The sequence below is a fragment of the Planctopirus sp. SH287 genome, from assembly GCF_056500625.1.
This window is the reverse complement of the sequence record NZ_CM151403.1, coordinates 288,358-346,028: the sequence shown is the minus strand read 5'-3', so window position 1 is coordinate 346,028 and position 57,671 is coordinate 288,358. Positions and strand designations below refer to the sequence as shown.

Below are 57,671 nucleotides of genomic sequence, written 5' to 3'. Positions count from 1 at the left end.
AGCAGCCACAAAGCTCAAGGCTGATCCGCGCAAAGAGATTTCCGAGCTGGCTATTGATCGTTTACTGGCGCTACGCATTCTTTCGCTGCCCACGCTGACCGCCCAGGATCGGGCAGCCCTCACAAAAGAGGTTCTTGGTAACGTCGAGAAGTCCAAATTTTCGGAAGAGAGCCTTGGAAACGCCTTGCAACTGGCCATGGTCATGGAAAGCCTGCCCGAGAGCGGCCCTGCGGTCGACTTTTTAGGTGATCTCGCTGAACTCCTTGACAAAGGGGAGACCGCAGAACTCAAGCAAGCCGCTGAACAAGTGCGAGGAATGGGGCGTCGACTGAACCTTCCTGGCAACACCATGGTCCTCAAGGGAACCACAATCGACGGAAAGCCGTTTGATCTGGCGAACTTGAAGGGAAAAGTGGTGCTGGTCGATTTCTGGGCGACCTGGTGTGGCCCTTGTCTTGCTGAAATGCCGAACCTCAAAAAAGCCTATGAGGCTTATCATGCCAAAGGTTTTGAAGTCGTAGGCATCAGCCTTGATGACAGCAAGGACGAACTTGTCGCCTTCCTGAAAGAACAGGAAATCCCCTGGACAACCTTATTTCATCAGCCCAAAGAAGGCGAAGAAGGTGGTTGGGCCAGCCCACAGGCCATGTATTATGGAATCAGCGGTATTCCTACCTGCATTTTGATTGATGCCCAAGGGAAAGTGGTCTCGATGGAAGCCCGCGGCGAAAATCTTGAAGTCGCTCTGGCCAAATTGCTCGGCCCTGCTCCCGAGCCAAAGACCAAGACTGAAAATGCAGCACCTCCCGCTGGTGAAAAGTAATTCTTCCCAAGCCAGTATCTCATTTGATGACTGATAGACAACGGCTTACCAACGAGTCCCCGGCTTATCTTTCAAAGCCGGGGACTTATTTTTTTGACTGCTATCAACTGGCTCCCCAAGTCATCCTTGGCATTCACACACCAATCCGTGCGAACGACCATTCGATTTTATGATGAGATCAAGACAAATGGATGGATCTTTTTCCCATCTGAAGGCTCATTGATATCGAAAAATGTGACCACATCCACACAAATCAACATCGCTTTATACGCACAACTCATTTACAGTAAAAACGTTACGTTAAATCACAAAGATCCGGGGAATTCCGCGGTCGGAACTCTGCTGATCGGCGTTTATTTTTCGTGCATTCTGTTTTGTAGATTGATAGAAGTTCTATCAGGCAGAGTGACGTGCTCACGGCTCTGAAATCGAAACGAGAGACTGAATTTCCCCCTTGATCGTTTCGTTGCTTCCCTCCAATCGCTCGCTGGATGGTGAACTTCAGTTAGAAGATTAGAAACGCGAAGGATACCCGCATGCCTCAGAGTGATTTGGACGTTCGATTCTCAGGATTTCTGCCAGTTGCCAGCTCATTGACCAAGCGAGCGGCTCAGGGAGCATTGGCTCTGGCGACATTGCAAATCGCTCTCTTCTCAGGGAGTGAACTGTTGGCTGTGGATGAAAAGCCGGCCGCCGTCAAAGCCGCCACCGTTCAGTCAGGAGAGGAAAAGCCTGCAGCTAATGCCAAAGCTTCGGCAAATGACGAAGCCAAGGCCAAGCTAGCAAAAGCCCGCGCTGCGGCTGCGCTGGGGTTAACCGTTGATGAGATGGATTTGAAACTGCCGGAAGACTTTTTCGAGATCCCCGAAGGTGGCCCCCGGGAATTGATCGCTGTCGCTCGTCGGCTGGGATCACAAGCATTGATTTCTAACCAGAAGGTCAAATCATTTGAAGAAATGACTGCCCTGCGTCTGAAGGCTTCCAACAAGATCGCCGAAGTCACAGAAAAAGTGCTGGCCGACGAAACAGCCACTGAAAAGCAGCATGAGCAGGCCGCCGGCATGTTGCTGAATGCTCAGTTGATGCTTCTGCGCCTGAAAGCACCTGGTTCTGCAGAATCTGCCATCGCTGTGGCGACGCGTCTCTCTGCTGACAAACGCCCTGCCGTGGCCAAACTGGCTGAAGAAAAAATTGACCTGTTAAGGCTCAATACGATTCCTCAACTGCCACCAGCCGAAGTGGACACACTTCTGACCGAAACGCTTGCACGGGTGAAGTCCAGCGAATACTCCCCCGCTTCAGTGACACTTGCGATGGATGCGATCCGTCTCCTGGAATCCTCTCCAGAATTGTCACAGGCGGCAAGCAGCTATGCCACACGTCTGGCCGACACGCTGGAAGGTTCAAGCAATGAGAAGATTCTTGATACAGCCGGTCGAGTTCGCGGCATTGCTCGTAAACTGAATCTGGTTGGCAACGAAATGCAGCTGACCGGAACTACTGTCGATGGAAAAGAGTTTGACCTGGCATCCCTGAAGGGCAAAGTCGTCCTGGTTGACTTCTGGGCCACCTGGTGCGGGCCTTGTGTGGCAGAAATTCCCCGAGTGAAGCAGATGTACGAAGGATACCACAGCAAGGGTTTTGAAGTGGTGGGCGTTAGCCTCGATAACAGCGTTGAGCCGCTGAAGGCCTTTATTGAAAAACGCGAAATTCCCTGGGCTAATCTTTACCCCACAGGGGAAGATGCAGAAAAAAGCGTCGGCTGGAAAAATGCCACCGCTCGCTACTACGGCATCAATGCGATTCCCGCTTGTATTCTCATTGGCGCAGATGGCAAAGTGATCTCTCTGAAAGCTCGTGGGAAAGAACTGGAAACGCTGCTGGAAAAGATCTATGGCCCACTTCCAGAGGCAAAAGAAGAGACGAAAGCAGCCGCCCAGTAACACGAGTTCCTTACTGACAGCTGGATTTTGACGTAGGATGATCATGGAGGACGAGACAAACTCGATCCTCCATGATTTCTTTTGTTGATCGCGCCACAATTTAGTGTTTTGCACAAATGTGGCTTTGCACAAACCTCGATGAGCTTACCACTCGAGTGGACGTTATCGAATGTCAACTTCTTCCACATCATTCAACTGGCGATTCTCCATGGCCAGATGCCTGGTGATTCCTTTCGGAATCTGTTTCCTTTTTAGCGCGAATCTGCCGGCTGTTTACCCGGCGGAAAACCCGCCAGTCGTCAGTGCAGTCACCCCTGAAAATGTCGTGGATGCCGGTCACTCCTATCATGGAGAAGCATTCGATCAGGGGCCTCGGCAAGCGGCCTATCTGATGGGCACCACAGGTCAGATTCACTTCCCCGTCACGTCTAAACATCCTCAGGTTCAGGCGTGGATCAATCAGGGCGTTGGTCAACTACACGGCTTCTGGTACTTCGAAGCCGAACGCTCATTTCGTCAGGCAGCCCAACTTGATCCTGATTGCGCGATGGCCTATTGGGGGATGGCTCAGGCGAACATCAATAACGAAAAACGGGCGAAGAAATTTATCGCTGATGCGGTCGAGCGAAAAAAGTCGGCCAGTCCACGCGAACAGCTTTACATCAATGCCCTTTCCAATTGGCATGCCTTCGAGACAAAAAATGAAGGCGAACTGAAAAAGCAACGTGCCCAGAAAAGCCTGAAAGACCTTGAGCAGATCATCTATCAATTCCCGGATGATCTTGAAGCCAGAGCCTTTCTGGCACTCCAGACATGGCAGGTTCGCAATGATCTGCCGATCACGAACCATGTCGCCCTAGGCATGCTGTTGGAAAGCGTCTTAGCGAAAAACCCACAGCATCCTTGCCATCACTTTGTCATCCATCTTTGGGATTATGAGCGGAGCGAGCAAGCACTGGCTTCAGCGGCACAGTGTGGCCAATCGGCTCCGGGGATTGCTCATATGTGGCATATGCCCGGCCATATCTATTCACGGCTCAATCGTTACGCCGACGCGGCCTATCAGCAGGAAGCCTCGGCCCGTGTCGATCATGCTTACATGATGCGAGATGGCGTACTCCCTGATCAGATTCATAACTTTGCGCATAACAATGAATGGTTGTGCCGCAATCTGATCTTTCTGGGAAGGATGCACGATGCCAGGGCCTTGGCATCCAACATGATTACTCTTCCCCAACATCCGTCTTTCAATCGTTTGCCGGGATCAGGAAGCGCGCACTTTGGACGATTGCGTCTCTGGGAGGTTTACTCTCAATTCGAGATGTGGCCAGAGTTAATCCAGTCGGCCCATGAGTCCACTCTGGCACCGACAGGCCAAACGTCCGAGCAGATCAAACGCTTGAGAATGTTGGCTCGTGCCTATGAAGGAATGGGCGAAATTGCACAATTTGAAGCAACGGCTGAGATTCTCCAGAACTGGCGCGACCGGCTGGCGGAAGATCGCGAAATCACCATGGCCAAGGCCGAAGCATCAGCCTCTGCAAAAGATCCGACGAAAACTCCAGACGCCAAAGCCATCGAATCAGCTCGCAAATCCAGCGTCCGCGCGACCGATGAACCATTGCGTCAACTCGATCGCGCCCTGGATGAAGTTTCTGCCTGGAAGCTGGCACGAGAGGGGCAGTATCAGGAAGCTCTCAAAAAGCTCAATCGTGCCGGCGGTGCCAGTGCCCGCGATCTGGCGCATTTTCGATGGGCTTCTGGCAAGAAAGACGAGGCACGAAGTGAGCTGGAAAGGTATGTGAAGCAGCACGCCGAAGAAGTGTTGCCGATGATCTGGTTGATTGAACTCCTGGTCAAGTCCGGCGATGAAGAGGCAGCCAAAGCAAAATTTGCGGAACTCCAGAAAGTAGCCCACTCAGCCGACCTGGCTGCACCGGCGATGCAACGTATCACTCAATTGGCAAAAGACTGGGGAATTCAAGGAGACTGGCGGAGTCCCCGGGTCATGCCAACGGATATCGGTGCCCGTCCGCCTCTGACAGCACTCGGCCCATTACAATGGTCGCCACCCTCTGCCAGTGAATGGCAACTCCCAGGACATCAACCCGGCTCCTCAGAAGTCCAACTGGTTTCCAGCGCTGATTATCAGGGCAAGCCGGTGCTTGTCATTTTCTATCTGGGTGGGGGATGCCTGCATTGCGTGGAGCAATTGCAGAAAATTTTACCTAAGGTGGCCGAATTTGAAGCGAAGGGAATCTCTATCGTCGCAATCAGTACAGAAGATCTTCCGGAGCTGAAAAGATCGATTGAGCGATTTGGAACGGAGATCAACATTCCGTTACTGAGCGATGTGAACCTGAACACCTTCAAAAAATACCGGGCTTATGATGATTTTGAATCGCTACCAATTCATGGAACATTCCTGATCGATAGTCAGGGAAAATCTCGTTGGCATGATCTGGGGCCAGAACCTTTTATGGATATTGAGTTCCTGCTCAATGAAGCTCAACGTTTGTTAGAGCCAAAGACGTTCAATGAGGTCGCTTATCCTGCCCCGCGACCAGAGGGCCAACCCGTCTCTGCGCTCGATCTGATCAATCGCGTCGACCAGGCTCAGGACGAGAAAACTCAAGAGACGCCGAAGAATCCCAAATCACAGGATATCAATGTAACATCCCCACCACGTAAGAGCCGTGCTTAGCATTCGGGAGATCGATTGAAAGTCCATCAGACTTATCATTAATCCTTCAAGCTTAATACGGGTCAACATCGACACAAACAAGAAGGCGATCAATGAGAACCGAGCGGCCTCATTGATCGCCTGATAAATATCACAGAGGTTACTCAACTCTTTGTCGGTCGATCTTCGCCAGTTGCTGTCCATTGTCTGCCAATGGTGTCTATATTTTGTGGAGAAGGCACAGACGGGATCTGATAACCAATCGTATCAATGCGGCTTTGACGAATTTCAGCGGAATTGACTCCAAATTCACGGTCACGTTGAGCAATCACATTCTTGTCTTCCTGACCATCACCGGTTAATGACCACATTAATAGCGGCTCGCCCAGAGGAACCGGCGTCGTCGGATCGGGCCAGGTATGCCATGTCTTGCCCCAGGTGGTGAGCAGACCTTTCATAAAGGTCAGTTCATCTCCCGCAGCCATTCCCGGAGCAATTAAACCACCCCCCAGAACCTCATAAGTATGAGGGTGCCAATAACGCTTTTCGACCTCAGGAAGTGATCGATAAACTTCATCCGACACGATATACTCAACACCCAGAAGCTTCGCATCCCTAGCTGATGAACTATAGAGAAGACACTGGTGCATACCACCGGCCACACCGCCACAATAGTGTTGTGTGATAATTTGAATGCGAGGATCTTTCTTGGCACAATGAATACCGCAGAAATGGAGATGGTGATTCCCCAGCGGCGCCATCATCCCCGGATCTTTCATCTCCCCATGATGATCGTGGGCATCAGCCTGGTTGAATATCGCTGCAGCACCTACCGCGCCAACAGCTCCCATTAACTCACGGCGATTCATCTTTCGCGTCCTTTATCATCGATGTGTTTCAATGCAACGCACCACATGCCAGAAACAATTGCCTGGATCACATGCACTGCGACAAGTCTCCGAAAGCGCCGGGGCATTATACGTTATTAAGTTTACCTTGACTATATGAGACTGATATAAATACCGATCGGTTTCCAGCATTTCTAAAAAACTATTGATAGAGTCTTTCGAGAAGAACATGCTTTCTCCGCTCAACACTCCACTCGTTCCTGTCTGCCTTGATGACAGCCTGCCGATTTATGCCAAGCTGGAATATTTACAGCCCTCAGGCTCAACGAAAGATCGCTTATCTTTCTTTATTCTTGGCAAAGCCATGCGCAATGGCACTCTCAAACGAGGCCAATACGTCATTGAAGCTTCGAGTGGCTCAACGAGCATCTCACTGGCAATGGTCAGTGCACACCTTGGCCTGAAGTTCATCGCCGTGATGCCGGAAGGCGTCAGTCAGGAACGTATCAAAAGTATCTCGGCCTATGGCGCTCAGGTCGTATTAACACCCTCCAGCGAAGGGATCCTGGGTTCACTCAAGATGTGCCAGAAACTGGCTCTGGAACATCAAGGCTTCCTGCCCCGGCAATTTGAAAACTTCGACAACGCCCGCGCTCATCAAACGCAGACTGCACAAGAAATTGCCCACGAGTTAGGGACGGAATGTATCGATGCCTTTGTTTCAGGAGTTGGCACCGGAGGAACACTGGTCGGTAACTATTTAGGCCTGCGAGATTTTGGCTGCCATGTCTCAGCAGTCCTTGCAAAGCCGGTCAGTCGGCACTGGATTTCCGACGTCGAATGTTGCAGCTTCTCGGCAAAAATCCCTGGGGTCGTCGATGGGTTATCGACCATCTACCGTGAAGCCAAAATTGACCATCTGATCGAGATCGAAGTGGATGATGCTCTGGCGATAGATACCACAAGAAAGCTCATCAGAAAGGGCTTCCCTGTCGGCCCCAGTTCGGGACTCAACTTTGCGGCTGGACAGCTATTACGTCAACAATATCCTCATTTGAAAACCATCGTCACCATCTTTCCCGATCGGATGGATCGCTACTTCAGCACTCCACTCTTTCTCAATGACCCCCACATCCCCGGCTAACCGGGCACGACTTATACGATTCTCAACTTGAAATAGCGCGTTGACGATCGCAAAACATGCTTGCTCAGAGCCGCTGTCTTTTACACACAACTTTTTGCAGATCAATTTGACACGTGTACGTTGTGCCGTGTTGGGAATCCAAGACTCTTCGTGCCATGCTCACGGCTCTGAGCTGTCGTTTATACACAACTTTTTCGCCACCTGAACCGCACCATGAAATTGGCATGGGTGGCCCATAACCCGGATTTCTCACAGCGCAGCATAAACGAGACGCCTGGATTTGCGTAAAGTGTTGTTACCACACAACTCACCACGCCAGCACAAGGACGTCTCGTCATGACAGAGTGTAACACGCAGCAGCTGCTCTTTCAGCACCACGATCGCCGGGAAGTGGTCGCTGATTTTGACGGCGGGAAGATCACTTCCGATGCCGGGGGGCTCTTACTCCGCGAAGTCGAAGAGCGGTTCGGCATCGTCCGCCAGTTGGCCGGGTGTTTCACCGATCATCGCGATGAAGAACTCATTGAATTCACCGTGGAAGAACTCCTGCTCCAGCGGGTGATGGGGCTGGCTTTGGGGTATGAAGACCTCAACGATCACGAACAACTTCGCCATGATCCTCTCCTGGCGCTGCTCTGTGGACGAAAGGATATCACTGGCCACAATCGCCTCCATCCACAAGATCACGGCAAGCCGCTGGCGGGCAAGAGCACGCTCAACCGGCTGGAACTCACACCGCCCGGAGCCAGTGCGAAAAGTCGCTACAAGAAGATTGTCGCCAGCATCGACCAGTTGCAGGAAACGCTGGTCGATATCTTCATTCGGATGAAGGCCAAACTGTGCGTACCGCCAGAACTGATTCTCGACTTCGACGCCACAGACAACCCCATTCACGGCGATCAGCTTGGCAAGTTCTTTCACGGGTACTACCAGAATTATTGCTACCTGCCGCTGTCCTGTTTTTGTGATGGCTGGCCGCTCCTGGCCTTACTCAAACCCTCGAATATCGACGCCTGTGCGGGCACCGTGGAGGCCTTGGCGAAGATCGTTCCCAAGCTGCGTGCTGCCTGGCCTCAGGTGCGGATCATTGTGCGTGGAGACAGCGGCTTCTGTCGCGAAGCGATCCTGCACTGGTGTGAACAAAACCGCGTGGATTATGTCTTCGGCCTGGCCAAGAACAAGAGATTGCTGAACATCATCGGGAAAGAATTGCACGAGGCGCAAGCTCTGTTCGAGCAGACTCAGGCCTCTTCCCGGGTGTTCAAAGACTTTGAGTATCGCACCCGGAAAAGCTGGTCGCAGGCCCGCCGGGTGGTGGGCAAGGCTGAGCACTTATCGAAAGGGAGCAACCCCCGGTTCGTGGTGACGAGTCTGCCGGAAAGACGCATGGCTGCCCGGCCGCTATACGAGGATCTGTATTGTGCTCGCGGCGAGATGGAGAACCGGATTAAAGAACAGCAGTTGTTCCTGTTCGCCGACCGCACGAGTACCCACGCCATGCGCAGTAATCAGTTGCGGGTGCTGTTCTCGACCATGGCGTATGTGCTGCATAAAGCGCTCAAGGAGTTCGGCCTGAAAGGCACGTCGCTGGCGACAGCTCAGGTCAACACGATTCGGGCCAGGCTGCTCAAGATCGGTGGACGCATCAGCGTGAGTGTGCGACGGGTGGTGCTGTCGTTGTCGCAGGCGTATCCGTATCAGGCGCTGTTCCGAGAGATCCTTGGCAACCTCCGGCGTCAGGAACGGACACCTCTGCGAGTGTAACCAGCCTATGGCTCAGAAATCGGGAGTTTGCCAAGTCCTCTTCGGTCGAAGACCTGTTTCGACAGCGAAGAGCGGGGAGAAGTTCTGCGCTGAGCAGAGAAAAAAACCATGAACCCGCCGGAAATCCGTTGCAATTCCGCTCCGCGATCACGAAATCCCCAACGATCGGCCCCCACCAGCCCTCCAACCGATTACCAACCAGCAAAAAAACACCACCCCCACGCCCTGGTGAGATATCCGGGCTAACGACTTGTCAGTTTTAACTAGCAATAGATTTGTTGGTCTTACACCAGGTGATTCACGTTATTGATCGCCTGAGTTGGCACGTGATTCGTTTTTACTTTTCCTGTAACAATTGTTTAGTAATCATATCCATGGTGGTATCCACCGGATTCTCCGCGAGGAGCGTCGCAGACGATGTCCAGGTCGCCATCGCAGAAGTCGATTCCGTCATGGTATTTCCCACCACCCACGGCTCCCTGGTGGCCAGTCAGGCCGCTGTAGCGGTAGCTTTGATTCACTGTACCGAAGGCACTTGCGACGTCTTCCAGTTCCTGGTTCACGGCATGTGCAACTTCAGAAAGCCCTACCACCAGGGCAAGTACAGCAATTGTGGCGATCAGCACGAGTTCCGCAGAAACAATAAAGCCCGCTTCATCTGTATAGAGTGTTGTTAATAGAGAAGCCATGAATCGTGATTCCTTAATAATATCAACAGGTGTGTGAGGATCAGACAATTTGCGTGAACAGATAACGGTGTCGCTCGAAGGAGGCTTCAAGGTGCGATGACATCGGGATCATTCACTGGCTGCGGTTGGTTGAATGAGTCGCGGTTGACTGGCAGGTTGACTGGCAGTGGGCTTATGGGCGTTCGCCTGAGAAGTCGCCGTTGGGGACGATATTGCAGTAGTTGTCGCAGAAGTCCTGGCTGTCTTTGTATTTGGAGCCGTAGGTTCCACCCATGTGGCCATCCACTCCGCCCACTTTATAAGACTGATTGATGTTGCCGAAGGCGGCTCCGACATCTTCGAGTTCGTTGTTGATATTGAGGGCCACTTCAGAGAGGCCGACGATCATCGAGAGCACGCCGATGGTGGAGATCAGCACCAGTTCGGCAGAAACAATGAAACCGGCTTCGTCATTAAGAAGAGCGTTGAAGAGGTTGGTCATGATCGAGATCTTTCTGTTGTTCAAAGTGTTTAGAACCGTGTGATCCGGCGTTGTTTTGTGTTTCGCAGGATGAATGAGGTGTAAAGCAGGTGCCGCGCCAATCGCTTTGAGGTTGACAGCCGGCGTGTTTCCCAAAAGCAACGCGGAGCTGTAACGCCTTTCCTCTCTTGAGGTTGTGGCGGTGAGTTTCGTCAATGGAATTTGGTGTGCCGTCTGTTGCTCTCCCGCATCGCTGTGGCTTTATGGCATCACGCTCATGCGAGAAATGAGGGCTGGCAGGCGTAACCTCTCTGCGTTAAGTAAGTTGCGTCACGTTGCCAGTCAGGGGGGACAGTTGTGGCGGATTGGCAACGTTCGCGAGTCTCAGATTCAGCGAAGCCAATGCAAGAGTTGGCCGGGGGAGGTAAGCTGGCCGGGAAAGCGATTGAGAAGTCACTGACAGGCCCCAGGGAGAGACTTGATGACGACTGATAATCGACGATCGCCACTGGTGGTTGTCGTGAGTTTTGAGCGGCTGGCGCTGGCGTCGTTAGGGGCTTATGGCAACCAGTGGGTTGAAACGCCGACAATCGACCGACTGGCTTTTGAAGGGTCTCTGTTCGAGCAACTGATTTCCCATGACCCGGATCTGGGAAGCCCTCCCTCATGGTGGGGACGATGGTTGAAGTTGCTGGCGGCCTTTCGTTTTCACCGTTCCACGATGTCCTGCACCGCACAATTGCTGGCGGACTCATCCAGCCGATTTGCTACGCAGTTCCTGGATGAGTCTCAACTGGCCGAATGGAACTCTCTGGTTCAGGGGGAGAGTGTGGAATTGATTGACGGTGAGGATGGGCTGGATACTCCACCGTCGCAATTTGCCTTTCCAAAGCTGGTTTCAAGAGCGATTGACTGGATTGAGAGCCAGCGCGTCACTACCTGCGAATCTTCTGATGGTTCATCCCACGAGGCAAAACCTGAATCTGCTCAATGGCTATGGATTCATTCCCGTGGGGTGCCTAAGCCTTGGGAACCACCTCGTGAACTGGCGGAGCTTTACTTTGAAGACTTTGAAGATCAGGGGTGGGCGCTGGATGAAATTGAAGAATCTGAATGGGGTGAGTTGTGGCCTGTCTATGGGAGTTATGTCTCGTTGATTGATCACACGCTGGGGCGTTTGGTCGAGGTGTTGCAACAATGTGCCTCCCAGCGACCAGTGACCTTGATGATTGTGGCTGCCGCTGGAGAACTGGTCGAATCGATCCATCCCGGGAGTCCTCAATTGCAAGGGCTGGAGGCGATGAGCTTCCGCGCACCGCTGATGTACTGGCAGGCAGGAAATTCTTCCCTGCCAAGTGATGACGCGACGACTGAACCGTTACAGAGACTTCCCGCTGGATCTCGTTGGCGCGACCTTCTCACCAGCGACGATGTTGCAGCGACTTTAGAAGCGGATTTGGGACAACCCTGCGGCTCAGGATATTCCATTCTGGATTTTGCTCGCGGGACAGTGGAACCCCATCAATCGGTGCTCTTTGAAGCCACATCACAGGGTTGGAGTGGCGTGGTCGCGGCGGATGTCATTTATCTCAGCCAGTCGAACGATGTCTGCGAGTCGAGCAATGCGGCTGAAGGGCGAACAGTCGATCACCTCACTCCTCAGATGCAGGCTTCTGCTGGTCATGCTGAGACAATGGTGACCGAAGTTGCCACTACGGCCAAGACCAAGGACATGGCCACGGGCATGACCGAGCAAGGGCATGGGGTGACTTTATCTGCCTGGGCGACGCGACCGCTGGACACCAGTCGCGAACGGCTCCATCTTTTGCCTGATGACCCGTGGCTGCTGCTCAATGAGGCTGCTCAATCACAGGATCTGGTCTTTGAAATGCGGCAATTTCTCGAACAGGCGATGACAAATCGACATGATGCGAATCGCAATTTGAAATAGCGAGTTGGACGTCACCAGAAAGGGGAGTGAGCACGAGTCGTTAGCGGTCGCTCTTTGACTTCCAAAGGCTTTGTGCCAGGCTGGCTTGCTGGGAAAGGTGCGCGCGGAACTCGCTTGCCGAGGGGAGATGTCCCAGCCGTTCGCGTTCAATCGCCCAGACAATCGTCTGGCCCAATCCGTAGGTGGTTGCAAAGGCGAGAGCCGACGACGTGACAGATCCGACATAAGGGATGAACTTCAGGAGTTCGCGAAGTCCTTGCCGGGCGATCATCTGGCCGGAAACCGCTGACACCAGTTGGCCGATCCGTGATCCTGAATAGTCGTAACGATAAAAGTGTGAAAGCTGCCACGCCATGGCTGCTTGCAATCCCACCACCGCAGGTAAGTCGACCCAGGGAACCGGCACGGCTCCTGCCACTGCCGCCGCACTGCTGTAAGCCCACAACGTGCGACGAACCTTCGCTCCCAGATCCACAGGCAAGCCGGCATTGACCTTCGCAAAACGTTTCATTTGTGAGAGCTGCGCCGTGGCGGCTTGAGGGAGCAGCGAACAAAGGTCAAACGTCAGTTCATCGCCTCCCAGAGATTCAATCGTGAATCCATCCTCTGGCTGCGTGAAATCAATGGTTGCATGCCCCTGAATGAATTTCCCAAACGTCACCAGTTGCTGCTCAATCGAACGGGCAAGATCGGGTGGCCACGGAACAGCTTCCGATGAGACAACCGACGCGTTGGCTGCCACAATGGCTGCGGGATGATCTTCGCCGGGATAGGCTTCATGCAGATGAGTGAGCACCAGTAAAATCGGCAATTGGGATTGTTGCCGCTGGATCTGTTCCAGGATTGCGACCATCTCGGCTTGAGCATGATCCATGACTCGCACCACGAGCAGAATCAAATGGGATTCATCGGCCAGTTGAGACAAGTCCTGGGTATGGTCATAACCCGCTTCGCCCAAACCGCGCGTGTCGAGAAACGTCAGCAGCGGCTGCTCGCTGTTGGGAAAATCATATCGCTGAGTGGTCTTGGTTTGCGGACGAAACCCATTCCCGATTTCCGCCGTTGTCGATTGCGTGAGGTAGCGGATAATTGACGTTTTGCCACTGCCGGTTTTTCCCAGCAGCCAGAGCACGGGGACAGGGAACTCCTTTGCCACTTCAGGGGGATTCAAAGAGTCCGTGGCGACTCCCGCCGTTCTTTCAGAATCGGAGCCGGATCGTTTTTTCCAGAACTGCCACACGGGAGCCATCAGGCACCTCTTCCGGCTTTAATCAGTTGGCTCATGGCGCGGAACTGCGGATCGCTGGACGACTGGCACCATTCAAAGAGCACCGATTCCGTCGAGACGAGACTTGCGCCGTGCCCTTCTAACCGTCGCAAGGCCAACTCGGCATCGCGCGTACGATAGCTACCGACTCCATCGTACGGAACGAAAACCTGATAGCCATAGGCCAGCAGGTCAAACGCGGTCTGAAGCACGCAGATATGAGCTTCAATACCGCACAGAACGATTTGAAACCGTCCACCTGGCACTTTCCCGGCTGGCGGCCACTTCAACGCGGGAAATGCACTGAATTCCCGTTTTTCCACCCGTTGAGTGATCCAGGGATTAAGCAACTCCACGGTTGCTCCCAGGCCTTGCGGATATTGCTCTGTGGCTGTGATGGGGATTTGCCACAGCGAAGCCCCATGGGCTAGCGTTGCGATTGTGCTCGCCAGTTGAACATTGTCATGAATGACGGGGAGGAGCTTCTGCTGCACATCGCAGATCAGCAGTTGTGAGGCTGCCGCATGCAGAACGGCATGGCTTCTGATCGAAGTGGTGGTGGCCACTGAAGACATTCACATCACTCCATACAGTTGAGACATTGTGCCTTAAGAGGATCACCCGTCGGAGGAAACTCAGAGTTCTGTGGTATTGGGGCCGACCGAAACGGTTGATGTCAGTAACAAGGGGAATTCTTGAATGACCTGTTGAAGGTCAGCGGCTGTGACGGCATCCAGAGCGGCTAACTCATCATCCAGTGAACGGTATTCGTGCCGGGAATGCCAGTTCTGTCCGATGGCCAGCATCCGGTGCATCGGCTGTTCCCCGCGCGAAACCAGACGCGTGGCGAGCAGATTACGAGCCTGTTCAATCTCATCTGTTGTAAACGGCGTTGTCAGTGCCTCTGCCAGCACCTGCCGCACAAGATCCCAGTTCTCGACGGTGTTTTCCGGGTCACAGCAGAGATATGTCAGCCATGTCCCACAGCCTTGATAATCGCTATAGGAAATTTCTGCGATGTCCGCGAGGCCCGGATCCACCAGTTCCCAATACAGCCGGCTGTTGGAATCATCGCCCACGATGATAGAGACAATCTCAGCCGCATATCGCAGATGGTGACTGGAATCAGGAGCGGGGGAAATCGACATGATGTGCTGTTGTTGCAGCGCGGGCCGGTCGATGACCAGCGTTTTGTCAGCCGGGGCGGCACAGGCACAGGGATGCCGGGTTTCACCGGCTGGCCAGTGACCACATTCTTTTTCAGCTAGCTCAAGCACTTCTTGCCAGTCAAAGTTCCCGGCCACCACCAGCGCGATATTTCCCGCCAGATAATGTTCCCGGTGATATGTTTTCATCTGGGCAGCGGTGAGTGTCTCGATGCTTTGCGGCGTCCCCAGAATGGGTTGTCCTAAAGGATGTTCGCGGAAGTGAAGCTGCATCACGTTGTCATACGCCACATAGAGCGGCTGATCGGCGTACTCGGCGATCTCTTCCAGAATCACCTGTTTTTCAGTCGTGAAATCATCATCCCGCAAGCTTGGAAAAAGAATGGCCGCCTGCAATGGAAAGACGGTCGCGAAATACTCGGGCAGCACAGCCGCATAGAACGTGGTGACTTCTTCGCCCGTTGAGGCATTGTAGTTCGTGCCCAGATCATCAAATTGGCGATTGACCGCCTCTGCCGACAGGCTCTCGGTCCCTTTGAAAACCATGTGCTCCAGAAAATGACTGACGCCACTTTCGCAGGCATGGTTTTCGTCGCGTGCTCCCGTATGCACAAAGAACCCGAAGGCGGTGCTCTGGGCACTGGGACGATATTCGCCGAGGATCGTCAATCCATTAGGAAGCGTGGCTTGTTGCAGCATGGAGAATCTGTATTTCGTGCGAACGGACAAGGGAATTTCGAGGATGAACGAAAGTGGCCTTTGAATGGCTGAAAACGTGATTATGTCTGAACTTCATGAGGTCTGAAACAGCCCCGCTGCGACGTTGAGAGGTTCCGGCCCGACGGTCAGAATTTGCGTTCTCTCGATGGGCCATCTCTCCAGATAATCGAGCAAGTCTGGCACGGTTAAGGCTTCAATCTGCAATTTGAGAGATGCCAGAGTCCGCACGTGCCCCAGATGATACCAGTCTCGTGCGATTGATCCTGCGCGGGCCGAAACCGAGTCTTGCGCCATGACCAGTGAACTCTTGGCAAGAGCTTTGCACCGGGCCAGTTCTTCTTCTGCAATTCCCTGCTTGAGACGCGCCAGTTCTTCCAGAATCACATCCAGCGTTTCCTGTGCCCGGTCGTTCTGGCTGCTGGAGAAACACAAGACGCGAGCCGCCCCTTTTAACGAATGGAGCGACGCACTGACGGAATAACATAGCCCGCGTTTCTCGCGAACTTCGGTAAAGAGCCGCGAACTCATGCCACCGCTGAGAATGCTGATGGTGGCCCAGGCGGTGAGGTAATCATCGCTGCGATAATCTGCCGCAGGGTAAGCAATGCCGATTTGTGTCTGCTGCGATTCATGCGTCAGATGTTCATAGCCCCCCGGCGTCGGCGGAATAGGCGGGGCCGTTGTGCTCCCCGGTTCCCAGTCAGCAAACAGCTTTTCAACAGTGGGAAGGATCTCCTTGAGGGAGAGCGGGCTGGCTACGCTGAAAATCGTGCCTTGAGGCTGCAAACCCGATTTGGCCAATGCACGAACATCATCGATGGTAATCTGTGGCAAGTCGGCCAGTTCTCCATCGGCCGGAATGCCCCAGGGGGCGGGATAAGACCGTCGACGCAATTCCAGCGTCAATTTTTGCCGTGGATCATCTTCGTTCGATGCCAGCGTCATTTCGAGACCTGATCGAGCCGCATCGAGTTCGTCTTCGGGAAGATGTGGCCGACGGAGGATCTCCGCATAGACCGGCAACGAAGGGATCAGGTTTCTTGCCTGAGTGACTCCCCCCAGCACCACATGGGCGGGCGTAATCGACTCTTCGTTCTGCACACCCAACAGGCTGAGTTGCCCCAATAGCTCACGCCCGTTGCGTTCACCGGCACCGCGAAACATGAGATCGGCCAGCAGCGTGGATGTCCCTGCTCGCTGGGGTTGTTGAAAAATGCTTCCCGCAGGCACCATCCAGCAGAAGGCTGCCGCTCGCGTTTCAGGCAACGTTTCGGAAACGATCACCAGGCCATTGTCGAGAATTTTCGACTCAATCTGTTGTTGCATGCCGCCTCAAATCTTTGCTGATCGTCAACCACTTCATCATTCTGGCCACCAGAGAAACTCTGTTCGAGCGATTCGAGAGAATCTTTCAGACAGAAAACCGGATAGCGGCACAGAACGGAAGGTGACGAAAGTATTGACAATTGGCCAGAATGTGGCAAACGTCATCCCTCTTTCAGCCTGTAAATCGTTGATGAACCCACAAATCAACGGGAAACTTGCCTGGCGATGGTGAATTCTCGTCCGGCATGCCAGAATATCGAACGCTTTCGGTCATCGTTTGGTGGCCTCATGTCGCTCCTCTCATCCCTTCGTTTTTACGATTATTTTCCATGTCGTCATCGCTTGATTCGCTTACCGCAACAGAATCTTCATCATCTGAAGAACTTACGCCAGCAGTCACGCAGGTCGTGCTGGTTCGCAGTGGCCGTATGCCGGAAACGGAACGCGCCCAGGTCGCTGCCGGCGTGACGGTGAGGCGTGGTGATGCCGTGATTTTGGAAACCTCCCGCGGCCAACTTCCCGGCTTTGTGCTGGAAGACATCACGAAAACCTGGCAGCTCAAATCCCAAGACGAGCTTCCCGGCGTCGTGGTGGTGCGTTCACAATCTGATTCTGACCGCGAGATTGTCCGCGAGATTGAGCAAACGGCGCTCACCGATTTCATGCCCTGGGTGTTGCGAATCCGCAGTTGGGGACTCGATTTGGAACTGGTGGATCTGGAACAGACGCTCGACCGCCAGAAGTGGATTCTCTATGTCCTCTCTGGTCGCGGCCCGGACTGTACCAAGCTGGCCTTGCAGGCGGCGGCGGCTGGCTTTGGCATTATCGAAGTTCAACCCGTGCAAGCCACAGGCCCTCGCCCCGCCGAACAAAAAAGCGGCTGCGGCACTGGCGGAAAAGGCGGCTGCGGCTGCGGTTAATCAAACCCAGTCAACCGTCACCTCCATCACCACTGGTTGCGGCTTACCGAAGCGACTTTTCTCTCAGGAAGGCGTTAAGGACAACCCGTCCTTGTCGTGCTGCCGTAGCATGCTTTGAGAAGTTGGCACTGAACTTCAAATCTGAATGCGAGTTAGGGACGCTTGTCCAAAGCCATCGGTATAGCACGGCGAGCTTTGAACCAACAGCATGCCATTCCGCCAGACACTACGCGACAGTATTCCTTGGTGTCAGTTACGTACAGAGCGGGACGTAGCTCCTTGGCCAGATTGGTGAGCAGTTCAACCAGTGCCGTGGTGGTTTCATCTTCTGAAACAGCAGGAATCACATGGATTCCACCTTGTTTCAAAGCAGTGTCCAGACGTGTGGAGAGTGAGGATTCAGACATACCACCGCCTTGCTCAAATAAATGGAGCGGGCAACGCCCTCAGAAAACGCAACAGGTTCGCCGCATGATGAGAAATGTCATACGGGCGAACCTGTGATTAACAAGATACAGTGGCTCATTTCCGCGTTTACTTCACAGAAATTGCCTGTCCTAAAACTCGCCCCTGTTCATCAACTACATCACCGTTGCTGAGCAGTCGTAAAGTCCTTTTTCCAACCTCGAAAGTTTCAACAACCTCAACGGGTTCTGGCAACGGGCGTGGATCGATTGGATTGCCTGCGTTATCCACTCCGTGCTTGTTTTTCTTCAGTTTTCGGTGATTTACTTTGATCGGATTGAGTCCGTGCTTTTTAAATCGACTCATTTTTCTCTCTCACTTGCCTGATGAGTTCGCTTCGCCTTGGAGAGATTTCGCCAAGGACTCTCAGACTGGCTTCCTCAAGCCATCTCTGCTTGACTGACGAATTCAGTTCGTCTGCACCTTCATTTTTAAAAAAGAACTTGAAATACGAGGAATCCATAAATACTACGCCAACGCATTCCCTCTCGCCAGTTTCTCGCGTTTCTTTAATTGGGAATCCAACCCATGAGACACGATCCTCAGGAACATGTTCAGCCTGTTCCTTTGTTAAACAGTGGGTCTCCATCAGCCAATTGAGCCTGTGAGGGCCAGCGGGATGGTTTGCCACAAACATCTTGCCAATTCGGGCCGAAACACCACTGACGCCCACCGAAAGATGAATTCGAGCAGGCGGAGTATCAGAAGTGTCTCCCACATAAGGAGTCAGGCTCCAGATGTGTTCATCGTCTTTTAAGTAGACACAAGCACGAAGATTTGGCCCAGGAGTTTTGCTTTTATCATGATGATCGGTCAAGACAGAGATCAACCAGCCCAAATGAACAGCCAGAACTCTTGAGGTTGATTCCAGAGTTGTTTCAGGGACGTAAACCCTCTCTGACTGGATCAAAACCGGCAATCTTTGCTTCTCTTTGCCAGAACTACCGATTCTTTGGAGTTTAAAAAGAAAGTATAAAGTTGAGGCTGTTGTGATTGCTGTAAAGATCGTTAAGAGTTCGAGCCATCTTTCACAGCCAAACTCCCAACACGCCGCGCCGAATGTGCATAATGCGACTAATATTGCAACTGCGATAGATCCATACACAGCTTTCCGAATCGCTTCAAAGATTCCGAGGATGACGTGTTTGTAAATCCATTCCCCAACAAACCGCACAAACCTACCCGCCCTTCAGTTTGGCCCAAACCAGACGAATCCGGCCCTACTGTACAGCTTGTAAGGTTTTACCTCTACCGTTTGCAATTCGTATTTGCACTAGGAAACTGACGATTACTGCCCATCGCCAAGGGCGGCCATGACATCATGCCCTTATATCCAAGCGTCGATTGGTGCGCCAGCCGACGCGACCAACCTCAGATATCACCAAGCAGCTTGCTTGCCATGTTGTAAACCAACCGACTCAGATGATCGGTTTTTGTTCCTGTGAGGTCTTTCAGAAGCACGAACTCGGATATTCCGTTTTTGAGATCTGTCCCTTTAACGGGAACCTCCATTCGGATTCGGATCGCTGGTTTTTCTAGAACAGTATCAGGTTCAAAGACGACTGTTCCGCCAGCATAAACCGTTTTGGCGAGTATCACGCTGATGTGTTTTGACATGCCTGATTCCCTCTTGGCGCGAGACTATAGCAGTCCGGTGGTTTCGTTGTAGCCGCACATGAGATTGAAGTTTTGAATGGCGACGCCGCTGGCTCCTTTGATCAGATTATCGAGGCAGGCCAGCACGATAACGCGGTTCTTGACAAGCCGGATTGTCATGTCGAAGTAGTTAGAATATGCCGAGTCTTTAGTCGTTGGGATGCGGTCGACGACTCGCACGAAGGGACTGTCGGCGTAGAACTGACGACATGCCGCCAGTAAATCCTGCTGCGTTGCGACGGCTTGCGGAATCGCATAGATCGTCGCTTCAATACCGCGATCCATGGGCGTCAGGTGCGGCGTGAAAATTACGTCTACCGGTTTCCCGCTCACATCCCGCAGCACTTGCTCGATTTCTGGCTGATGGCGGTGATTCCCCACGGAATAAGCCCCAAAACTCTCATTGCATTCGGCAAAGAGAATGTTCTGCTTCGGTGTTCGGCCCGCTCCTGAAACGCCGCTTTTAGCGTCAATGATGATGCCGTCCGGCTCGATGAAACCGCCTTGAATTAACGGCGCCAACGCCAGGATCGAGGTACTCGTATAACAGCCGGGATTGGCGATCAGTGACTTCCCGGGAATTTCTTTTCGATAGAGTTCGGGCAATCCATAGATGGTGGATTCCAGCCGTCCGCTGTCGGTATGGGCATGCCCGTACCATTTTTCATAGACCGCCGGGTCTTTGAGACGGTAATCGGCACTGAGATCAACGACCTTCAAGCCGGCATCCAGCAGTCCGGGGACAGCGTCCATACTTGCCACGTGTGGCAAACAGCAGAAGACGACATCGGCCCGTTCTTTTAACTGAGCGGGCGACAGATTTTCCAATCGCAGATCAAAGCGTCTGGCGAGCGAAGGATGCACTTCGCTGATATGCGATGTCTCTGAACGGCTGGTGATTGCTGTCACTTCCGCATGGGGATGCCGGGCCAGAATCCTCAGCAGTTCCAATGCGGTGTAACCCGTCCCACCGAGAATCGCAACGCGGGTCATGAGGTCAGTTTCCTGATGAACGAAAGGAATGCAGAGAGAATTCAAGGCACGGCACTTCGAGGTTAATCTTCCCTCGGGAGATTGTCACTTCGCAGAAAACAGAAATGAACTCATGACCACTATTGCTGTTTCTACACATGAAAGGAAGGGGGCGTGAACTGTCGTGGTCGGAAAATCCGGGAGGATCTCTGAAGAATCACAATGATCCAGGAAATTGACGGCGGGGAACGGCAAGCGTAGGATCAAAGAACGCCGATGAGTGATTGCTAAGCTCATTAGCAATTGTGCTGATTCGACTGACCCCGCCTGCCTGACTCTCGCCCGCTCTGCCTGCTGACGCATTGTCATCGATCCGTTGCCCACCTGCTGCTGAAGTTGATCCTATGAGAAGCCACTCCACTGTCAGCGTTTTTTCCCAGAGGAACCCCATCGTTGGGGTGATTTGCTGCGCGATGTGGCTGGTTGGGTTTTCTGGTTTCAGCTTGAAAGTCTGGGGGGAGGACAATCATGCCGCGGCCAAGGTTCGTGGGCAGCAGATATTTGTCGAGAAGTGCGTCAGTTGCCACGGCCCGCAAGGCGAAGGGATGTCCGATGGTTACAAGTCGCCGCTACTGGGCGATGCTTCCATCGTGGAATTGACACGCATTATCGATGCGACCATGCCTGAAGGGGAGCCGGAAGTTCTTGATAAGGCTCAATCAGAAGACGTCGCCCGCTATATGTACGATGCTTTCTATTCGCCCGAAGCCCAGATCCGGAACACTCCTTCCCGGATTGAACTCTCCCGTTTGACCGTTCGCCAGTATCAACAATCCGTGACGGATCTCGTGGGAAGCTTCCGTGGCGGGTATGAAAACACCAAAGACTTTGGCCTTAAAGCCACTTACTTTGAAGGTCGGCGCTTCCGGAAAGAAGACAAAAAACTCGAACGGATTGATCCCGTCGTCAACTTTGATTTTGGCGAAGGGAAACCATTACCTGATGTTGAAATGGCCAGTGATGAATTCTCCATCAACTGGCATGGCTCACTCATCGCTCCGGAAACCGGTGAGTATGAAATCATCATCAAAACCCTCAATGGTGTCGAATTCTGGCTGAATGATGACTCAAAGATGCTGATTGATGGCAGGGTTCGTTCAGGGAATGATGTCGAGTGGCGCGAGCGCATCCAACTGCTCGGGGGGCGTCGTTATCGATTGCGTCTGCAAATGTTTAAATCGAAAGGGGCAAAAGAAAAGACCGCTGGCATTTCGCTCTGGTGGCGTCCACCTCATCGAAGCGAAGAACTGATTCCTCAGCGAAATCTGCTCCCCGCCTGGACGCCGGAAGTCTTTGTCGTCAACACGCCGTTCCCGCCTGATGACCGCAGTTCTGGCTATGAACGTGGGACGGCGATCTCGAAGGAATGGGCACAGGCCACGACTGATGGCGCTATTGAGACGGCCGCTTATGTTGTGCGGAAGCTCAAAGATTTTGCGGGCTATGGAAGAGATGCCAACGCTGAGGAACGCACGAAAAAAGTCCGGGAATTCTGCGTCCGTTTTGTCGAGCGTGCACAGCGGCGGCCTTTAAGTGAAGACGAAAAAACGCATCTGATCGACGGCATGATCGAGAAGTCAGACGATCTGGAGACCGCCGTCCAGCGGATCATTCTGCTTTCGCTGAAGTCGCCGCGATTCCTATATCGCGAGCTGGGAGGGGATCCGAATGACCCCTGGAATGTGGCCTCGCGCCTTTCTTTCACTCTCTGCGATACGATTCCGGATCAGGAACTCCGAGATGCCGCTTCCCGCAACCAGCTACAAAAGCCAGATCAGTTGCAACGACAGGCCGAGCGCCTGGTGCGAACCACTGCGGGGCAAGCCAAACTCAAATTTTTCCTGATGAACTGGGTCAGAGTCGAACATCTGACCGATATCGCCAAGGATTCGCAGACATACCCCGATTTTACACCGGCCATTGTCAGCGATCTGCGGACATCGCTGGAGTTATTCATCGATGAAATTCTGAAAAGCGACCAGGCAAGCCTCAAACAACTTTTGACGGACGATCAGGTCTGGTTGAATGGGCGACTGGCCAAGTTCTATGGCGTTGACCTGCCAGAATCAGCGGACTTCCAGAAAGTCCGGCTGGATGAGGGCAAGCGTGCCGGCGTGTTGACTCATCCCTTCCTGATGGCGGGCTTTGCCTACACCTCGACGACATCTCCGATTCACCGGGGCGTGTTCCTGACCCGTAGCGTGTTGGGGCGTTCGTTGAAGATGCCACCGATTGCGGTCTCGCCGGAACCTGCCAACCTTCACCCGAATTTATCAACCCGTGAACGAGTCGATCTGCAGACCAAGGCCGAGATGTGCCGCACCTGCCACAACCTGATCAATCCGTTGGGCTTTTCACTGGAATCGTTTGATGCGGTCGGTCGGTTCCGTGGTGAAGAAAAAGGGAAGCCCATCGATGCCACGGGGTTATACCTGACTCGGGCCGGACTGGAAGAAAAGTTTGCGGGAAGTCGGGCGCTGGCCGAGTTTCTCGCCAATAGCCCTGAAACCCGAGCCGCCTTTACCCAGCAATTGTTTCAGAATCTCGTGAAACAGGCCTGGCCCGCGTATGGTAAAGAACTGATGTCCCGCCTGGATGAGCGTTTTCAGAAGTCGAATTTGAACATTCGTGAACTGGCGGTTGCCATTGCCGTGGAAACAGCCCGACTCCCTGAAGCGACTGAGACGGCGGCCAAATAAGCGTCTTTAACGATTCTTTGGGTGAAAACGCTTTCCGAACGGCCAAAGTTGCGTTTTGATGCCTGGTGAACTGAAAAGTTTGGGGGAGATCACCCGACTTCACAGTAGCCAACGACCTTGCAAGTTGTTTAGAATCAATGGATCAGCATCCGCCGATTCGTTCCAACCAGAACCTCCCGCCCTCTGGAACCTGCCATGTTCGACCACTCCAACCGCCGCCGTTTCCTCCGCGACTTGGGCGTCAGTGCTGCAGCCATTCCGTTTGCGCTGAATCTTCCCAGTCTGGCGTTTGCCAATACAACGCAGCGGAAACAGCGACTGGTGGTCATCTTCAGCCCTAACGGCGTGGTTCCAAAAACGTTCTGGCCAAAGGAAACAGGGACAGAGTTCGAGCTGCCTGAAAGTGTCCAGCCACTGGCTCCTTTCAAGGATCGGCTGTTGTTCCTGCGTGGGGTCGCGGATCGGATCGGTGGCGATGGCGATAACCATATGCGCGGCATTGGCTGCCTGCTCACCGGCATCGAACTGTTCCCCGGTAACATTCAAGGGGGATCACATACTCCCGCTGGCTGGGCGAGTGGTCACTCTATCGATCAGGAAATCAAAAACTATTTGCAAAGCCGGCCTGAAACCCGAACCCGCTTCGGGTCTCTGGAATTTGGGGTCATGGTTCCCGAACGGGCAGACACCTGGACACGCATGGTCTATGCGGCTGGTAACAAGCCGATTGCCCCGATTGATGACCCTTATCAGATGTTCCACAAGTTGTATGGCCGTCGGAAGGATCAGGCCAATCTGGGGAGCATTCTCGACGACGTGCTGGCGGACTTAAAGCGACTGGAAGCGAACGTCAGCCCGCAGGATCGCCATTTATTGGAAGAACATGCAGGCTTTGTCCGTGCGATGGAGCAGGAAATCGCAGCTTCCAAGAACATGGACATGGGCCATGCCCTTCCTGTTCTGGAACCCGGCTTAAGGCACGAAAACGACCAGATGCCGCAACTCAGCAAGATGCAAATTGATCTGCTGGTTCATAGCTTTGCGGCTGATTTCAATCGCATTGCGACCTATCAGTTCACAAACTCGGTCGGCGGGGCCAAGATGCGCTGGGCCGGTGTCGAAGAAGGCCACCACGAACTTTCTCACGAGCCAGACAATAACGAGTCCGCTCAGGAAAAGCTGACCAAGATCAACAAATGGTATTGCGAGCAAATCGCCTATCTTTGTCAGCAACTGGCCAATACCCAGGAAGCTGATGGAAGTGGCAGCCTGCTCGATAACACCCTCATCGTCTGGACGAATGAATTGGGTCAAGGGAACAGTCACACCCTCGACAACATCCCGTTCCTGTTGGTCGGGAATGCGCCAGGTTTCAAGATGGGGCAGTCACTCAAATTCGATCGGGTGCCACATAACCGGCTGCTCATTTCGCTGGCTCATTCGTTTGGCCATCACATCGAACGCTTCGGTAATCCCGACTACAGCAAAGACGGCCCCCTGACCGGCTTGGCTTAGACACTTGCCAGCGAATGCGATTAAATTTGACAAGCCGTCATGTCCAATACTGCGGGCATGACGGCTTGTTCGTTTTCATCATGTGATTTGTTCAGCGACTTTTGAGTGGTCGCTGAACGGCTTGTTGTCATACACATTGGAACTCAAACTGGCTCTCTATGTGCCATACATGCAGCTTTGGGCAAGCATGTTTATGCGATCGTTAACTCGCTATTTCAGGCTGCGGTTCGTATTAAATACTGATCCAATAGACCCCTCTGGCTATTTATCTGAAGGCTCCGAGGTTTCAATACTAAAGGAGCCAAACCACATGACCGCTTCTTTAAGTGGGACTCGGAACTTGCCATTGGTAGTGGTATAGCCAAACTCCAGACCATCCGGGCCTTTGGGTGTGTGCTTGTGGCCAAACGGGTTCCAGAAGAGAACCGTATCGGTCGCTTCGTCGTACTCCAGCACACCATACGAATGGTTGTAGTAGATCCCTTTTACGAGAGTTTGCTTTCCTTTGGGGCCACATCCTCCCACGATCAGACGTTTTTCTGCGAAAGCCGCCTTGAGGTCTTCTCGTAACGGCTGAAGATCATCGGCACTGGCACCTGATTCATCCCGTTTCTCCCGGTAGTCCTCGCAGCCATGACGGCGTACTTTATGCCCGGTGAGAATCTCCAAAGGCACATTCGGTGTGCCACCGACAGCGATTAAACTGATCGGTGTGACATGCTTCGTATTCTTGGCCTGCGCCCGTTCCAGCATCACGGTGCCAATGGCTTTTTCATAGGCATTTGTCCAACATCCGGTATTACGAGACGTCGCCCCAATGATGATTTCGGCATCTGTGGGAGCATCGACTTCAAACTGGCGGCCATTCCCCATCGTGACCAGCAGCTTCCCATTGGGTTGAATCCGCAGCATCCGCATGAGGCGATCCGGATCGCAATATGCACAGGTTCCCATGCTGACAATCAAAAAGCAGTCACCGAGTCGTCCCTGGCTGATCGATTCCAATTTTGGCGGGCCATCGGCAAACAGTTCTCGACGGGATTCCTGGATCTTCTTCAGCCCTGACGAGTACATCGTTTCATATTTTGGCTGAGGGACTTCCGTTGTTGATTTGGTGGTTATTCCCAATGCGATCTTATCGAGCGTGAGCGGCGGCAACTCCCTCATTGCCCGCACAGCCCTTCGGAGAGAAGCCGCTGCGGCAGCAGATTCTCCTTTGACTTCAGGATTATGAACGGCCAATTCAATTTCATTGGTGGAAAGCTCGCCATCTTTATCGAGATCCCACGCGGCAAACTTCTTCGAGACCTGAGCATAAAACGGGCTGGCTGCTAAGGCCTTCTTCGCTTCGGCAGAGAACTGCGGCTTGGCCGCCACAGGCTTACGAGCCGTGTCAGCAGCCTGCACCACTTGGCCCCAGGATGTATCGCTTCCCACACCTGATGAAAGACTCAGCAGACACATTGTCGCCAGGCTGGTGAAAGCGACATTCCTGCTGGAATTTCTTCTTGCAGGAAATAACGGGTTGACCAAACCACAACCGCGCACAGAGACATTGGGCACTGCCCACAAACGCAACATAAACACCTCGGCAAATGGGAGGAGAGTTCGAGGGACACACCAAACCTCTCAAGCAAGGGGTATGCCAAAAACAGTTCCGTGAATCTGACCTTCTCAATCCCCTGACTGTTTGAGCACAGTTTGCACACAGCCCACGGCATCTTCTCTCTGAACGCCCGTGATGTGAATTGATGTGGCTGGTTCTTGGCGAACTGACATTGACGCTCTGCGATCCATGGATGATAAGGTGTTGAACGCCTCTGTTCACATCCCCGGATTTTGAAGCATCGTTTATGGCTGCGCATCATCCGCCCGCCCCAACCAAAGGTTCTAGCGGACATTCTCAAGACGGGAAAGGGGCGTCAGCTTCCCGCAAAAAAATCCTGGGCCTGCCCCTTCATCTCGCTTTGATAGGCGGCGGATTGACCGTTGGGATCTTTTTTCTCGCAGGAATCTTCTGGTGGCTCTTTCCCGGAGAGTCCGCGCAATCCAAAGCTCTGGCGGTAGCGACGACGCTTCTTGAGACTAACGAGTTTGAAAAGGCGGCTGAACTCGTACAACCGCTCGTCGATCAGCAGTTTCAAGATCCAAAGTTTCCAGGCGGCATGTCTTATGTTCAAGGAATCCTGGGTTATCACGAAGCTCGCAATTCCGATACGGAAATGGAGCGACCACGATTGGCTGCTGCTATTTCTCTTTTACGCGATGCTCAGGCCCGCCAATCTGACATAGTACAGCGAGCGGGCTGGAAGAATTTTATGGCGCAGAGTCTGTATCGCACAGGTTCTGTGGAAGAAGCGCGCAAGTGGCTGCTACCTCTTTCAGCAACAGACTCTCCGTTTCGAGCCGGGGCGGTCGACACGCTTTGTGCGATTGACCTCTCACTCCTGGATATTAACCGCACTGCACCAGCCACTGAAGTAGCGCCAGATCCTCACCTGCCCCCGTTGACTCCACTCAGTCCCGCACCAGCGAAGGCTGCCCAGACAAAACATGATGGCGCCGGCACCAAAGAAGCCGCAGGACACAGTCGATCGACACACGATCAACCACCACATGATCAGGCGAGTCACGGCAAGAACAACCACGCCAAAGAGGATCACCCAAAAGACGAGCACGGCAAAGAGACGCATGCCAGCCATGGAAGCAATGAGCATGGAAGCGGTGGGCATGGAAGCAGCGGTCATGGGCACGATGAGCCTGCTGAACAAGAACCTGCCGAGCCGGTGTTCGTCGATCCCTACGCGGCCCTGCCCATGCTGGAAGGTGACTTGCGGCGCATTGAAGATCTGATCAGCGACACGTCGCTTTCCCAGAACAATCAATCGATGCTTCTGCTCCGCAAAGCCGATGTTCTTCTCGCACTGGAGCGAATGGCTGAGGCGGGAGCGACGCTGCAACTGGCACGACTGACCACCACCGATCCTGATGGACTGACGATTCACGAAGCTCGTCTGGCGATGGCGAATCGCAAATTTAGTGAGGCGGAGAAGCTGCTGCTGCCTCTGACCGAAGAGAAACGCCCCGGCCCCCGGCACGTGCGAACTGCCATGTACCTGCTCGCTCGCTGCTCACTGGAGAACGCTCAACGTGTAACGACGGTCAATGAGCGACTCACCTTGCGAGGCGAAGCGATGAAACGACTGCGTGACTTGCTCGCGCGGTTTACTGGCACTGAAGAGGCTGTCGTCGGGATGATCGATCTGGCCGATCAATATCGCCTCGACGGAAATACAGAACGTGCCATCGAGCTTTATTCCGGTGCCATTCGGACTGTTGTCCGACTCGAGGATTATCACAATCGCTGGTTGAGTTTGTCGGCTTTTCGCGATCGGATTCGCCACGCCTGGCAATATTGGCTCGATGCGGGAATGTATGCCGAAGCTCTGGCACTGGCTGAAGTGCTCCCCCCTGTGTTTGACCGTGTGGAAATAGCAGAAATGCTGGCCAATGCGACTCAAGGGTGGAGCGAAGCAATGCAGAAAGAGTTCGATCTTCTGCCAGAAACTCTCAAACCCCAACAGGCGGCAGCTGTCAGAAGCCGTTGGAAAAACAGCGCGAAAGCCTGGTTTCAACTGGCTCAGTCCCGCAACATGACTCCCCATTATCCCGACGATCTTTGGAAGAGTTCCAGTAATTCTCTCCTGGCGAGTGACTATGCCTCGGCTCTCGTGCGTGTTGACGAATACCTGGCCACCTTACCACGTGACATGCTGGCCACGGCACTGGTTCGCAAAGCCGGGCTGTTGATGGATCTGGATCGATTGGATGAAGCAATTCCGCTGCTCGAATCGATCCGTGAGAAGTTTCCCAACGACCCCTCATCCTACAAAGCTCAAGTCAGGCTGGCCTATGCCTTCACTGAGAAAAATGATCTGGCCAAAGCTGAAGTTCAGTGGAGATCCATTCTCGCGGCTGACAACCTCAATCCCAACGCCACGGAATGGAAAGAAGCTTTACTGCGATTAGGCACGCTACTGGTGAACCGTGGCGTCCTTCAGCGACAACAGATGGCCAGAACCACTCCACAGAGCGGCCTTCCCACGGCGAAACCCACAGCTGCAAATTCTCCCTCCACTTTAAACATCACGCCCGCTTCTCTCTCTGAGGAAATGAGCGGCAACGCGGTAAGTCCCTTCAGTGGCCCGGAAGCCGTTCGTGCGGTTCAGATTGAAGCGGCTTCACGCCTGACCGAATTTCTCGCCCGCTATCCACAGGATTCTTTACGCACCGAAGCCCTGTATCAATTGGCACGGTCTCAACGAGAGCAAGCCCGGTTGATTCGTCATTTGCTGGATGCCTCACCGACTGAAGCTTCGCGGTTGCGACTTCAAAAGCAGCAGCAAGTCCTTAACGAACAATCTCTCGATAACTTAACCAGTTTAAGGACAGAATTAGGGAAGGTCTCCAATAGGGAGGGGCTAAATACGTTGGGAGAAGCCATGCTGACCGCCAGCGCTTTCGACGTGGCTCATCAACTCTTTGAACTTCGCCGGGATAAAGAAGCGATTGCCGCTTATAACACGGCTATCAATCGGCATCGGGATAGTGCTCAGGTGTTACCGGCATTCCTGCAAATGGCAGAGTCGTATCGCCGATTAGGGAAACCCGCCGAAGCCCGCAGCATGCTGGAACAGGGCCGCATGATTCTCAAGCAACGACAGATCCCTGATAGCGCCTTCGACAGCCTGGGATCTGGACTATCACGGGCGGAATGGGAACTCTGGCTGGAAAAGATCGGCCAACTGGGCAGTTGATATTGAACGGACTTGATTCAACGAACCATCCCCTTTCCAGAAATCAACGTCGCGTAGCCAGAGCCAGTAACCAGAGTCAGTAGTCGCAACTCACCAACTGCACCGCCGGCATTCTCTGCTATTTATTTACGTAGGGTGCATGAAGCGCAGCGCAATGCACCAACTCCCAACGTTCAAGTAGCCGGAGACCGTTATTAAACGGTAGGGTGGGTTAAGGCTTTGCGCAACCCACCAGCCTTACTAAAAAGAACAATCCGCCCTGGCGGCGTAAGACCCATTCGCGGATGAACAACTGACCTTCATACGCCGCCCCAAACCCCGCAAGGGGATTCCGATGGGAGAGGGTGGAGGTGAGAGCGTACCGCCGTTCAAAAGATATTTGAGGCACCCACTACGAACACACGCCAGATATCTATTAGAAATCAAATGTTATGTATCTACGTAGGGTGCATGAAGCGCAGCGCAATGCACCAACTCCCAACGTTCAAGTAGCCGGAGACCGTTATTAAACAGTAGGGTGGGTTAAGGCTCTGCGCAACCCACCAGCTCTATTGAAACACTCACGAACCGCCCCCGAAAAAACACCACTACTCTGGCGGCGTAAGACCCATTCGCGGATGAACAACTGACCTTCATACGCCGCCCCAAACCCCGCAAGGCGCAAGGAAGGAGCGGCCACAACGGGGCCGCGGATCTTTAGCCGACGTCCCGGCCGATAGGCCCAAACCCCGCAAGGGGACGAAAGTGGCCCCCGACCACTCTTGCGAGCAATCGGGGGCCGTGAAATTCCAGCAGTGATCAGGGCCAATCCACGAAACATCATTCCACGAAGTCACCCTCGTTGAAAAACATTCCGTCGGCCTGTCTGATTCAGTGTTTTGCTGAATCAAACGTGATTGTGTTGGCATCCCCTCGTCACAAGAAGTGGCGAATGAATAAGTGCCAATAAAAAACATTCAGTCGGGCATCAGAGGTGTTCTGCGTGAGCAGTTCGCATCTGTTGTTTGACTGTTTGTCAGTCTCGAATTCGAGGGAAGCGTCCACAATCGGCGCTTCCGCCAGCAGGAAGGAGTTCCTGTTGGCAAAGGGTTGGCCCTGACCGAGCCGATGGAGAGCCTTCTGTCCGGAATCACAGGCGAAAAAGACCTCAACCTGCGAGGTGCACCCAAAACGAAGCCTCTCTACCCTACCACCCTTTGTTGCGCGAAAAGCATCCTTCTTTCCCTTCTCATTCCGGCGTCCTGGCGGCGTAAGACCCAAACGTGAACAAACAACCGACCCACATACGCCGCCCCAAACCCCGCAAGGGGGCCGCAGAGGTTACGGCACCGGACGGCGAGCCATCTCAGTTTCCCACCCAAAACGAGGCTGGATTAAAACCGCCGTCGGTTGGAGAATGAAACCTTTTATGGCTTGACCACCCCGTTAGAAATCAGAGTTTCAACCGAGGCCACCCGGCGTCCTTGGCTTTAAGGTTGTTAAATGTCTCACTCAAGACGCTTTAGTTTGGCCATCGTTTCAACATGCATTCAGGTGCCTTTGTTAGCCATCATCTTCTTCGGTGAGTTCGGCTTCTACTTCCCGGGGCCAATGGGCTCGTGGGGTGACTGGATTCTATGGATCTTCGTTTACACCGCGTTACTCGTTTTGGGGATTGTAGCAGCCTCCTTTGAGCGACGGCCTTGGCTGGCCGTTATTCAAGTGATCGCGCCAATCATACTGGGCTTTGGATACTGGTTGTATGTGACTATTCCAGAGCCACATTATGCCGCTGCTGAGTATCAGTTTCTCGTTGGGAAGACGTTGGAAGAAGTGGAACACACATTGGGACGCCGTCGCCTTGGTGGAACCGGAATCGATGGATATTTACGAGAAGTCACAAAAAAAGGTGAATCGGTAGAGTATGGGACTCAGCACTACAATGGAATGCTTCTGCTCTACTCGAAAGATCTGCGAGTCATTCAGGTTCGTGAGTGATCTTAGCCATACTACGAGTTTTCCCGTCGCTACGTAGTAGGGCATGCTCCCGCCTGCCGGTTCGGTGGGGTGGCTCAGGTTGACGGTATTCAGTCTACCTGGGTGGCACACAAGAGGTTAACGAGATTCAAATGGTCTAGCTGAAGGTGTTCAATGCCTTGGCCACAAGTCAAGCAACGACACTAGCCGGAAGCGCTACTAGCCGGAAGCGTTAGCGACGGGCATGACTTATTATTCACTCTGCCGCCACAAATTCATCTTCAACATCCCTCCGAACCAAAACATTTTTCTTGAATCCCTCTCGCTCCCGATTGTGAGATCATTAATGCAAGTGTCCGTCGCTGACGCTTCCGGCTCGTTGGTATGGGACGAGTTGCTACAAGAGGTTAACAAGATTGAAATGGGCTGGCTGAAGGCTTTCTCGGCATTGGCTCACAGGTCAGGAAAATCGCTTAATGGGAGTGACTGCCTCATGGCTTTTATCGACATTGACCTCTTGTGCTTTCAGCACACAGGTAGCCCGCAGACGGGCAACCTGTGCTACCCTGCTTCCAAGCCCCCTGAATTTAAGGTGTTACCGTGTCCGTGAAACCTGAGCCACCTCACCTCCCCGAGCCGCCCTCAACAACAATAAGTTCATTAACAACTCTGTTGCATAAGTCGTTGCATAAATCCCACAACCTTGCATCGCTTGTGGAATCGCCACTATGGGAAGGCGGGCAAATCCCTTTTACATCAATCTCCTTTCCTGCCTCTCCATATCCTATGTTTATATATGGTGCAATATGTGTTGTATTTGCCGAGAGGAAGGCGTCCTTTAGCTCATTTACGAGCGATTTGGGAACCAATAAGTCGAAGGGGACGAACCCGGTCCGGCGCTCAGTGCTTTGATACGAACCACTAGCCTTGCCTTCAGAGGTGACGAACATGTCGATCATGTATCCATCAGTAAAGCGAGCTGCAATTCTGTGCAGTCGAAAACGGTATTCAAGTGATTTTAGCATTGTGTTTCACCATTTTAGTCGCGGGGTGGCCCAGGTTGACTGTATTCAGTCTACCTGGGAGGCACACAAGAGGTTAACGAGATTCAAATGGTCTAGCTGAAGGTGTTCAATGCCTTGGCCACAAGTCAAGCAACGACACTAGCCGGAAGCGTTAGCGACGGGCATGGCTTATTAATCACTCCGCCGCCACAAGTTCATCTTCAACGCCCCTCCGGATCAAAACATTTTTCTTGAATCCCTCTCGCTCCCGATTGTGAGATCATTAATGCAAGTGTCCGTCGCTGACGCTTCCGGCTCGTTGGTATGGGACGCGTTGCTACAAGAGGTTAACAAGATTGAAATGGGCTGGCTGAAGGCTTTCTCGGCATTGGCTCACAGGTCAGGAAAATCGCTTAATGGGAGTGACTGCCTCATGGCTTTTATCGACAATCGACCTCTTGTGCTTTCAGCACACAGGTAGCCCGCAGACGGGCAACCTGTGCTACCCTGCTGAGTTTGCAGTGAGTCCCGGCCTGACATTTTCCAAGGCAAGGCCTTGGGCTATTTTTTCAGACCCGTTTCTTTGAACTCGGGCTTTACCGTGCGGAGATTGTTTCGGTAGGTCTCCAGCGGTTGCGTCAACAGGCGGTCAATCCCTTGTTCGCGCAGGTTCCATGCGACAGGGTCTGAGACGCCGCTGCTGGCCAGTTGACCCAGTATGTCCTTACTCCGCCGAACGGTCAGCAGGCAGACATCGATATCGCGCAGAGTCAGCCGGAGCGACTTGAGCGTTTGAGCCGTCCGGAGATCCCAGCGGCTCCGCATGACGTGGAGCAGACTGAGCACCAGATCATAACGGGACGCGTCATCGACGATGCTCTCGGGATGATCAAGCACCAACTCCAAAGCCTGCTGCACGTTTCTCACAGAAGAGTCAAACCCAGGGGCGAAATAGACCAGATGCAAACGGTGGCGGAGTTCTTCGCTGGCGGAACTGTCTCCCGCCTTATGCAGCAACTCCGCAACTTCCTGATGAATGAACGGCGAGAGCAGCGGGTCGTAAGTGTCTTCAAACTGCATCATACCAGCGACTTCAGCGGCTGGATTGGCAGAGCGTATGGCCTCACCCAGATGCTGGAAGTAATCCTTGCGGCGGGCATAGTCGGGCAGCATCCCTCCCTTGAGAGCCTGAGCGGTTGCCAGACGGACGGTCGCCACAGGCGGCTTACCCAGGCGTTCTTTAATGGTCTTGCGATATTCCCACCACCAGGCTTCGGGGTTGTCGTTGATGAGGTGCCGCTGAGCGACAATTTCTTCCAGGCGACGAACAAGATCCGGGTCTTCGCCATCGAATCCCATCCATTCCATCAGGCGGCTGGTGCGATGGTAGACCACTGCTGGTGGTGCCTCTTCGGTTTCGGGATCATAAGGAATGGGAAGGGGCGGATAGACCGGATCAGTGGTGCGGGCTTCATTCAACAAGGAGTGTGTCTGCTGAAGTTTAGTGGCCCAGCGCATGGTTTCGATGGGTGTAAACCATGCCAGATGATTGGAACGAATAGTATTCGCTCGGGCGTATCGCAGGTGAGGCTGTGTGTCGCCGCCATCAAGTTCTCCCAGAGCGGCATCATCAATGGCAGCCATGCCTGCGACCATCGACCAATCCCAGCCAGCCTGTGCCATGATGCGCCGCATCTGTGGCGTTCTCAGACGGGCCAGGAAGCCTTCGCGAATCAGCCCCTGTCGAGAATTGGTCGCTAACCAGAGGGCTTCCCCAGGGACACCCGTTTGAATCAGCGAGACTTCACGAAAGACAGAACGGAGGGTGCGGGCAACATCCACCAGAACCTGAGGGCCGTAATCAATGCACTCGTAGCGCTGGCAGAAAATGCCATCGTCAGTCAGGCGATGGGCGCAACGAACGTAATGTTCGCGAGTCATTGACGGCGTGCCGCGGTCGGTCGAGGTGAGCGCTGGCGCAGAAACAATCACATCAAATTTTTGATTGAGACTGGCAATCCCCCAATGAGGATCGACCTGATGAATATGGAAACGGTCATCATCCAGAGCGGCTCCCAATGTGGGGGCAACATGCTCATGTGCCATCGCCAGTTGCTGCTGATCCCCTTCCAGACAGGTAATGTTCTGCAAAGGAAGATCAGCCAGCGTGACCAGCGGCATCCCCGAACCAACCCCCAGAAGCAGCACGCTTCGGGCTTCATGGTGCATGACGACCGGCAACGTCGACAGGATTAACTCAGGAGCCGATTGCGGCACCACACGGGGATCGCGGCTGATGGGCGGGAGAGGAATTCCGTTCACTCGTGCCACGTCTTCCAGGAATTTGTAGCGCCAGCGAACCAATGTCCCATTAGGCCCATGCCCCACATAGGTCACGCGGCCTTCATCCAGAGCCGTGAGCATGTTGGAAGAGAATCCCGCCTGCCAGGCCACGAAGGCTTTCGTGGAAAAAAGAGCACGAGCGTTCCAGGCGGCTGATTCGCGGGTCAAAGCCCAGGGCATTGCAATTAACAGAAAAGCACTGGCACCCACACCACACATCTTTGCCCAGCGAGACCCATGCTGGCTCCGACGTGCCAACGCGGTTGTGTCGCTTGATGAGGTCGTTGAGTCAGCCAGACCTGACGAAGCCGTCTCGTTCGTCCAGTCATGCTTGAGTGACCAGACCACAGGGCCTAACGAAACCAGGGCCAGCCCCCAGATCGAAGCGGCCAGCAGTTCGACGGGAGCCAGGAAAGTGCGGCCAATCCATTGAGCCATCAGCCAACCGATGAGGAAGCAGAGGATCCAACTGATATTTCGGCCCGACCAACGGCTGGATGTGGCACATCCCAACAACCATCCTGCTGGCCAGACCATCAACATGGTAAAGCCAAGTCGTACGATCCAGACGCCCAATGACCAGTTCAGAGCCGCGTTAGCCAGCAATAAGCCTTCGGTCAAAGCGGGCAGAATTAACAGGTTCAAAGCCAGCCCCGCAACACCCCACCAGACCATGACGCTGCGACACGACAGGGCGTGGGTCTTTGGAGAATTCGGCAGACTTCGCGAGGCCCAGAAGGCAGCGGCTCCCCAACCGGTCAACCAGCCAACAGCCAGACCAGTCGCGACAAACGTTCCCGTCGGAATCCTGTCATTAACCAACCGTTCCATTCCCCAGAACGCAACACCCGCAACCAGTGCGGCGAACACAGAAATCGCCATCGTCCATGAGCCAGGCCGGACGACAGTATTGTTTGAGGGAGAGAATGAAGCAGAATTGTGAGAGAAGGAAGCCGCGACGTTTGCAACCGCGTCTGGAGATGTCGAACTCAGTCCCATCCACCGCCAGATCCCGGTCATACCCACGACAAGCCCCGCCAGTCCCAGAAGAATCGAGGGGGAGGCACTATTGGCCAGAAGATAAGCGGTGAGCAGCATGCCCAGACCGGTGCCAACAGCCAGCCAGGTGGGATGTCCGGCCCGGTGAGAGGGAAGTTCCACAGCCAGTTCACGGAGCGACCAGATGCACAGACAGGTTGTCAGCCCCACCGAAATACTGCCCACAGAAAGGGCGACGACGATAAATGACGACGTCTGACTCAGCGTCTCAATCGAAAGTCCCGAGATCAAAGCCACGGGAATTGTGAGAAACAATGGCCCGATCCAGAACCAGACGCATGTAACGAGCAACACCAGACCAACAGGTAACGAGACTCGTCTCCTGGCATTCCTGGTCTTGTCCGAATTCACTTTGTCTGAATTCATCTTGGCAGAAACAGGAAGCGAAGCTCCCAGGCAAGCCCCAGCCGCCAGGGCCACCAGGGCACAAGACTTCCACGGCTCAAGACTGCCCCAGGTGGCTTCAATGATCTGAGCCATCAGCAGCGCGCCGGCTCCAATCCCCCACAACGCAATTATTTGCCAGGCCAACGCCTGATGAACCAACGCCAGCCCCATGCGACCCACGAACTTTGCCATCGGTGAGGACAGCAATCGTGTGGTGACTTGCTGGAGAGTCCCCGGCAATTGACCAAAGAATGACTTCGCAGGGATTGAAGCCCATGCCGCATGCGGGGTGTTCGGTTTGGCGTCCATGCCTGACCTTCTCGTTGAAGCAGCTCATGCATTCTGGCTTGAGCGCTGTCACGGTTCTTTTTTTTATAAAGCCCTGCTGAAGCAGACCTTTGGGCGAATCCGACGCCACTAACCGGCAAAATTTACCGAAAAATACCATCGAGGGGAAGACAGACCCATGAAGCAGGGAAAATTGTGGACACGCAACGGCTTCACCTCCACAAGACAGAAGGAATAAAGAAGATGGGCAAAAAGGCGGTATTTGGCATTAACCCGGCGGCTTTGCTTCAAAGAGGGGGGATTTCCACAGCCGTAGCTTGCAGGCTGTGAAAAGCACCAGCACCTGAAGTGTTCGCAAACCATAAGTCACGCTACGGCGAAAATTGATGCTCGAGGCTTCGTCGAAATAACGAACTGGGACGGGAATGTCTCCCAGTTTGAACTCAAACCAGACCGATTGAGCGAGAAACTGGCTGTCGAACACGAAGTCGTTGGAATTTTTCTCATAAGGGATCTTCTCCAGCACTTCACGGCGGTAGGCGCGAAAACCACTGTGAAAGTCCCCCAGATTCTGCCCCAAAGTGATGTTCTCAATCAGCGTCAACATGCGGTTGAAGACATACTTGTAAACAGGCATCCCACCGGCGAGCGCCTCTCTGCGGGTGCGGATGCGCGAGCCAAGAACCACATCACAGATCCCCAGCTTGAGAAAGTCGATCGCGGCAGGAATCACCCGGCTGTCATATTGGTAATCGGGATGAATCATCACAATGTACTCAGCCCCCAGTTCCAGAGCACGGGCGTAGCAGGTCTTCTGGTTGCCGCCATACCCTTGATTAACAGTGTGCTGAATCACTTCCAGACCAAGCCGCCGGGCCACTTCGACCGTGTTGTCTTTGCTGCAATCGTCAACCAGAATCACCCGCTGAACGCTGCCAGCAGGAATGTCGGCGACCGTCCGTTCCAGAGTGGCGGCCGCGTTATAGGCCGGCATGACAGCCACAACAAGCGGCTGGTTCAAGCCACGTTGTTCCCGCGTGTCTGTGAGACTTTCAATGTCTGCCGAGACTTCGGCCATGCGGAACCTCATCACTGGATTAGGAGACTTTTTGTCGCAAATTGAGAAAAATCATCAAAAACATTCTGAGGAGCAATATGCTGGTCTGACAAGTGCTCTCTCGCCACCTTAAGGACGGCTTTTTAAGGGATCCCAAGGGGATTCGGGCCTGTTATACCAGATGGGATGAACTCACTGGGCCGTCCTTGAGCGGGGATCATCCCATGAATTTCCTGGGAGTGAGTTCACGACAACGCTTGATTTCATAAATCGCCGTCCGCTACCGTTCTTAGGTGTCAGCGTTTCTTATGTGTGAACGTTAAGGCGGAAACGTTTTAACGTCGGAAACTCCCGTAACGATGTCCCATCGTGGGGATCAATCACCTCTTGGCAACAGGGCAGTACGCACGCGATGGCAAAGAAGAAATCGGCAAACGACGCGACTGGCCGCAAAGTTCGAGTGAAGGCTGAAGTCACATCACCAGAATTTCCGGAAATCCTGCTCGCAGGCTGGAGTGGAACCGTGGTGGAAGTTACGGGCAAAGCTCCTGCGGAAAAATATGTGATCGAATGGGACTCAGCCACCATGGCCAATATGCCGGCTGATTACATCGCCAAGTGCGAATCTCAACAGCTCTATCATTTGATGGCCTGCCTGGATGCAGAGTCCGTCGAAGCGGCTTAGACCGTGCCCGGTCAAAAGTGAGGCGTTCTGCCTCGCGGCATGAATGAGGTGATGAATGAATCATTACTCGCCGCGGGCAGTATAATAAGCCCTCATACGCATTCCCATTGGAAAGAGCGATCTGTGTGCCGTGCTTGCAGCTTTGGGCAAGCATGTTTTTGCGATCGTCAACGCGCCATTTCAAGTCAAGTAGGGCAGGCGCCTGCATGCCGTTCAACTGATAGCATGAATAATCACGCTGAAGTGGTGGTGTTGGTCAGCGGGACAAGTTGAACACCATTGGCGTTCTGTTGTTCCCGTTTCATCCGAAGTTGACCGCAGGCGGCGTCGATATCGGCCCCTTTTCGCTTGCGAACAGTCACCGGGACACCAAACGATTCCAAAATCGAAACGAACTCATTCGTGCGAGGATCTGATGGCTCTGCGAAGGGAAGTTCCTTCACCCCGTTCATGGGGATCAAATTGACATGGGCGATGCGTGATTTCAGAAGATGCCCGAGTTGCCGGGCGTGTTCCGGGAGATCGTTAATGCTTCCCAGCAATACATATTCATAGCTGACACGGCGGCCCGTCACTTCAAAATAGTCGTCGGCAGCATCAAGGACAGCCTCGATCCCGATGTTCTTGTTGACAGGAACGAGCTTGGTTCGCAACTCGGCTTCTGGAGCATGCAACGACACGGCCAGATTGAATTGATGCCCCGAACGGGCCAGCTCACGAATTTTCTCAGGCAAGCCCACAGTGGAGACCGTAATCCGGCGAGCACCCAATCCCAACCCATCCGCAGCGGTTAAACGATCCAGAGCCGGCAGCAGATTTTTCAGGTTCGCCAGTGGCTCGCCCATCCCCATCACAACCACGTTCGTCAGCTTTTCGTCGGCTGGCAGCAATCGGTCGAGACGCAGGACTTGTTCCAGAATTTCGCCCGTCGTCAGGTTTCGCTTCAACCCCAGCAGGCCACTGGCGCAGAAAACGCAACCCATCCCACAGCCAACCTGAGTGCTGATACAGATCGTGCGCCGGTCGTCTTCCCGCATCAGCACGCACTCAACGAGCGAACCATCATGAAGTTCGATCAGGAGCTTTTCAGTTCGATCCCGGGCGACTTGATGGGCGACAATCTCACCGGGAAAGAGCGAGAACTCCTGCGTCAACTGCTCGCGTAAACGGCTTGGCAGGTTGGTCATCTCGGCAAATTGACTGACACGATTCTGGAAAATCTGCTGCTGAATCTGGCTGGCTCGATAGGCAGGCAACCCCTGTTGCTGACACCAGGCAACCAGATCTTCGGGCGATTTTTCGTAAATGCGAGGCAACATACACAGAATCAATAGCTAATCGAGGGCCGGATTGTTTTCGTGTCCGCAGTATAACAGACTTCGAGCAAAAGTAGGGCAGGCTCCCGCCTGCCTTCCTGAATGACTTCCTGCTGGAAAGGCAGGCGGGAGCCTGCCCTACTTGTCTGCCGGTTTTGATTCCCCTAGATCGAATAATCTTCCTTCGGGGCAAAGATCCGGGCATGGCGAGGCGAGGCGAAGAGTTCTTCACCAGCTACTGGTTTCAAAGCCAGATAGCGATCCCGGCTGAGGTCGATCTGGAGCGTAATGCCAAATTCCTCCGAATGGCAACGAACGCGAGCCACCGCCCCGGCAGGATTGATCTGAAGCACCTTCACCCGAATCGATTCGGTGCTTTCAGGAATACGCGAAAGATCAACATCATGCGGCCTGACATAAGCCGTCGCATGCGGGGCGTTGGCAGAGTCCTCAGGTGCAGAAAACTCAATTCCGCCAGCCACCATCTTTCCTTCATGAACCCGCCCGTGAAAGACGTTCACATGTCCCAGAAAATCCATGACAAACGGGTTGGCGGGATGATCGAAGACCTCTTGTGGTGACCCCACCTGCTCAATCTTCCCCGCACGCATCACCACCACACGGTCAGCGACTTCAAAGGCTTCTTCCTGATCGTGGGTCACGAAAATGGTCGTGATCGGCAACTCGTCGTGCAACTGGCGCAGCCACTGCCTGAGTTCCTGACGCACCTTCGCGTCAAGCGCACCAAAAGGCTCATCTAATAGCAGAACTTTGGGCTGTACGGCTAACGCACGAGCTAACGCCACGCGCTGGCGCTGACCACCGGAAAGCTGAGCGGGATAACGGTTTTCCAACCCTTCCAGTCGCACGAGATGAAGAAGTTCTCTGACACGGGTTTTAATGGTGGCTTTATCATCTTTACGAATTCGCAGGCCGAAACCAACATTCTCGAACACGGTCATATGGCGAAAGAGGGCGTAATGCTGAAAGACAAAGCCCACGCCGCGCTGCCGGGGATGGCGACCAGTGACATCTTCTTCTTCATAGCGCACGACACCTTCATCGGCATGCTCCAGCCCGGCAATAATGCGCAGGAGCGTCGTCTTCCCAGAGCCACTGGGGCCGAGCAGGGCCAGAAGTTCCCCCCCTTTGGCTTCGACGGTCAGTCGATCCAGAGCGGTAAAACTGCCGAATCGTTTGGAGACTTGTTCAACACGAATAGACATGCGCGGGATTCCGGGCTGTTTCAATAATCTCTGTGAGCGGGTCACACGTGAATGTCGGATGGCCTGAGACTGCTAAAGTTCATCAGCATCGGGCTTCTTGATCGAGGCCAAAACCCAATGTTCCAGTGCCGCTTTAGAGGCCAGCGTGACGAGCGAAAAAAGCGTCAGAATCGAAGCAATCGCAAACGCTCCCTGCTCATCGTGTTCGTTAAATAATTTGTCAACTCGCAGCGGCATCGTTTCGGTCATCCCCGCAATCTTCCCCGAGACCACCGAAACGGCACCATATTCTCCCATGGCTCGTGCCGTGCAAAGAATCACGCCATAAAGTAACGCCCAGCGAATGTTAGGCAACGTAATCATCCAGAACATCTGCCAGCCGGAAGCCCCCATCGTGATGGCGGCAAGTTCTTCATCCGGCCCGATGGCCTCCATCACAGGAATCAGTTCGCGGGCAATGAACGGCAGCGTCACGAACGTGGTGGCGAGGATCAGTCCCGGCGTCGCAAAGACAATCTCAATACCCCATTCATCGAGCGTGCTGCCGAAGAATCCCTGCCGACCAAACAGCAGCATGAACATCAGGCCCACTGCCACGGGAGAAATGGCAAAGGGCAGATCCACCATGGAAATCAACAGCGTTCGACCAGGAAACTTGAAACGCGCAACAGCCCAGGCCAGCGCAACCCCGAAGAAGATGTTGATCACCACGGAAACGGTCGTCACCAGAAACGTCATCCACATCGCGTGGAGCGAGTCATGGTCGAACAACGCCTTCTGCAGGAACATCTCAATACCAGCCGAAAACGCGATACTGAAGACCTGGAAAACCGGAATGATGATGAGCACCAGCACGATCAGGTACACAGCCCCGATCAAGAGCCAGCGCAGCCAGGCAGGTTCTCGCGAGCGGCTGAAGCCGCGATGTGCGGGATCAGTCATAGCGACGGTTCCATCGTTCGAGTCCGTTGATAATCAAAAGCAGAATTAACGAGATCACGATCAAAACAACAGCCACAGCCGTGGCTTCGGCATAGGCGTATTCTTCCAGCCGCGAAACAATCAGAAACGGTGCGATTTCCGTCTTGTATTGCTTGTTTCCTGAAATGAAAACGACCGAACCGAACTCGCCAATCGCCCGGGCAAACGTCAAGGCAAAGCCTGTCAGCAAGGCCGGCTGAATCGCAGGGAATATCACCATGGAAAGTGTCTGCCAGCGGGTCGCTCCCATCAGCTCGCTGGCGTCTTCCAGATCATTATCCAGCGTTTCCAGCAAGGGCTGCACAGTACGGACAACAAAGGGAAGCCCCACAAAGACCAGCACCAGGATAATCCCCAGTTGAGTAAAGGAGACTTCGATCCCCCAGGGAGTCAGCCATGTCCCAAACCAACCGTTCTTGGCATACAGGTTTGAATAAACCAGACCAGCGACGGCCGTCGGCAAGGCAAAGGGCAGATCCAGCAGAGAATCAATGACGCGTTTGCCAAAAAAATCGTAACGGACAAGCACCCAGGCCAGAATCACACCCAGTATTGAATCAATGATCGCTGCGATGAACGAGCAGAAAAAAGTGACGAAGTAAGCGGACTGAGCACGTTCACTCCAGGCCGCTGCAAAAAATTGAGACGGCGTCAGCGTGGCGGCTTTGGCAAAACAGGCCGCCAGTGGAATCAACAGTAGTAACGTCAGCACCGTCAGAGAATAGCCCAGGCTCAGGCCCAGCCCCGGCAGAACACGACGTTGACGTGAAGAAAACATGAAACTTGAGGCCCCTCGACAGAGCGGAAAATTTGATATTGATACTTTTTGACATCGATACTTGATGACACACTGTGCTGCTAGCGAGAAAACAAATGAGTACACAAGCAGCGACGCAGTTTACAGACCGCCACGCAACTTAATGAGCCGCTTGTCTCGAAAGACGATCGAAAATGGCGCCTTCGCTAAAGAACTTTGACTGAGCGTCTTCCCAACCTGTGGTGATATCCGTCACCCGGAAAAGCTGAATTGGAGGAAACTTGTCTTTGAATTCTTCCTGAACCGCTGGATCACTGGGACGAAAGTAGCTCTCGGCAATCAGCTTTTGAATTTCTGGATCAAAGTAGAACTTGAGATAGTCTTCAGCGACTTGAGTCGTTCCTTTTTTCTTGGCATAAGTCGTGACAACAGCCGCCACAGGTTCGGCCTTGATACTCAGAGGAGGGTACACAATCTCAACGTCGCCCTTGCTTTCCTTGACCGCCAGATGCCCTTCATTTTCCCAGGCAAGCTGAACGTCACCAATCTTCTTGTTCAGGAAGGTCGTCGTGGCTCCCCGCCCACCGGATTCCAGCACAGGGACATGTTGATAAAGCGTTGAAACGTAGGCTTTGGCATCTTCTTCAGACCCACCACGTGAGGTCACACTCCCCCAGGCGGCCAGAAAACTGAGCTTCCCATTCCCCGAGGTTTTCGGGTTGGGCGTGATCACCTCCACCCCTTCCCTAATCAGGTCAGGCCAGTCCTTGATGTTCTTGGGATTCCCTTTTCGCACCACAAAAACAACCGTCGAGTAATAAGGGATAGACTCATTCGGAAGACGGCTTTCCCAACCAGGTTCAATCAGTCCTGATTTGCTGATGGCGTTGATATCCAGCCAGAGGGCCAGAGAGACCACGTCAGCTTTCAAACCATCAATCACGGAACGAGCCTGACTCGATGATCCACCATGAGATTGATTGATCGTGAGAGGTTTACCCGTTTTCGCCTCATACTGCTTAATGAAACGATCATTCACATCACGGCAGATTTCCCGAGTGACGTCATAGGAGACATGAAGAAGCTCCACGCTGCCATCAGACTTGGTCTGGCAACCCACAACGGACAATGTGCAAAGCCCAGCTACCAGCACAAGAGAGAGCAGCAGGGGCAGTCGTGATGTCATGAGAAATCCTGAGCCAAAGAAGAAGCCAATGATCATTGAGCACGGAGCGATCGGGACAACGTTGGGATCAAGCCGAAGAATAGGTCAGATGCCATCCCCACCATGAAACCCGACGGCAAAAACTTCATCGCGGGCCACGGGTGTCGAGTTGACTACCGCCTGTAAGGTCGCCTGATCCATGCGTTTAGCCGTGTAATTACGAATATCCAGGAGCACACGCCGGAATCGACAATGCGACTCCTGAGAACAAATTTCATTATGAGTCACTGAGACACAAGGAAGCGGAGCGAGAGTTCCATCAAACAGCCGCACCACTTGACCCATCGAAAGTTGTTCGGGAGCAACCGCCAGATGAAACCCGCCATCCCGGCCGGCAACACTGGTCACCCAACCCGCCGCTTTCAGTTCCAGCATGATCATTTCCAGGAACCGCCGCGGGATATCATTAATTTTGGCAAGCTCGCGGACAGGGGTCGGTGGCCCCCCTTCACGCTTTTTTTGCGTCAGCGTGACGAGCGCCCTGAGCGCATAATCGGATTTCCTCGATAACTTCATGGGCGAAACCGCTTTCAGATCCCAATAGAACAATCACCAGCTGGATGGTAATTTATCCCAACCCCTTCGGAACTGTCAATCTTATTGGGAACCCAGAGCCATTTTACGGCTTTTCCCAATTATTCAGCCTCTCCCTTCTCTTTCAGGCGTCGATTGAACACTGGCCAGCCGCGGAAGAGGAAAAATCGTGTCGAGAGTGAACGATCTGGTCGGTGACCAATCAACGCTGTGATAAAAATCACGGAAATTCGACAGAAACACGGGTGGCACGCTCTTTGCCTATCACTCTTCCAACAATAACCCGCTGATCACCTCGGTTGTCTGAACATCACTGTTCATCATCATCTGCCAAGCGTCTTGGTGGCTGTTTCAGAGGGGTCAAGGGAAGCTGATTTTTTCAAGGGAGAGACTACGATGAAGAGCCTACTTTGCAGTGTGCTGGCTTTAGGGGTTTCCGCAGCACTGGTGGGTTGCAGCGACAGCCCACGGCAACAACAAGCCGATTTGATTCGCCATGAAACCAACCGCGCAGCCAACGATACGCGTAACGATGCCAACAGCGCCGCTGACGCCGTTCGTAACCAGGCTGGCAAGACCGTAACAGGGGCGGCTAAAACAGAATCGGCCGAAGAACACGCCGATGCCCTGGAAAAAGCTGGTGAAAAGCGGGCTGACCAGATCGAAAAGGTCGGCGAAAGAAAAGCCGATGACGTCGAAGCTCGCCCATAAGCCGCAAGTCGTCAGCAACAAAACGTTGTTGTCAACAACCGGGAATGACCTGCCAGGCAATAATACGCATTCCAATTTGAAATAGCGCTCTGTGCGCCATGCTTGCAGCAGCTTTGGGCAAGCATGCTTTTGAGATCATCAACACGCTATTTCAAGTCGCGATTCGTATTAGGCATCGTGGGATCCTCGAGGATCCCACGAAAGTGGTCGTATTGACACTTTTTAAGGGAAGCGATCCGCACTGCAAGTCATTCACAGAGAACAGGCAGGTACGCGAAGTCTTGCGTTCGGCAGGAGTTAGAAGAAAGCCTCCAACTGGATTCGAACCAGCGACCTACGCTTTACGAAAGCGTCGCTCTGCCAGCTGAGCTACGGAGGCGAATGACTTGGCAGTCCATTTGAATGGTAACAGAAACATTTCTCGCCACAAGTCAGAGTGCAATCCTGAATGGTGAACTGATGGATCAATTTCAAAGCGGATTTCGTTTTTGATTTTTACAAGGTTTGCCAGTTGGTCACTGGAGACCAGGTTCCCCAGTCAAGCGAATTTCGGCTCACGCGGCAGTCAGGCCGACTCGCTGTGTCGGTTTGAATTCTCCGGTCAATCCCACAAAGTTCACCCTTCCAGAAGCCATTACCAATCAGAGGATGGCCAGAGGATTGCGGCGTTCTTCGAGTGTCCCGCGCGTCACGCCCACGCGGTTGCTGGCGCTCAGTGCTTGCCAGACATCACGGCCCTGTCGTTCGCCTGCCAGCAGAGCGCGATACTCACTCAACGTGCGGCGAATTTCATTGGCAGGCTGGTTCAAAAATTCGACGCGAAAGTTCTTCACACCTCGCGTGAGTAGCTCGGGGACAACCTCTGCCGCACTTTGAGGCTGCGCGTTAAACAGCGTATTTCGACACCCCACATCGGCTGTCAATGGATGCTGCATGCCCACACGATCTCGCAGTTCCACCACATGAGTATCACACGGCCTCCCGCAGTTCGTCTTGTTTGTCCCCGGTGATAAAACCGCACAGAAGACGCAATGCTCCATATGGAACATGGGCATCTGCTGGTGAATCACAACTTCCAGCAGGCTGGGGTTGGTCTCCCTGACAAGATCAAGCAGTTGCTCGCGATTGAGATCATAAGAAACCGTGATTCGCTCCGGCCCCTGACTGGCCAGATACTCAGCCGTCAGTTCATTCGCACAATTTAACGAGAAGTCGACGACAAACGGCAGGTTCTCTTTCCGGCAAAATTCCAGCCCCGCCAGATTCCGCACCAGAAAACCATGGGCGCCATGCCTGGCCATTGCCTGAAAGAGAGGATACTCACCCGGCTTTTGAATTCGTGGCGTTGCCAGCCAGACTCGCTTCCCATGAGTTTGCCCCCATTCCGCCGCCTGGCGATAGTGCCGGATATCCGCGAAATCAACATAGACTTCAACAAGCGAGTCGTGGGTCAACTGTTCCAATTGGTCAAGACTTCGTACTAATGCCAGCAATTGCGGCACAGAATCACGAATCCCTGCGTCACGAACCCCGGCTTCATGAACCTGGTTGCTTCGCTCGGCTTTCAATCGTTGATGCCATACGGGCAAGACCAGTTCTTCAGCGATTTTACGAGGCTCTGGCTGAACCAGTGCCTCTGACAACTGAGTAATTGCTGCTTGACGCAACTTGGAAAGAACACTGAGCGGAACCATGGGGCCGCCTTCAATCTCGGCCACCATTTCACGCAACTCAAAGGGCGTGTGCCCCAGACGACCAAACTGCTCGCGTAATTTGGCGGCTTCGATGGGATGCTTGTTAGCGGCAGCGAGTGGCTCGTCTGATCTGGCTTGAAGACTGACCGTCGTGCCATCCTGCCGTGTGACTTGAAAGATGGCGGCTAATGGTTGGCCAACCTTGGCCATTACCCGAAGATCCAGTGGCAACCTGGCGAGCGGATCAGGGCCGGTGAAGGTCTTTCGCAACTCTTGCGTCAGTTGAGGATCATCGGTCTTCCAGAGTTTCTGGCCCGGGGAAATCTCACGAAAATCAATGGCTTGAGAGGCAAATTCGGCTTCGATCAACCCCTCGCGAACTGTCCCTTCCAGGCGTTGCGATGAGCCGTTCTGGCGTGGCGAAAAGAGTTCATAGACGCGTCCGCCTTGCTCGTTGCCGGTCGTTCGATCGCCGTCAAAAACGATGCCATCCCCCCGAGAGAGCGGGCTTTCCAGTCGAATGGTGATGCGAGGTGCTGCGACTCGCACCACGGTTCCCACGAGCACACCACGCTTGGAGGAAGACAATCCCGGCACCAACTCTTTGTGATCGCAGCCTTTCAGCCAACCCGGTGAAAATCCGCGGGAAAAACTCAATTCCATTTCACGCCGCGAATCTGCCGTCCATTGGGGAACCGTCCCCTGCATCGCCTGATCGATGGCCTCGCGGTAATGCCGGGTGATGTTCGCCACATATTCCGGAGTTTTTAAGCGGCCTTCGATCTTGAAGGACATCACCCCCGCAGCCATCAATTCGGGAGTGAGTTCATAAGCGGCCAGATCCTGTGGGCTGAGTAAATATCGCATCGGCCCCAGATCGACATCCTGGCCATCACAGATGACTTCGTAAGGTAATCGGCATGCCTGCGCACATTGGCCACGGTTAGCACTACGCCCGCCGAGTGATTCACTCGTCAGGCATTGTCCCGAATAAGCCACGCACAGTGCTCCATGGACAAACGCCTCCAGAGGAACCTGAGTGGCGGCATGCAGCTTGCGGATCTCATCGATAGAAAGCTCACGCGGCAACACGACCCGGCTGATTCCCAGATGTTTGGCCACTTCGATACATTCAGCGCTTGTCAGCGTCATCTGAGTCGAGGCATGAATGGGAAGATCCGGACAGATCGCCTGACAAAGACGAACCGCTCCCAGATCTTGCAGCAGGACGGCATCAACACTGGCCTCTGCACAGAGACGCACCGTTTTTTCAAACTCAGCCAGTTCGTTGGAAAAAATCAATGTGTTGAGTGTCACATACCCGCGCACACCCCGGCTGTGAAGCTCAGCCATCACTTCGGAAAGTTCTTCCTGTGAGATGTTCGTCGCTCTGGCTCGGGCATTGAATCCCGATTGCAGACCGAAATAGACCGCCGTCGCTCCATTTTCAATGGCCGCCCGAATCGCTTCACGGTTGCCAGCCGGTGCGAGTAACTCGGGGCGCAGTGGCAAGTTGGCCACATTGGACTGAGAGGAGTCAGCAGAAAAAACCTTCACGTGGCACAACCTTCCTGATCCCAACCTCAAGTCCAAAGGCGCCATGCCCTCACGGACTCATCCCGCAGCAGGCCGTTTTTCATAACCAATTACTCAGGAAAACGTTATGAAAAACGAATCACTGATCATCAGGATGGTCAACCGGCTTTTCGGAGTCATTCGTGCCCACCCTTCACGACCTGATTTTGACCAGTGGGCGAGTGGCAGAAGCCGTCATCATTTCCGATTGTAGCGACTTCTGACAGCTTCATGCGTCGTTTTGATGTGACTCTCTTTGACAGGATCATGGAATTCGCCACCGTCAGTCGTCAAACTCCACAGAAGTCCGTCGGCCTCGGTGGACTTCCCAGAGGCAACTCTTGCCTTGCTGACAGATTGATCTGAAGGAAAATCGACATGCACAAGTACGTCATTATGGGTGTTCAGGGCTGCGGCAAAGGGACGCAGGCTAAACTCCTTAAGAATGATCTCGACATTGTGCATATCAGCGTCGGAGATATCTTCCGCTGGCATATCCAGACACACACCAAACTGGGTGCCCGGATCAAGCGGCAGATTGGTGAAGGCCAACTGGTTCCTGACGACACTGTTGAAGACATCATTCGTGCCCGTCTGGGTGAGCACGATTGGAATTACGGCTTCATCCTCGATGGCTTTCCCAGAAACCTCGTACAGGCCCGGTTCTTTCTGGAAAGCTACGACATCGACGCCGTCATCCATATTGACGTTCCGGATGAAGTGGTCTTTGAACGCGTTCTGGCCCGCCGGCTCTGCAGCAATTGTGGCCTGGATTACAATTTGATTTTCCACCGCCCGGCAGCGGACGACATTTGCGATGTCTGTGGTGGCAAACTCATCCAGCGAGATGATGACAACCACGACGCGATTCACGCACGATTGAAAGACTATCGGACAAAAACCGAACCGGCTCTCGATCTGTTCCGCAAGAAAGAACTGGTCATTGATGTTGATGGTCGCCTGACTCGGGATGAAATCCAGGCGAACATTCGATCAGGATTAAACATCGCTGGAAAATAGTGCATTGTCAAAGTTGAAAAGTGGGGTTGAACAGGTGGTCAAGTCCGACAGCGGAGGACGTTGCGGCGCATGAAACCTCAAGATAAAGCCGTGGCACGGCAATAGACTGGTTGAGATGCTTGAAAGGTTGCTGGAAGCCGTCAACCAGAACAGCAAAAATGCCAGCAATATCTATTTGATCTTTTTGATCCCTTAAAAGGGAAGGCTTGATGATCAGCAAGTGAGGCCTCAACCAGCAAAGTCCGTCGATAGCGGATCATGCCTGGTGGTTCGATGATAGTGAGTGGAACTTCGATTCGGATTTGACAGGTTAAGCAGTGGATGATAAACAGGCCAACGAGCCTGCGGACGAGTTCAACAATCTGTCAGGACAGAGTGATCGTACCACTAGCGATTGACGGCTTCGCGGACAAGTTGTCGAGCGATCTTGTAGGCGTGGCGAACAGCGAACGCGCGAACCTCGATCTGATCCTCGGTGCAATACTTCCCCGTTTCACTGTGAGGAAGCCCGGCGAGAGAGAGCGTCAGAGGGAGCAAATCAAGAAACTCCCGATAACGGCGTTGTTGCTCAGCGGCATTGGCATCGGCACTGCTCACGGGAAAAGCTCCGTCGGTGGCAAAAAGACGGGAAATCAACAGAAGTGGTTCGCACTGTCGTTTTCAGCTTTTTAAGAGCCAAGGTCAAGCGATTTCTCTCGAAATTCCGGAATCGCCCCCAGTGAAATTCTCCGGCACCATTTCCAGAATCACCAGAGCTTCAAGTCAGGTTTCAAGCTCCGGTAATTGGCTTGCAAGCTTATCGGCCGCCTCGTCGATTGAGGTACTGCTTGATGATATCTCCAGCTGTGTCTGAAGGCTTGTCAGAGTTTGAAGCCGGGCCGCCACCGGCAGGAGCTGGCGGTGCGGGAGGCTTTTCCTGAGCGCCCGTTTCTTCTGGCGGTGGGAGCCGGATCGGGATCTCTGCTGCAGTGGGAACCTTGGATTGTGCCTGCGGAGGCTGCTCTGCTGGAGCAGCATAGGCCGTGGGTTGCGCCGGGTAAGCAGCAGCCGGATAACCTGCCGGGTAGCCAGCCGGTGGATATCCGGGTTGAGGATACCCCGGTTGCATGGGGTAATTTGGCATCCCGGGGTAAGCCATCGGAGGATAACCCGCGGGAGGATAGCCACCCTGAGGCATTCCCCCTTGAGGCACGCCATAGCCGGCGGCAGGATAACCGGGAACTCCATAGCCAGCGGGATAGCCAGCCTGTGCAGGAGTCATGGGCATCCCTGGGGAGGGGGGAGCCAGCATCGGAGGGAGGCCTTGATAAACAATGGCCGTATCGCCTGCGGGTGGAGCCGATTCGTTGTTGTATGCCGGAAGTTCGTAGCTGGTATCTTCCGTTGCAGCATTCGAGTTGGGATCGAAACCAAATCCTGGTAACTCAATGGTCGCAGAAGCAGGGCGAGCGGGAGGGTTATTGACGCCAACAGCAGCTCGTAACGACTCAGCGACCGAATTAACATTCACGGCCCCAGCATTCATGGCACCGGCATTCACGGTGTTAACGCCAGACTGAGTATCATTCGCCTGAACGGTCGCATCAATTTTGACAAGCAGTTGGAGTTCCAGCTTGCCAATGGAGATTTTATCTCCCTCGTTCAGAATGACTTCACCCCGAATGTTCTCACCGTTGACCTGAGTCCCGTTGGTGCTTCCCAAGTCACGCAAACGGACGGCGTAATCATCGATAGTAAAAACACAATGGTGGCGGCTGACCAGATCACTGTTCGGTCTGAGATGGCAGTCCTGCTCACGGCCAACAAGAAACTTCTTGGCGGCAAGAGGAATCAGCTTTCCTTGATGTTTACCAACAAGGATTCTCAATTCGGCCTTGAGCATTGGTTCCGTTCTCCCTGAAACAGGCGCGACGAGGCGAGATACTCCACGGCGCCAGCCTGGCAGATGAAAATCGCCACAAAGAAGAGGGATCGAATAACCGTAGGGAGAGAAATAAGTGCTTCGTCAATTGAAACTTCAGGACAACCACAGCGATATGAAAATTATAAGAAAGCTGTAAAAGTTAATCCCTTGTTATCGCTCGATCACTCAACGCTACCAGTCACAGATCGGAGCGTCAATCATGCCCCATCTGAATCCCTATCCCGATTGACGAACCGCCTTCTTCTCAATCATTTGGTGTCACATAATAGTACAGTGCAGGTGGGAAGGCTTACACATTAGTTGGGCTGACACCCGCATTATCTTCAATTTGCAGCCAATCAAGTTGATGCCAACTTTGTTCCATCGTCACAAAAAGAGCAATACGAGAGGCAATCGTTAGTGCCAATTGCTCACGATCCTCAAGCTGTGGACGAACGGGCGATAGGTCTGAAAGTCCTTGAATTTCCGGCGTAAAAGACGATTGATTGAGAATCAAACTTCCATGCTGCAGCAGGCAGCCTTTTCTACGCCGTTGAGCACTTCCGACCAGTTTCCAGGCATCGGTCGACGGTGTCAGTTTATCTGAAGAACCTGAATTCAGGATGATGTCGTTTTCATCAGCCCTCAGAAAACAGAGTTCCGGCTCCAGCGGCTGTTTCTGACTCGCCCCTCGAAGCCTGGCGGTGACGCCCAGAGAACTGATCCACGCGACAATGCTCAGATGGACGTGGTGATAAATCTCATGAGGACGGTCGACGAGACTGGCCCAATCAGACAATGTGAGGCTGTAAGTCCATTCCTGATCGTGCAGAATCGCACCGCCGCCGGAGAGTCGGCGTACCACAGGAAGTCCTTGCCAACGCGGGTTTTGGGCAACCGTCTCTTCAGACTGAAAATATCCCAGAGAGAGCGTCGGCTGATTCCATTGATAAAAACGGAGAACCGCTGCACCTGCCGGCCAATGAGGGCCTGCCGAGGCAGCGAGCAAAGCGGCATCCCGGCGCATATTTTCCGTCCCGGAAAGCGCTTCCGGTTCGAGGATCACATGGCAGACTGAGAGCCGACGTAATTCGTTCATAAAAGGGATATCGGCCGGGTGAGGAGGCTGATAACAGCCGAAAGTTCTTCACTGGCAATCAGGGCGGTTCTCAACCACTAACGCGTGCGAAAAGCTGTATGTGAGATCGCCCCCGCTCGTTGGCTGGCCATTCTGAGAATCCCTCAAAATGACCAGCAAACGATCAGTGAAGTCATCAGTCAGGTGGCCGACTTGGGTGTCCAGGAGAGGATCGGTGAACGGGCGGCCTGGACGTCATTAGGCCGACTGACAGGAAGTGTGTGCGGGGCTTCATGGAGAAACTCCGAAGACTCTTCCGATATTTTCTTGATGGTTTCGGCGAAGGCGTCGAGCGTGGCTTTTGATTCCGTTTCCGTCGGCTCCATCATCAGGGCTTCAGGAACCACCAATGGGAAATAGACCGTGGGAGCGTGGAAGCCAAAGTCGAGCAGACGCTTCGCGATATCCATCGCTGAAATCCCACGTTCCTTGGAAAGCTTCGTCGCAGAAGCCACAAATTCGTGAAGGCAGTATTCACCATGGGCCGCTGGCAGAATATCCGATAACAGGGCCTTCAGATAATTGGCGTTAAGAATGGCGTGCTCCGCAGCCTTACGCACACCTTCTGGCCCCAAGGTGCGGAGATAGCAGTACCCGCGAATGAGAATACCGACATTGCCGAAGAACGTTCGCACTTTGCCGATCGTCTTGGGTGGTGAGACCAGCTTGTAGCGGACGCTCCCGGAACTGTCAGTGAATTTTTCGATGACAGGAGCGGGGAGGTAAGGCCCGAGGAAATCTCGTACGGCAATGGGGCCAGAACCAGGGCCACCTGCACCGTGAGGGCCAGTGAACGTCTTGTGAACGTTGTAGTGCATCATGTCGCCGCCAAAGTCACCGGGACGAGTGATGCCCATGATGGCATTCATATTGGCGCCATCGATGTAAACGAGGCCGCCAACGTCATGGATGATCTTGGCAACCTGATCGATCTGCTTTTCAAACAGACCGAGCGTGTTCGGGTTGGTGACCATGAGGCATGCTGTCGAACTGTCGGCATGCTTCCGAAGTTCTTCGAGGTCGACCAGACCATTGGCAGTCGCGGGCAATTGAACGCAATCAAAACCAGCGATGGCTGCACTGGCAGGATTGGTGCCGTGAGCACTGGCGGGGAAGAGCACCTTGCGGCGGTTCTCGCCCTTATCCCGGAAGTAAGCAGAGGCCACCATGAGGGCGGTGAGTTCCCCTTGAGCACCCGCGGCAGGTTGCAGAGAAACGGCAGGCAACCCCGCGATTTCGCCCAGCATTTCCTGCATTTCAAAAAGGATGGCCAGCAGGCCCTGAATGCGGCTGTCGTCCTGGTAAGGGTGAACATCAACAATCCCCCCCAATTTGGAAAGCCGCTCATGTCGCTTGGGGTTGTACTTCATGGTGCAACTGCCCAGTGGATAAAAGTGCGTATCCACCGACATGTTGAGGGTCGAAAGATTGACGTAGTGCCGAACAATATCGGGTTCCGCAATTTCCGGCAGCGGGAGCAATTCCTTGGCTCGGAAACGGGCCGGAATCAATTCATCAAGTGGAGTGACCGGAACGTCGCAGGCGGGGAGGCGGGCGGCGCGCCGGCCAGGACTCGACAGGTCGAAGATCAACTGGGTCGCGAGAGTGTTACGCATCCAAAAAGCTTTCTGGTGGTCTGACGAAGAGTTCGACTTGATTTCTGTGAGGGCATCTCAATGCACCACATCTCTGTATTTATTTGTCTCACGGGATGGTGCGCTGGCACTCACCCTACTTGAGGAGCTTCACCAGGTGATCGATGTCTGCTTTGGTTCGCTGTTCAGTCACAGCGACAAGCAACAGGCTGTCGGAGTCGGGAAGTCCAGGGACAGGAGCCAGCTGACTGAGCGCGGGGCCAACATCAACTCCAGCGGCTGCCACGCGATCAACCACCGCCTGAGCACTTCCCGGCACCTTGACAACAAACTCCTTGAACTTGGGAGACTTGTTAAAGAGGACGGAGAAGCCTGGGATTGTTGCAATCTGGCTGGCGGCGTAATGGGCTTTCTGTACGCAAAGCTCGGCCGTTTCCCGCATCCCTTGCGGCCCCATCTGCACGAGGTAGATCATACTTCGCAGAGCCATCAAACCCTGATTCGTGCAGATATTACTGGTGGCTTTATCGCGGCGGATATGTTGTTCGCGGGCTTGCAGGTTGAGCACAAAGCAGCGAGCACCAGTCCGGTCGATGGTTTCACCAATCAAGCGGCCAGGGATGCGGCGGATAAAGTCGTTGCGACAGGCAAGGATCCCCAGGTATGGCCCACCAAACTGCAGTGGAATGCCAAGTGACTGCCCTTCAGCCACGACGATATCTGCCCCCAGATCACCGGGGCGAGCCAGAAGTCCCAGGCTGATCGGATCAACCGAACAAACCAGAAGTGCCCCCTTGGCGTGAGCCAGTTCAGCCAGGCCCTGAAGGTCTTCGATATGGCCCACAAAGTTCGGATTCTGCACAATGACAGCGGCTGTTGTCTCGTCGATCGCGCCGTTGACCTTCGCCAGATCCACGGTTCCTTCACTGTCAACAGGAATATGAATCACTTCAGTCGTCGTGTGCCCAACGTATGTACGGAGCACCTGCACATATTCTGGATGAACAGCGCCGGCAATCACAACGCGGCCTGTGCGCCCCGTGCTGCGCATCGCCATCAGTGTCGCCTCACTGACTGCTCCGCCCCCCTCATAGAGCGAGGCATTGGAAACCTGCATTCCCGTCAGCTGGCAGATCATTGTCTGGTATTCAAAGAACGCCTGAAGCGTCCCCTGAGAGGCTTCAGCCTGATAAGGAGTGTAAGCCGTATAGTATTCGCCTCGCCCTGTGATTTCATCGACCACACTGGGGATGTAGTGGTCATAGGCCCCGCCGCCCAGGAAGCAGGTTCGGGAAGACGCACCACCGGAGATGGCCGCCAGTCCCCGCATATGCTGCTCAAGTTCCATTTCACTCAGAGCAGGTGGCAGGTCGAGAAGACGACCAAGCTGAAGGGGCGCGGGGATCTGCTGAAGTAACTGATCAATCGAATCAACACCAATGCGGGAAAGCATTTCCCGCTCTTCAGAGGGCGTAGAAAACAGATAGCTCACGAGTTGGGTTCCTACCCGGGACGAAATTAAGTCAAAAATGAAGGGAGCGAGCCGACTTTACGATAAGCCAACTTGCAACGGGCCAACTTGCAATGGGCTAATTGACAACGAACCAGACAGGCAGGCTTCCAATACAGGCCAGGGAAGTGCCTCGGCTCTTTGATTTCAATATTTTTAATGTCAAGTACCGATGAGATTCGTCTTCACATTCTTAACCGCAACAATCCTGCCAGCATTAACTCTCACAGAATTAACTCTCACAGAGCCTGTCCAAGAAAACTCCCTCTCCCGCTTGCGAAGAGGGCCGGGGTGAGGGCTGATGAACCCGTTGTGTTTCTGATAGCAGATATGTTTCTGATAGCAATCGACAACCTTTCATCGCAAGCAACGCTTGCTCCCCCTCATCCGGCCTGCGGTCGCCTTCTCCCTGAGGGAGAAGGATTCAGGAGTTTCCGGACAGACTCTAATCGTAGCAACTGGCCCTGATGTTCCTTTTACGTGAGCGATCGCAAAAGAAAGGGGCGAGTTTTGCAGTGAGTTCGCGTGTCACCTGCCTGAAGGAGAATACTGTCAGTGCATCAAATCAGGTGGTCAACCGTCATCAGCCACATCCTCCGATTAGCCGATGGCCTTCTGCATCCCACTTCAGAGTTTGTTGAAGTGGGATTTAGTGGGCTTCTGATTCGCAGTGCTTTTCATAAGCCGCGCGATCCAGCAGGTTGTCGAGACTATTGAGGCTTGTCACCTTCATCTTCAGCAGCCAGCCAGTACCGAAAGGATCGCTGGAGAGGGGTTCGGTGTTGTCACCCAGCAGCGGGTTGGACTCCACCACAACACCATCAAGCGGGGCGTAGACATCGCTGACGGCTTTGACGCTCTCGACTTCCCCACAAGATTCGCCAACTTTCAGAGCTTTGCCTGGCTTGGGGAGATCGATGAAAACCAGATCACTGAGCAAATGAACGGCGAAGTCGGTAATGCCGACAGTGGCGACATCTCCATCAATCGCGACCCATTCGTGAGTCTTCGCATATTTCAGAGCTGTCAGATCCATGGAGTGCATCCCCTTCTCGAAAAAACCGTTTGTGACCAACTCATGCTGATGTTTGCTGTGATTGTAGGCCCAATCCATTGAACGGAACTTGAGCCATTCGATGGAATCAAGATATCGAGCCACTCAGGCGAGTCAAAGCGACTTCCATGAGAAGTGGAGAAATAGTCATTTCGATTGATTGTTCGCAACCATGACAAGGCTTTGCCTGATGCTGGCAGCATGAAAGATTCACACATGCAGATCTGTCACGCCAATCATGGCAAGAAAAACAATGTGGCATACTCGGGACTCAAAGCTCTTCGTGCCATCTCTTCGTGCCGTGCTTGCGGCTTTGAGCAAGCATGCTCTGAGAACTGAGGAAAGATCGGCTTCAAACGCACATTCAGCATGCTCACTCAGAGCCTTGAGCATGGCACGAAGGCCAGTGGCTGCACGCGTTGATCGAACGTGCTGAATAGTATTGGGCAGGCAGAAATCTTCAGGAGGGGTTTGAGGATTTCTGCTCAAATTCCTGGGCTTCATAGCGGCTGATCTTTTCGACCCTGCGGGCGTGACGTGCCCCTTCAAATTCGGTCGTCAACCAGATTTCCACCATGCGCATTGCAAAAGGCTCACCCAGAAGATCGCCCGAAAGGCACATGACGTTGGCATTGTTATGACGACGGCTCAATTCCGCTGTGACATCATCGTGGCAGGTCGCTGCCCGAACACCACGGAACTTATTGGCGACCATGCACATCCCCATGCCGGTGCCGCAAATCAGAATTCCTCGCTCGACTTCCC

General features: G+C 53.6%; 45 protein-coding genes and 1 tRNA gene (2 of these 46 only partly in view). 14 read left to right on the top strand and 32 right to left on the bottom strand.

The window, feature by feature from the left end; all coding sequences use genetic code 11:
- The 3 genes from SH287x_RS01240 to SH287x_RS01230 all read left to right on the top strand — a co-directional run.
- Window positions 1–823: the 3' portion of a TlpA family protein disulfide reductase gene (locus SH287x_RS01240; protein ID WP_479516619.1), read on the top strand. The gene continues 479 nt to the left of window position 1, outside the view; 823 of the gene's 1,302 nt are visible here — the last part of the coding sequence; the start codon falls outside the window, past its left edge; its stop codon occupies window positions 821–823.
- A 536-nt stretch (window positions 824–1,359) separates the two neighbouring features.
- Window positions 1,360–2,766, top strand: coding sequence for a TlpA family protein disulfide reductase (locus SH287x_RS01235; RefSeq protein WP_479516618.1), 1,407 nt, complete (start codon window positions 1,360–1,362; stop codon window positions 2,764–2,766).
- Window positions 2,767–2,935: 169 nt separating this feature from the next.
- Window positions 2,936–5,470, top strand: a complete 2,535-nt coding sequence (locus SH287x_RS01230; RefSeq protein ID WP_479516617.1) for a redoxin domain-containing protein — start codon at window positions 2,936–2,938, stop codon at window positions 5,468–5,470.
- 143 nt (window positions 5,471–5,613) lie between these two features.
- On the opposite strand, the gene SH287x_RS01225 is transcribed toward SH287x_RS01230, so the two are convergent.
- The gene (locus tag SH287x_RS01225; protein WP_479516616.1) at window positions 5,614–6,318 is read right to left on the bottom strand and encodes a DUF1264 domain-containing protein; all 705 of its coding nucleotides are present in this window, start codon (window positions 6,316–6,318) and stop codon (window positions 5,614–5,616) included.
- Window positions 6,319–6,526: 208 nt separating this feature from the next.
- On the opposite strand from SH287x_RS01225, the gene SH287x_RS01220 reads away from it, so the two are divergent.
- Window positions 6,527–7,441: a PLP-dependent cysteine synthase family protein gene (locus SH287x_RS01220; protein ID WP_479516615.1), complete on the top strand. Its 915-nt coding sequence runs from the start codon at window positions 6,527–6,529 to the stop codon at window positions 7,439–7,441.
- Between the two features lie 336 nt (window positions 7,442–7,777).
- Window positions 7,778–9,205 carry an IS1380 family transposase gene (locus tag SH287x_RS01215; RefSeq protein WP_479516535.1) on the top strand — a complete coding sequence of 476 codons (1,428 nt, stop codon included), beginning with the start codon at window positions 7,778–7,780 and terminating at the stop codon, window positions 9,203–9,205.
- A 359-nt stretch (window positions 9,206–9,564) separates the two neighbouring features.
- Here SH287x_RS01215 and SH287x_RS01210 read toward each other — a convergent pair whose 3' ends face one another.
- Both SH287x_RS01210 and SH287x_RS01205 read right to left on the bottom strand, forming a co-directional pair.
- On the bottom strand, window positions 9,565–9,894 hold the full coding sequence (locus tag SH287x_RS01210; protein ID WP_479516614.1) for a branched-chain amino acid aminotransferase: 330 nt from the start codon (window positions 9,892–9,894) through the stop codon (window positions 9,565–9,567).
- 172 nt (window positions 9,895–10,066) lie between these two features.
- Complete coding sequence (locus SH287x_RS01205) at window positions 10,067–10,375, bottom strand: branched-chain amino acid aminotransferase (RefSeq protein ID WP_479516533.1); 309 nt, start codon at window positions 10,373–10,375, stop codon at window positions 10,067–10,069.
- Between the two features lie 460 nt (window positions 10,376–10,835).
- On the opposite strand from SH287x_RS01205, the gene SH287x_RS01200 reads away from it, so the two are divergent.
- Complete coding sequence (locus tag SH287x_RS01200) at window positions 10,836–12,305, top strand: hypothetical protein (protein WP_479516613.1); 1,470 nt, start codon at window positions 10,836–10,838, stop codon at window positions 12,303–12,305.
- A 40-nt stretch (window positions 12,306–12,345) separates the two neighbouring features.
- On the opposite strand, the gene SH287x_RS01195 is transcribed toward SH287x_RS01200, so the two are convergent.
- The 4 genes from SH287x_RS01195 to SH287x_RS01180 form a co-directional block, all read right to left on the bottom strand.
- The gene (locus SH287x_RS01195; protein ID WP_479516612.1) at window positions 12,346–13,554 is read right to left on the bottom strand and encodes a GTPase family protein; all 1,209 of its coding nucleotides are present in this window, start codon (window positions 13,552–13,554) and stop codon (window positions 12,346–12,348) included.
- On the bottom strand, window positions 13,554–14,147 hold the full coding sequence (locus SH287x_RS01190; protein WP_479516611.1) for an isochorismatase family protein: 594 nt from the start codon (window positions 14,145–14,147) through the stop codon (window positions 13,554–13,556). The genes SH287x_RS01195 and SH287x_RS01190 overlap by 1 nt, the downstream gene beginning before the upstream one ends.
- 60 nt (window positions 14,148–14,207) lie before the next feature.
- Complete coding sequence (locus SH287x_RS01185; protein WP_479516610.1) at window positions 14,208–15,437, bottom strand: M16 family metallopeptidase; 1,230 nt, start codon at window positions 15,435–15,437, stop codon at window positions 14,208–14,210.
- Between the two features lie 93 nt (window positions 15,438–15,530).
- Window positions 15,531–16,784, bottom strand: a complete 1,254-nt coding sequence (locus SH287x_RS01180) for a M16 family metallopeptidase (protein ID WP_479516609.1) — start codon at window positions 16,782–16,784, stop codon at window positions 15,531–15,533.
- Window positions 16,785–17,029: 245 nt separating this feature from the next.
- Between SH287x_RS01180 and SH287x_RS01175 the strand changes: the two genes are divergently transcribed.
- The gene (locus SH287x_RS01175) at window positions 17,030–17,704 is read left to right on the top strand and encodes a hypothetical protein (RefSeq protein ID WP_479516608.1); all 675 of its coding nucleotides are present in this window, start codon (window positions 17,030–17,032) and stop codon (window positions 17,702–17,704) included.
- A 152-nt stretch (window positions 17,705–17,856) separates the two neighbouring features.
- Here SH287x_RS01175 and SH287x_RS01170 read toward each other — a convergent pair whose 3' ends face one another.
- The 5 genes from SH287x_RS01170 to argC all read right to left on the bottom strand — a co-directional run bounded on the left by SH287x_RS01170 (window position 17,857) and on the right by argC (window position 20,818).
- Window positions 17,857–18,111: a hypothetical protein gene (locus tag SH287x_RS01170; RefSeq protein ID WP_479516607.1), complete on the bottom strand. Its 255-nt coding sequence runs from the start codon at window positions 18,109–18,111 to the stop codon at window positions 17,857–17,859.
- 127 nt (window positions 18,112–18,238) lie between these two features.
- Complete coding sequence (locus SH287x_RS01165) at window positions 18,239–18,475, bottom strand: hypothetical protein (RefSeq protein WP_479516606.1); 237 nt, start codon at window positions 18,473–18,475, stop codon at window positions 18,239–18,241.
- Window positions 18,462–19,343 (bottom strand): hypothetical protein, encoded by an 882-nt coding sequence (locus SH287x_RS01160; protein WP_479516605.1) that lies wholly within the window; start codon window positions 19,341–19,343, stop codon window positions 18,462–18,464. The genes SH287x_RS01165 and SH287x_RS01160 overlap by 14 nt, the downstream gene beginning before the upstream one ends.
- A 197-nt stretch (window positions 19,344–19,540) precedes the next feature.
- Window positions 19,541–19,786, bottom strand: coding sequence for a hypothetical protein (locus SH287x_RS01155; protein ID WP_479516604.1), 246 nt, complete (start codon window positions 19,784–19,786; stop codon window positions 19,541–19,543).
- Between the two features lie 24 nt (window positions 19,787–19,810).
- Window positions 19,811–20,818 (bottom strand): N-acetyl-gamma-glutamyl-phosphate reductase, encoded by a 1,008-nt coding sequence (argC, locus tag SH287x_RS01150; RefSeq protein ID WP_479516603.1) that lies wholly within the window; start codon window positions 20,816–20,818, stop codon window positions 19,811–19,813.
- Between the two features lie 452 nt (window positions 20,819–21,270).
- Here argC and SH287x_RS01145 point away from each other — a divergent pair, with 452 nt between their 5' ends.
- On the top strand, window positions 21,271–23,556 hold the full coding sequence (locus tag SH287x_RS01145) for a DUF1592 domain-containing protein (protein WP_479516602.1): 2,286 nt from the start codon (window positions 21,271–21,273) through the stop codon (window positions 23,554–23,556).
- Between the two features lie 195 nt (window positions 23,557–23,751).
- Entirely contained in the window at window positions 23,752–25,071 is a 1,320-nt protein-coding gene (locus SH287x_RS01140) for a DUF1552 domain-containing protein (protein ID WP_479516601.1), read from the top strand.
- Window positions 25,072–25,332: 261 nt separating this feature from the next.
- Here SH287x_RS01140 and SH287x_RS01135 read toward each other — a convergent pair whose 3' ends face one another.
- Window positions 25,333–26,652 (bottom strand): hypothetical protein, encoded by a 1,320-nt coding sequence (locus SH287x_RS01135; RefSeq protein ID WP_479516600.1) that lies wholly within the window; start codon window positions 26,650–26,652, stop codon window positions 25,333–25,335.
- A 272-nt stretch (window positions 26,653–26,924) separates the two neighbouring features.
- Between SH287x_RS01135 and SH287x_RS01130 the strand changes: the two genes are divergently transcribed.
- Window positions 26,925–29,888: a tetratricopeptide repeat protein gene (locus SH287x_RS01130; protein WP_479516599.1), complete on the top strand. Its 2,964-nt coding sequence runs from the start codon at window positions 26,925–26,927 to the stop codon at window positions 29,886–29,888.
- Between the two features lie 1,482 nt (window positions 29,889–31,370).
- Window positions 31,371–31,865: a hypothetical protein gene (locus SH287x_RS01125; RefSeq protein ID WP_479516597.1), complete on the top strand. Its 495-nt coding sequence runs from the start codon at window positions 31,371–31,373 to the stop codon at window positions 31,863–31,865.
- A 602-nt stretch (window positions 31,866–32,467) separates the two neighbouring features.
- Here SH287x_RS01125 and SH287x_RS01120 read toward each other — a convergent pair.
- From SH287x_RS01120 to SH287x_RS01110, 3 genes are all read right to left on the bottom strand, one after another.
- Entirely contained in the window at window positions 32,468–32,869 is a 402-nt protein-coding gene (locus SH287x_RS01120; RefSeq protein ID WP_479516595.1) for a hypothetical protein, read from the bottom strand.
- A gap of 540 nt (window positions 32,870–33,409) precedes the next feature.
- On the bottom strand, window positions 33,410–36,946 hold the full coding sequence (locus SH287x_RS01115) for a spermine/spermidine synthase domain-containing protein (RefSeq protein ID WP_479516593.1): 3,537 nt from the start codon (window positions 36,944–36,946) through the stop codon (window positions 33,410–33,412).
- A gap of 247 nt (window positions 36,947–37,193) precedes the next feature.
- Complete coding sequence (locus tag SH287x_RS01110) at window positions 37,194–37,919, bottom strand: glycosyltransferase family 2 protein (RefSeq protein WP_479518753.1); 726 nt, start codon at window positions 37,917–37,919, stop codon at window positions 37,194–37,196.
- 475 nt (window positions 37,920–38,394) lie between these two features.
- Between SH287x_RS01110 and SH287x_RS01105 the strand changes: the two genes are divergently transcribed.
- Window positions 38,395–38,667 (top strand): hypothetical protein, encoded by a 273-nt coding sequence (locus SH287x_RS01105; RefSeq protein ID WP_479516591.1) that lies wholly within the window; start codon window positions 38,395–38,397, stop codon window positions 38,665–38,667.
- Between the two features lie 233 nt (window positions 38,668–38,900).
- Here SH287x_RS01105 and rlmN read toward each other — a convergent pair whose 3' ends face one another.
- The 6 genes from rlmN to SH287x_RS01075 form a co-directional block, all read right to left on the bottom strand.
- Window positions 38,901–39,986 (bottom strand): dual-specificity RNA methyltransferase RlmN, encoded by a 1,086-nt coding sequence (gene rlmN, locus SH287x_RS01100; RefSeq protein ID WP_479516589.1) that lies wholly within the window; start codon window positions 39,984–39,986, stop codon window positions 38,901–38,903.
- Window positions 39,987–40,147: 161 nt separating this feature from the next.
- A complete protein-coding gene (locus SH287x_RS01095; RefSeq protein WP_479516587.1) occupies window positions 40,148–41,209 on the bottom strand; it encodes a sulfate/molybdate ABC transporter ATP-binding protein in 1,062 nt (353 codons plus the stop codon).
- Window positions 41,210–41,281: 72 nt separating this feature from the next.
- Window positions 41,282–42,151 carry a sulfate ABC transporter permease subunit CysW gene (gene cysW, locus SH287x_RS01090; RefSeq protein WP_479516585.1) on the bottom strand — a complete coding sequence of 290 codons (870 nt, stop codon included), beginning with the start codon at window positions 42,149–42,151 and terminating at the stop codon, window positions 41,282–41,284.
- Window positions 42,144–42,968 carry a sulfate ABC transporter permease subunit CysT gene (cysT, locus tag SH287x_RS01085; RefSeq protein ID WP_479516583.1) on the bottom strand — a complete coding sequence of 275 codons (825 nt, stop codon included), beginning with the start codon at window positions 42,966–42,968 and terminating at the stop codon, window positions 42,144–42,146. The genes cysW and cysT overlap by 8 nt, the downstream gene beginning before the upstream one ends.
- A 139-nt stretch (window positions 42,969–43,107) precedes the next feature.
- Window positions 43,108–44,133, bottom strand: coding sequence for a sulfate ABC transporter substrate-binding protein (locus tag SH287x_RS01080; RefSeq protein WP_479516581.1), 1,026 nt, complete (start codon window positions 44,131–44,133; stop codon window positions 43,108–43,110).
- An 84-nt stretch (window positions 44,134–44,217) separates the two neighbouring features.
- Window positions 44,218–44,688 carry an RrF2 family transcriptional regulator gene (locus SH287x_RS01075; protein WP_479516579.1) on the bottom strand — a complete coding sequence of 157 codons (471 nt, stop codon included), beginning with the start codon at window positions 44,686–44,688 and terminating at the stop codon, window positions 44,218–44,220.
- Window positions 44,689–45,102: 414 nt separating this feature from the next.
- On the opposite strand from SH287x_RS01075, the gene SH287x_RS01070 reads away from it, so the two are divergent.
- Window positions 45,103–45,417 (top strand): hypothetical protein, encoded by a 315-nt coding sequence (locus SH287x_RS01070; protein ID WP_479516577.1) that lies wholly within the window; start codon window positions 45,103–45,105, stop codon window positions 45,415–45,417.
- 306 nt (window positions 45,418–45,723) lie between these two features.
- Here SH287x_RS01070 and SH287x_RS01065 read toward each other — a convergent pair.
- Window positions 45,724–45,796, bottom strand: a tRNA-Thr gene (locus tag SH287x_RS01065).
- Window positions 45,797–46,058: 262 nt separating this feature from the next.
- The gene (locus SH287x_RS01060; protein WP_479516575.1) at window positions 46,059–48,668 is read right to left on the bottom strand and encodes a U32 family peptidase; all 2,610 of its coding nucleotides are present in this window, start codon (window positions 48,666–48,668) and stop codon (window positions 46,059–46,061) included.
- Between the two features lie 396 nt (window positions 48,669–49,064).
- On the opposite strand from SH287x_RS01060, the gene SH287x_RS01055 reads away from it, so the two are divergent.
- Entirely contained in the window at window positions 49,065–49,706 is a 642-nt protein-coding gene (locus SH287x_RS01055) for an adenylate kinase family protein (RefSeq protein WP_479516573.1), read from the top strand.
- A 7-nt stretch (window positions 49,707–49,713) separates the two neighbouring features.
- Here SH287x_RS01055 and SH287x_RS01050 read toward each other — a convergent pair whose 3' ends face one another.
- The 8 genes from SH287x_RS01050 to rpiB form a co-directional block, all read right to left on the bottom strand.
- Window positions 49,714–49,926 carry a hypothetical protein gene (locus SH287x_RS01050; RefSeq protein ID WP_479516571.1) on the bottom strand — a complete coding sequence of 71 codons (213 nt, stop codon included), beginning with the start codon at window positions 49,924–49,926 and terminating at the stop codon, window positions 49,714–49,716.
- A 167-nt stretch (window positions 49,927–50,093) separates the two neighbouring features.
- On the bottom strand, window positions 50,094–50,303 hold the full coding sequence (locus SH287x_RS01045) for a hypothetical protein (protein WP_479516569.1): 210 nt from the start codon (window positions 50,301–50,303) through the stop codon (window positions 50,094–50,096).
- Between the two features lie 199 nt (window positions 50,304–50,502).
- On the bottom strand, window positions 50,503–51,588 hold the full coding sequence (locus tag SH287x_RS01040) for an FHA domain-containing protein (protein ID WP_479516567.1): 1,086 nt from the start codon (window positions 51,586–51,588) through the stop codon (window positions 50,503–50,505).
- 331 nt (window positions 51,589–51,919) lie between these two features.
- A complete protein-coding gene (locus tag SH287x_RS01035; protein ID WP_479516565.1) occupies window positions 51,920–52,708 on the bottom strand; it encodes a lipoate--protein ligase family protein in 789 nt (262 codons plus the stop codon).
- A 179-nt stretch (window positions 52,709–52,887) separates the two neighbouring features.
- Window positions 52,888–54,363: an aminomethyl-transferring glycine dehydrogenase subunit GcvPB gene (gene gcvPB / locus SH287x_RS01030; protein ID WP_479516563.1), complete on the bottom strand. Its 1,476-nt coding sequence runs from the start codon at window positions 54,361–54,363 to the stop codon at window positions 52,888–52,890.
- A 115-nt stretch (window positions 54,364–54,478) separates the two neighbouring features.
- A complete protein-coding gene (gene gcvPA / locus SH287x_RS01025; protein ID WP_479516561.1) occupies window positions 54,479–55,834 on the bottom strand; it encodes an aminomethyl-transferring glycine dehydrogenase subunit GcvPA in 1,356 nt (451 codons plus the stop codon).
- A 667-nt stretch (window positions 55,835–56,501) separates the two neighbouring features.
- The gene (gcvH, locus tag SH287x_RS01020; protein ID WP_479516559.1) at window positions 56,502–56,888 is read right to left on the bottom strand and encodes a glycine cleavage system protein GcvH; all 387 of its coding nucleotides are present in this window, start codon (window positions 56,886–56,888) and stop codon (window positions 56,502–56,504) included.
- A 478-nt stretch (window positions 56,889–57,366) separates the two neighbouring features.
- On the bottom strand, window positions 57,367–57,671 hold the 3' portion of the coding sequence (gene rpiB / locus SH287x_RS01015; protein ID WP_479518752.1) for a ribose 5-phosphate isomerase B. 166 nt of this gene lie beyond the right edge of the window; only the last 305 of its 471 coding nucleotides appear in the window; its start codon lies off the right edge, out of view — the gene reads right to left on this strand; it ends in the stop codon at window positions 57,367–57,369.

Bases quoted from the DNA above. Each gene is read 5' to 3' on its own strand.
- SH287x_RS01035 (WP_479516565.1), bottom strand. From the start codon at position 52,708: ATGAACGAATTACGTCGGCTCTCAGTCTGCCATGTGATCCTCGAACCG.
- SH287x_RS01095 (WP_479516587.1), bottom strand. From the start codon at position 41,209: ATGTCTATTCGTGTTGAACAAGTCTCCAAACGATTCGGCAGTTTTACC.
- SH287x_RS01105 (WP_479516591.1), top strand. From the start codon at position 38,395: ATGGCAAAGAAGAAATCGGCAAACGACGCGACTGGCCGCAAAGTTCGA.
- SH287x_RS01070 (WP_479516577.1), top strand. From the start codon at position 45,103: ATGAAGAGCCTACTTTGCAGTGTGCTGGCTTTAGGGGTTTCCGCAGCA.
- SH287x_RS01120 (WP_479516595.1), bottom strand. From the start codon at position 32,869: ATGCTAAAATCACTTGAATACCGTTTTCGACTGCACAGAATTGCAGCT.
- SH287x_RS01140 (WP_479516601.1), top strand. From the start codon at position 23,752: ATGTTCGACCACTCCAACCGCCGCCGTTTCCTCCGCGACTTGGGCGTC.
- SH287x_RS01130 (WP_479516599.1), top strand. From the start codon at position 26,925: ATGGCTGCGCATCATCCGCCCGCCCCAACCAAAGGTTCTAGCGGACAT.
- SH287x_RS01125 (WP_479516597.1), top strand. From the start codon at position 31,371: ATGTCTCACTCAAGACGCTTTAGTTTGGCCATCGTTTCAACATGCATT.
- SH287x_RS01080 (WP_479516581.1), bottom strand. From the start codon at position 44,133: ATGACATCACGACTGCCCCTGCTGCTCTCTCTTGTGCTGGTAGCTGGG.
- cysW (WP_479516585.1), bottom strand. From the start codon at position 42,151: ATGACTGATCCCGCACATCGCGGCTTCAGCCGCTCGCGAGAACCTGCC.
- SH287x_RS01200 (WP_479516613.1), top strand. From the start codon at position 10,836: ATGACGACTGATAATCGACGATCGCCACTGGTGGTTGTCGTGAGTTTT.
- SH287x_RS01210 (WP_479516614.1), bottom strand. From the start codon at position 9,894: ATGGCTTCTCTATTAACAACACTCTATACAGATGAAGCGGGCTTTATT.
- argC (WP_479516603.1), bottom strand. From the start codon at position 20,818: ATGACCCGCGTTGCGATTCTCGGTGGGACGGGTTACACCGCATTGGAA.
- SH287x_RS01220 (WP_479516615.1), top strand. From the start codon at position 6,527: ATGCTTTCTCCGCTCAACACTCCACTCGTTCCTGTCTGCCTTGATGAC.
- SH287x_RS01135 (WP_479516600.1), bottom strand. From the start codon at position 26,652: ATGTTGCGTTTGTGGGCAGTGCCCAATGTCTCTGTGCGCGGTTGTGGT.
- rlmN (WP_479516589.1), bottom strand. From the start codon at position 39,986: ATGTTGCCTCGCATTTACGAAAAATCGCCCGAAGATCTGGTTGCCTGG.
- SH287x_RS01180 (WP_479516609.1), bottom strand. From the start codon at position 16,784: ATGCAACAACAGATTGAGTCGAAAATTCTCGACAATGGCCTGGTGATC.
- SH287x_RS01225 (WP_479516616.1), bottom strand. From the start codon at position 6,318: ATGAATCGCCGTGAGTTAATGGGAGCTGTTGGCGCGGTAGGTGCTGCA.
- SH287x_RS01110 (WP_479518753.1), bottom strand. From the start codon at position 37,919: ATGCCGGCCTATAACGCGGCCGCCACTCTGGAACGGACGGTCGCCGAC.
- SH287x_RS01075 (WP_479516579.1), bottom strand. From the start codon at position 44,688: ATGAAGTTATCGAGGAAATCCGATTATGCGCTCAGGGCGCTCGTCACG.
- SH287x_RS01185 (WP_479516610.1), bottom strand. From the start codon at position 15,437: ATGCTGCAACAAGCCACGCTTCCTAATGGATTGACGATCCTCGGCGAA.
- SH287x_RS01175 (WP_479516608.1), top strand. From the start codon at position 17,030: ATGCCAGAATATCGAACGCTTTCGGTCATCGTTTGGTGGCCTCATGTC.
- SH287x_RS01055 (WP_479516573.1), top strand. From the start codon at position 49,065: ATGCACAAGTACGTCATTATGGGTGTTCAGGGCTGCGGCAAAGGGACG.
- SH287x_RS01235 (WP_479516618.1), top strand. From the start codon at position 1,360: ATGCCTCAGAGTGATTTGGACGTTCGATTCTCAGGATTTCTGCCAGTT.
- SH287x_RS01165 (WP_479516606.1), bottom strand. From the start codon at position 18,475: ATGAGTCGATTTAAAAAGCACGGACTCAATCCGATCAAAGTAAATCAC.
- SH287x_RS01170 (WP_479516607.1), bottom strand. From the start codon at position 18,111: ATGTCTGAATCCTCACTCTCCACACGTCTGGACACTGCTTTGAAACAA.
- SH287x_RS01040 (WP_479516567.1), bottom strand. From the start codon at position 51,588: ATGCTCAAGGCCGAATTGAGAATCCTTGTTGGTAAACATCAAGGAAAG.
- gcvH (WP_479516559.1), bottom strand. From the start codon at position 56,888: ATGGATCTGACAGCTCTGAAATATGCGAAGACTCACGAATGGGTCGCG.
- SH287x_RS01145 (WP_479516602.1), top strand. From the start codon at position 21,271: ATGTGGCTGGTTGGGTTTTCTGGTTTCAGCTTGAAAGTCTGGGGGGAG.
- cysT (WP_479516583.1), bottom strand. From the start codon at position 42,968: ATGTTTTCTTCACGTCAACGTCGTGTTCTGCCGGGGCTGGGCCTGAGC.
- SH287x_RS01190 (WP_479516611.1), bottom strand. From the start codon at position 14,147: ATGTCTTCAGTGGCCACCACCACTTCGATCAGAAGCCATGCCGTTCTG.
- SH287x_RS01205 (WP_479516533.1), bottom strand. From the start codon at position 10,375: ATGACCAACCTCTTCAACGCTCTTCTTAATGACGAAGCCGGTTTCATT.
- gcvPB (WP_479516563.1), bottom strand. From the start codon at position 54,363: ATGCGTAACACTCTCGCGACCCAGTTGATCTTCGACCTGTCGAGTCCT.
- SH287x_RS01155 (WP_479516604.1), bottom strand. From the start codon at position 19,786: ATGTCAAAACACATCAGCGTGATACTCGCCAAAACGGTTTATGCTGGC.
- SH287x_RS01230 (WP_479516617.1), top strand. From the start codon at position 2,936: ATGTCAACTTCTTCCACATCATTCAACTGGCGATTCTCCATGGCCAGA.
- SH287x_RS01115 (WP_479516593.1), bottom strand. From the start codon at position 36,946: ATGGACGCCAAACCGAACACCCCGCATGCGGCATGGGCTTCAATCCCT.
- SH287x_RS01215 (WP_479516535.1), top strand. From the start codon at position 7,778: ATGACAGAGTGTAACACGCAGCAGCTGCTCTTTCAGCACCACGATCGC.
- SH287x_RS01195 (WP_479516612.1), bottom strand. From the start codon at position 13,554: ATGGCTCCCGTGTGGCAGTTCTGGAAAAAACGATCCGGCTCCGATTCT.